General features: G+C 41.5%; 75 protein-coding genes and 3 pseudogenes (1 of these 78 running past the window's edge). 4 read left to right on the forward strand and 74 right to left on the reverse strand.

Annotated features, from left to right (window positions below; all coding sequences use genetic code 11):
* The first annotated feature begins 298 nt into the window (after positions 1–298).
* Both RDV63_RS00005 and RDV63_RS00010 read left to right on the forward strand, forming a co-directional pair.
* Entirely contained in the window at positions 299–829 is a 531-nt protein-coding gene (locus RDV63_RS00005) for a diguanylate cyclase (RefSeq protein ID WP_313907496.1), read from the forward strand.
* Positions 829–906 (forward strand): GGDEF domain-containing protein, encoded by a 78-nt coding sequence (locus RDV63_RS00010; protein WP_313910362.1) that lies wholly within the window; start codon positions 829–831, stop codon positions 904–906. The genes RDV63_RS00005 and RDV63_RS00010 overlap by 1 nt, the downstream gene beginning before the upstream one ends.
* Positions 907–1191: 285 nt before the next feature.
* Here the strand turns inward: RDV63_RS00010 and RDV63_RS15215 are convergent.
* The 16 genes and pseudogenes from RDV63_RS15215 to RDV63_RS15220 all read right to left on the reverse strand — a co-directional run bounded on the left by RDV63_RS15215 (position 1192) and on the right by RDV63_RS15220 (position 10638).
* Positions 1192–1984: pseudogene (locus tag RDV63_RS15215) on the reverse strand (YjbH domain-containing protein).
* Complete coding sequence (locus tag RDV63_RS00030) at positions 1873–2556, reverse strand: YjbH domain-containing protein (protein ID WP_313910366.1); 684 nt, start codon at positions 2554–2556, stop codon at positions 1873–1875. The pseudogene RDV63_RS15215 and the gene RDV63_RS00030 overlap by 112 nt, the downstream one beginning before the upstream one ends.
* Positions 2546–3058, reverse strand: a complete 513-nt coding sequence (locus RDV63_RS00035; protein WP_313907498.1) for a YjbH domain-containing protein — start codon at positions 3056–3058, stop codon at positions 2546–2548. The genes RDV63_RS00030 and RDV63_RS00035 overlap by 11 nt, the downstream gene beginning before the upstream one ends.
* Positions 3055–3288, reverse strand: a complete 234-nt coding sequence (locus RDV63_RS00040) for a hypothetical protein (protein WP_313907499.1) — start codon at positions 3286–3288, stop codon at positions 3055–3057. Before RDV63_RS00040 ends, RDV63_RS00035 begins: the two co-directional genes overlap by 4 nt.
* Positions 3285–3986, reverse strand: coding sequence for a capsule biosynthesis GfcC family protein (locus tag RDV63_RS00045; RefSeq protein WP_313907500.1), 702 nt, complete (start codon positions 3984–3986; stop codon positions 3285–3287). The genes RDV63_RS00040 and RDV63_RS00045 overlap by 4 nt, the downstream gene beginning before the upstream one ends.
* A gap of 46 nt (positions 3987–4032) precedes the next feature.
* Positions 4033–4740, reverse strand: a complete 708-nt coding sequence (locus RDV63_RS00050; RefSeq protein ID WP_313907501.1) for a YjbF family lipoprotein — start codon at positions 4738–4740, stop codon at positions 4033–4035.
* Between the two features lie 146 nt (positions 4741–4886).
* The gene (locus tag RDV63_RS00055) at positions 4887–5234 is read right to left on the reverse strand and encodes a hypothetical protein (protein ID WP_313907502.1); all 348 of its coding nucleotides are present in this window, start codon (positions 5232–5234) and stop codon (positions 4887–4889) included.
* Positions 5235–5314: 80 nt separating this feature from the next.
* A complete protein-coding gene (locus tag RDV63_RS00060; RefSeq protein ID WP_409934848.1) occupies positions 5315–5677 on the reverse strand; it encodes a polysaccharide biosynthesis protein in 363 nt (120 codons plus the stop codon).
* A pseudogene (locus RDV63_RS00070) lies at positions 5674–6410 on the reverse strand (UDP-N-acetylglucosamine 4,6-dehydratase family protein). Before RDV63_RS00070 ends, RDV63_RS00060 begins: the two are co-directional and overlap by 4 nt.
* Before the next feature lie 212 nt (positions 6411–6622).
* Positions 6623–7285, reverse strand: a complete 663-nt coding sequence (locus RDV63_RS00075) for a hypothetical protein (RefSeq protein ID WP_313907504.1) — start codon at positions 7283–7285, stop codon at positions 6623–6625.
* Between the two features lie 349 nt (positions 7286–7634).
* A complete protein-coding gene (locus RDV63_RS00080) occupies positions 7635–7946 on the reverse strand; it encodes a hypothetical protein (RefSeq protein WP_313907505.1) in 312 nt (103 codons plus the stop codon).
* Positions 7927–8214 carry a thioredoxin domain-containing protein gene (locus tag RDV63_RS00085; RefSeq protein ID WP_313907506.1) on the reverse strand — a complete coding sequence of 96 codons (288 nt, stop codon included), beginning with the start codon at positions 8212–8214 and terminating at the stop codon, positions 7927–7929. Before RDV63_RS00085 ends, RDV63_RS00080 begins: the two co-directional genes overlap by 20 nt.
* Positions 8215–8710: 496 nt before the next feature.
* A complete protein-coding gene (locus tag RDV63_RS00090; protein WP_313907507.1) occupies positions 8711–9166 on the reverse strand; it encodes a hypothetical protein in 456 nt (151 codons plus the stop codon).
* 405 nt (positions 9167–9571) lie between these two features.
* Complete coding sequence (locus tag RDV63_RS00095) at positions 9572–9814, reverse strand: hypothetical protein (protein ID WP_313907508.1); 243 nt, start codon at positions 9812–9814, stop codon at positions 9572–9574.
* A gap of 40 nt (positions 9815–9854) precedes the next feature.
* On the reverse strand, positions 9855–10121 hold the full coding sequence (locus tag RDV63_RS00100; RefSeq protein ID WP_313907509.1) for a DksA/TraR family C4-type zinc finger protein: 267 nt from the start codon (positions 10119–10121) through the stop codon (positions 9855–9857).
* Between the two features lie 86 nt (positions 10122–10207).
* A pseudogene (locus RDV63_RS15220) lies at positions 10208–10638 on the reverse strand (MgtC/SapB family protein).
* Positions 10639–10774: 136 nt separating this feature from the next.
* Here RDV63_RS15220 and RDV63_RS00115 point away from each other — a divergent pair.
* Both RDV63_RS00115 and RDV63_RS00120 read left to right on the forward strand, forming a co-directional pair.
* A complete protein-coding gene (locus RDV63_RS00115) occupies positions 10775–11512 on the forward strand; it encodes a PA domain-containing protein (RefSeq protein WP_313907511.1) in 738 nt (245 codons plus the stop codon).
* Positions 11500–12387 carry a M28 family metallopeptidase gene (locus RDV63_RS00120; RefSeq protein ID WP_313907512.1) on the forward strand — a complete coding sequence of 296 codons (888 nt, stop codon included), beginning with the start codon at positions 11500–11502 and terminating at the stop codon, positions 12385–12387. Before RDV63_RS00115 ends, RDV63_RS00120 begins: the two co-directional genes overlap by 13 nt.
* A 61-nt stretch (positions 12388–12448) precedes the next feature.
* On the opposite strand, the gene RDV63_RS00125 is transcribed toward RDV63_RS00120, so the two are convergent.
* From RDV63_RS00125 to RDV63_RS00405, 58 genes are all read right to left on the reverse strand, one after another.
* Complete coding sequence (locus tag RDV63_RS00125) at positions 12449–13768, reverse strand: mechanosensitive ion channel family protein (protein ID WP_313907513.1); 1320 nt, start codon at positions 13766–13768, stop codon at positions 12449–12451.
* A 91-nt stretch (positions 13769–13859) separates the two neighbouring features.
* Complete coding sequence (locus RDV63_RS00130) at positions 13860–15029, reverse strand: CynX/NimT family MFS transporter (RefSeq protein ID WP_313907514.1); 1170 nt, start codon at positions 15027–15029, stop codon at positions 13860–13862.
* Between the two features lie 109 nt (positions 15030–15138).
* Positions 15139–15501, reverse strand: a complete 363-nt coding sequence (locus RDV63_RS00135) for an MliC family protein (RefSeq protein WP_313907515.1) — start codon at positions 15499–15501, stop codon at positions 15139–15141.
* Positions 15502–15666: 165 nt separating this feature from the next.
* On the reverse strand, positions 15667–17130 hold the full coding sequence (locus RDV63_RS00140; protein WP_313907516.1) for a catalase: 1464 nt from the start codon (positions 17128–17130) through the stop codon (positions 15667–15669).
* A gap of 12 nt (positions 17131–17142) precedes the next feature.
* Positions 17143–17226: a hexameric tyrosine-coordinated heme protein gene (locus RDV63_RS15225; protein ID WP_409934849.1), complete on the reverse strand. Its 84-nt coding sequence runs from the start codon at positions 17224–17226 to the stop codon at positions 17143–17145.
* 61 nt (positions 17227–17287) lie between these two features.
* Positions 17288–18274: a diaminopimelate dehydrogenase gene (locus RDV63_RS00145; protein WP_313907517.1), complete on the reverse strand. Its 987-nt coding sequence runs from the start codon at positions 18272–18274 to the stop codon at positions 17288–17290.
* 160 nt (positions 18275–18434) lie between these two features.
* On the reverse strand, positions 18435–19007 hold the full coding sequence (locus RDV63_RS00150) for an undecaprenyl-diphosphatase (protein ID WP_313907518.1): 573 nt from the start codon (positions 19005–19007) through the stop codon (positions 18435–18437).
* Positions 19008–19044: 37 nt separating this feature from the next.
* Positions 19045–19242 (reverse strand): hypothetical protein, encoded by a 198-nt coding sequence (locus tag RDV63_RS00155; protein ID WP_313907519.1) that lies wholly within the window; start codon positions 19240–19242, stop codon positions 19045–19047.
* Between the two features lie 420 nt (positions 19243–19662).
* Entirely contained in the window at positions 19663–20385 is a 723-nt protein-coding gene (locus RDV63_RS00160; protein WP_313907520.1) for an RluA family pseudouridine synthase, read from the reverse strand.
* Positions 20386–20489: 104 nt separating this feature from the next.
* Entirely contained in the window at positions 20490–20696 is a 207-nt protein-coding gene (locus RDV63_RS00165) for a cold-shock protein (RefSeq protein WP_313907521.1), read from the reverse strand.
* 256 nt (positions 20697–20952) lie between these two features.
* Positions 20953–21468 carry a hypothetical protein gene (locus RDV63_RS00170; protein WP_313907522.1) on the reverse strand — a complete coding sequence of 172 codons (516 nt, stop codon included), beginning with the start codon at positions 21466–21468 and terminating at the stop codon, positions 20953–20955.
* Between the two features lie 61 nt (positions 21469–21529).
* Positions 21530–21952: a hypothetical protein gene (locus RDV63_RS00175; RefSeq protein WP_313907523.1), complete on the reverse strand. Its 423-nt coding sequence runs from the start codon at positions 21950–21952 to the stop codon at positions 21530–21532.
* Positions 21952–22245: a hypothetical protein gene (locus RDV63_RS00180; RefSeq protein ID WP_313907524.1), complete on the reverse strand. Its 294-nt coding sequence runs from the start codon at positions 22243–22245 to the stop codon at positions 21952–21954. Before RDV63_RS00180 ends, RDV63_RS00175 begins: the two co-directional genes overlap by 1 nt.
* Positions 22246–22332: 87 nt before the next feature.
* Positions 22333–22899 carry a tellurite resistance methyltransferase TehB gene (gene tehB, locus RDV63_RS00185; RefSeq protein WP_313907525.1) on the reverse strand — a complete coding sequence of 189 codons (567 nt, stop codon included), beginning with the start codon at positions 22897–22899 and terminating at the stop codon, positions 22333–22335.
* Positions 22900–22949: 50 nt separating this feature from the next.
* Positions 22950–23822 carry a Wadjet anti-phage system protein JetD domain-containing protein gene (locus RDV63_RS00190; protein ID WP_313907526.1) on the reverse strand — a complete coding sequence of 291 codons (873 nt, stop codon included), beginning with the start codon at positions 23820–23822 and terminating at the stop codon, positions 22950–22952.
* Positions 23819–25078, reverse strand: a complete 1260-nt coding sequence (locus tag RDV63_RS00195; protein ID WP_313907528.1) for a hypothetical protein — start codon at positions 25076–25078, stop codon at positions 23819–23821. Before RDV63_RS00195 ends, RDV63_RS00190 begins: the two co-directional genes overlap by 4 nt.
* Complete coding sequence (locus RDV63_RS00200; RefSeq protein ID WP_313907529.1) at positions 25078–25698, reverse strand: hypothetical protein; 621 nt, start codon at positions 25696–25698, stop codon at positions 25078–25080. Before RDV63_RS00200 ends, RDV63_RS00195 begins: the two co-directional genes overlap by 1 nt.
* On the reverse strand, positions 25695–29387 hold the full coding sequence (locus RDV63_RS00205) for an ATP-binding protein (protein ID WP_313907530.1): 3693 nt from the start codon (positions 29385–29387) through the stop codon (positions 25695–25697). The genes RDV63_RS00200 and RDV63_RS00205 overlap by 4 nt, the downstream gene beginning before the upstream one ends.
* Before the next feature lie 185 nt (positions 29388–29572).
* Entirely contained in the window at positions 29573–29989 is a 417-nt protein-coding gene (locus tag RDV63_RS00210) for an MAPEG family protein (protein ID WP_313907531.1), read from the reverse strand.
* 97 nt (positions 29990–30086) lie between these two features.
* Positions 30087–31106 carry a chromate efflux transporter gene (chrA, locus tag RDV63_RS00215; RefSeq protein ID WP_313907532.1) on the reverse strand — a complete coding sequence of 340 codons (1020 nt, stop codon included), beginning with the start codon at positions 31104–31106 and terminating at the stop codon, positions 30087–30089.
* Between the two features lie 238 nt (positions 31107–31344).
* Positions 31345–31713: a hypothetical protein gene (locus RDV63_RS00220; protein ID WP_313907533.1), complete on the reverse strand. Its 369-nt coding sequence runs from the start codon at positions 31711–31713 to the stop codon at positions 31345–31347.
* A 312-nt stretch (positions 31714–32025) separates the two neighbouring features.
* Positions 32026–32553 carry a hypothetical protein gene (locus RDV63_RS00225; RefSeq protein ID WP_313907534.1) on the reverse strand — a complete coding sequence of 176 codons (528 nt, stop codon included), beginning with the start codon at positions 32551–32553 and terminating at the stop codon, positions 32026–32028.
* A gap of 95 nt (positions 32554–32648) precedes the next feature.
* Positions 32649–33071, reverse strand: coding sequence for a hypothetical protein (locus RDV63_RS00230; protein WP_313907535.1), 423 nt, complete (start codon positions 33069–33071; stop codon positions 32649–32651).
* An 87-nt stretch (positions 33072–33158) separates the two neighbouring features.
* Positions 33159–34628 carry an amidohydrolase family protein gene (locus tag RDV63_RS00235; RefSeq protein ID WP_313907536.1) on the reverse strand — a complete coding sequence of 490 codons (1470 nt, stop codon included), beginning with the start codon at positions 34626–34628 and terminating at the stop codon, positions 33159–33161.
* Positions 34629–34746: 118 nt separating this feature from the next.
* A complete protein-coding gene (locus RDV63_RS00240; RefSeq protein WP_313907537.1) occupies positions 34747–35172 on the reverse strand; it encodes a helix-turn-helix domain-containing protein in 426 nt (141 codons plus the stop codon).
* Positions 35173–35393: 221 nt separating this feature from the next.
* Positions 35394–35630: a DUF1496 domain-containing protein gene (locus tag RDV63_RS00245; protein ID WP_313907538.1), complete on the reverse strand. Its 237-nt coding sequence runs from the start codon at positions 35628–35630 to the stop codon at positions 35394–35396.
* Positions 35631–35761: 131 nt separating this feature from the next.
* Complete coding sequence (locus tag RDV63_RS00250; RefSeq protein ID WP_313907539.1) at positions 35762–36073, reverse strand: hypothetical protein; 312 nt, start codon at positions 36071–36073, stop codon at positions 35762–35764.
* 91 nt (positions 36074–36164) lie between these two features.
* The gene (locus tag RDV63_RS00255; RefSeq protein ID WP_313907540.1) at positions 36165–36479 is read right to left on the reverse strand and encodes a hypothetical protein; all 315 of its coding nucleotides are present in this window, start codon (positions 36477–36479) and stop codon (positions 36165–36167) included.
* A gap of 127 nt (positions 36480–36606) precedes the next feature.
* Entirely contained in the window at positions 36607–36804 is a 198-nt protein-coding gene (locus RDV63_RS00260; protein ID WP_111570517.1) for a hypothetical protein, read from the reverse strand.
* Positions 36805–36924: 120 nt separating this feature from the next.
* On the reverse strand, positions 36925–37671 hold the full coding sequence (locus RDV63_RS00265; RefSeq protein ID WP_313907541.1) for a S1 family peptidase: 747 nt from the start codon (positions 37669–37671) through the stop codon (positions 36925–36927).
* 84 nt (positions 37672–37755) lie between these two features.
* A complete protein-coding gene (locus RDV63_RS00270; protein ID WP_313907542.1) occupies positions 37756–38421 on the reverse strand; it encodes a hypothetical protein in 666 nt (221 codons plus the stop codon).
* 59 nt (positions 38422–38480) lie between these two features.
* Complete coding sequence (locus RDV63_RS00275) at positions 38481–39005, reverse strand: hypothetical protein (RefSeq protein WP_313907543.1); 525 nt, start codon at positions 39003–39005, stop codon at positions 38481–38483.
* Between the two features lie 11 nt (positions 39006–39016).
* A complete protein-coding gene (locus tag RDV63_RS00280) occupies positions 39017–40042 on the reverse strand; it encodes a hypothetical protein (protein ID WP_313907544.1) in 1026 nt (341 codons plus the stop codon).
* A gap of 68 nt (positions 40043–40110) precedes the next feature.
* A complete protein-coding gene (locus RDV63_RS00285; RefSeq protein ID WP_313907545.1) occupies positions 40111–40701 on the reverse strand; it encodes an AbiV family abortive infection protein in 591 nt (196 codons plus the stop codon).
* A gap of 96 nt (positions 40702–40797) precedes the next feature.
* Complete coding sequence (locus RDV63_RS00290; protein WP_313907546.1) at positions 40798–41319, reverse strand: hypothetical protein; 522 nt, start codon at positions 41317–41319, stop codon at positions 40798–40800.
* An 89-nt stretch (positions 41320–41408) separates the two neighbouring features.
* Positions 41409–41789 carry a VOC family protein gene (locus tag RDV63_RS00295; protein ID WP_313907547.1) on the reverse strand — a complete coding sequence of 127 codons (381 nt, stop codon included), beginning with the start codon at positions 41787–41789 and terminating at the stop codon, positions 41409–41411.
* A 116-nt stretch (positions 41790–41905) separates the two neighbouring features.
* Positions 41906–42811, reverse strand: coding sequence for a hypothetical protein (locus RDV63_RS00300; protein WP_313907548.1), 906 nt, complete (start codon positions 42809–42811; stop codon positions 41906–41908).
* Positions 42812–42898: 87 nt separating this feature from the next.
* Positions 42899–43261: a hypothetical protein gene (locus RDV63_RS00305; RefSeq protein WP_313907549.1), complete on the reverse strand. Its 363-nt coding sequence runs from the start codon at positions 43259–43261 to the stop codon at positions 42899–42901.
* A 128-nt stretch (positions 43262–43389) separates the two neighbouring features.
* Positions 43390–43833, reverse strand: a complete 444-nt coding sequence (locus tag RDV63_RS00310) for a VOC family protein (RefSeq protein WP_313907550.1) — start codon at positions 43831–43833, stop codon at positions 43390–43392.
* Between the two features lie 431 nt (positions 43834–44264).
* A complete protein-coding gene (locus tag RDV63_RS00315; RefSeq protein WP_313907551.1) occupies positions 44265–44693 on the reverse strand; it encodes a hypothetical protein in 429 nt (142 codons plus the stop codon).
* A gap of 92 nt (positions 44694–44785) precedes the next feature.
* Complete coding sequence (locus RDV63_RS00320) at positions 44786–45331, reverse strand: PIN domain-containing protein (RefSeq protein WP_313907553.1); 546 nt, start codon at positions 45329–45331, stop codon at positions 44786–44788.
* A 104-nt stretch (positions 45332–45435) separates the two neighbouring features.
* Positions 45436–45981: a PIN domain-containing protein gene (locus RDV63_RS00325; RefSeq protein WP_313907553.1), complete on the reverse strand. Its 546-nt coding sequence runs from the start codon at positions 45979–45981 to the stop codon at positions 45436–45438.
* A gap of 493 nt (positions 45982–46474) precedes the next feature.
* Complete coding sequence (locus tag RDV63_RS00330) at positions 46475–46705, reverse strand: hypothetical protein (protein ID WP_229588566.1); 231 nt, start codon at positions 46703–46705, stop codon at positions 46475–46477.
* A gap of 423 nt (positions 46706–47128) precedes the next feature.
* Positions 47129–47452: a DUF4917 family protein gene (locus RDV63_RS00335; protein WP_313907554.1), complete on the reverse strand. Its 324-nt coding sequence runs from the start codon at positions 47450–47452 to the stop codon at positions 47129–47131.
* Between the two features lie 41 nt (positions 47453–47493).
* Positions 47494–48569, reverse strand: a protein-coding gene (locus tag RDV63_RS00340) for an IS3 family transposase (protein WP_409934812.1) whose coding sequence is annotated in 2 segments (ribosomal slippage) — positions 47494–48312 and positions 48315–48569 — 1074 coding nt in all. Because the reading frame shifts where the segments join, the coding sequence is not laid out codon by codon here.
* Between the two features lie 66 nt (positions 48570–48635).
* On the reverse strand, positions 48636–49316 hold the full coding sequence (locus tag RDV63_RS00345) for a DUF4917 family protein (RefSeq protein WP_313907555.1): 681 nt from the start codon (positions 49314–49316) through the stop codon (positions 48636–48638).
* Positions 49317–49423: 107 nt separating this feature from the next.
* A complete protein-coding gene (locus RDV63_RS00350) occupies positions 49424–49786 on the reverse strand; it encodes a hypothetical protein (RefSeq protein WP_313907556.1) in 363 nt (120 codons plus the stop codon).
* A gap of 138 nt (positions 49787–49924) precedes the next feature.
* A complete protein-coding gene (locus RDV63_RS00355) occupies positions 49925–50314 on the reverse strand; it encodes a hypothetical protein (RefSeq protein WP_313907557.1) in 390 nt (129 codons plus the stop codon).
* A 134-nt stretch (positions 50315–50448) separates the two neighbouring features.
* Complete coding sequence (locus tag RDV63_RS00360) at positions 50449–50799, reverse strand: hypothetical protein (RefSeq protein WP_313907558.1); 351 nt, start codon at positions 50797–50799, stop codon at positions 50449–50451.
* Positions 50800–50913: 114 nt separating this feature from the next.
* Positions 50914–51216: a hypothetical protein gene (locus tag RDV63_RS00365; protein ID WP_313907559.1), complete on the reverse strand. Its 303-nt coding sequence runs from the start codon at positions 51214–51216 to the stop codon at positions 50914–50916.
* Between the two features lie 117 nt (positions 51217–51333).
* Positions 51334–51558: a hypothetical protein gene (locus RDV63_RS00370; RefSeq protein WP_313907560.1), complete on the reverse strand. Its 225-nt coding sequence runs from the start codon at positions 51556–51558 to the stop codon at positions 51334–51336.
* A gap of 8 nt (positions 51559–51566) precedes the next feature.
* Positions 51567–51740 carry a hypothetical protein gene (locus RDV63_RS00375; protein ID WP_313907561.1) on the reverse strand — a complete coding sequence of 58 codons (174 nt, stop codon included), beginning with the start codon at positions 51738–51740 and terminating at the stop codon, positions 51567–51569.
* 114 nt (positions 51741–51854) lie between these two features.
* Entirely contained in the window at positions 51855–52709 is an 855-nt protein-coding gene (locus tag RDV63_RS00380) for an alpha/beta hydrolase (protein WP_313907562.1), read from the reverse strand.
* Positions 52710–52833: 124 nt separating this feature from the next.
* A complete protein-coding gene (locus tag RDV63_RS00385) occupies positions 52834–53148 on the reverse strand; it encodes a hypothetical protein (protein ID WP_313907563.1) in 315 nt (104 codons plus the stop codon).
* A 122-nt stretch (positions 53149–53270) separates the two neighbouring features.
* Entirely contained in the window at positions 53271–53519 is a 249-nt protein-coding gene (locus RDV63_RS00390) for a hypothetical protein (protein WP_126394882.1), read from the reverse strand.
* Positions 53520–53646: 127 nt separating this feature from the next.
* Positions 53647–55161, reverse strand: a complete 1515-nt coding sequence (locus tag RDV63_RS00395) for a serine hydrolase domain-containing protein (RefSeq protein ID WP_313907564.1) — start codon at positions 55159–55161, stop codon at positions 53647–53649.
* A gap of 65 nt (positions 55162–55226) precedes the next feature.
* Positions 55227–55532 (reverse strand): hypothetical protein, encoded by a 306-nt coding sequence (locus tag RDV63_RS00400; RefSeq protein ID WP_313907565.1) that lies wholly within the window; start codon positions 55530–55532, stop codon positions 55227–55229.
* 138 nt (positions 55533–55670) lie between these two features.
* On the reverse strand, positions 55671–55829 hold the 3' portion of the coding sequence (locus tag RDV63_RS00405) for a GNAT family N-acetyltransferase (RefSeq protein ID WP_313907566.1). It continues 291 nt past the right edge of the window; only the last 159 of its 450 coding nucleotides appear in the window; the start codon falls outside the window, past its right edge; its stop codon occupies positions 55671–55673.

The following is a 55829-nucleotide window of genomic DNA, read 5'->3' on the forward strand; positions in this document are numbered from 1 at the left end:
GGGTGCGCCAAGGCGTAACTGCGCATAAAGACGAGCTACAAAAAAATATCCACAACATGCGCTGCCTTATTTTTATAAAACTATGCAAGAAACCTTTATTTCAATGTTAGTGATGTCTCTAAGCTACCAGCAGAAGCGCACGCTGAACAAGCTGAGTTTGTCCGGAGCATATTCAATCTATTCTGTGCTGTGCCATCCGTGCTGGTGATAAACTTATTGGTTTTGTCGGCTGCGATATGATTGGCCGCACCCGAACTGGACCAGCAATGATTTACGCCGCCTTAAATTAGTAGGCGAAATGATCGCTAATACTTTACAAAGTGTCGCCTATCGCCAGTCACTACACAGCATGCAACAACAATTATTATTAGCTAATGCCGACCTACAGCAACAAGCCATGCAAGACGGCTTGACAGGCATTGCTAACCGTCGCCGCTTTGATCAATGCTTACAACAAGAACTACAGCGTAGCGCCCGCAGCAACACCCCCTTAAGCTTAGTCATGTTAGATATTGACCGTTTTAAACTATACAACGACTACTACGGCCATCAAACGGGTGATGATGCTTTAAAAACCCTAGCCAATTGCTTAAGCGAAGTATTAAAACGACAAGGTGACATAGCCGCTCGTTATGGTGGCGAAGAGTTTGCCCTTATCCTGCCCGATAGCAGTTTAGAAGACGCTATGAATGTGAGTAAGAAAATTCAACAATTGTTACAAGAAGCAGCTATAGAACACAAACACTCTGATGTTAGCAAGCTACTCACTGTTAGCATTGGCTGTTGTAGCCTTATAGCCGATATAAAAACACTAAAGCTAGTCAGCTGATTAAAGCCGCTGATACGGCGTTATATGCAGCGAAGAGTAATGGCAGGAATAGGGTTGAAGTGAGTGGTGAGTGGTGAGGTGTTTAGTGGTGAGGTTTAGTGGTGAGTGTTTAGTGGTGAGTGTGTTTAGTGGTGAGTGTTTAGTGGTGAGTGTTTAGTGGTGAGTGACTAGTTCGCAGGGCGAACAGTGACTAGCTCACAAAGTGAGCGGTAACTAGCAGCTTTGCTGCGGTCACTCGTCACTGTTACCAAAGGTAACTTGTCACCGCTTGCCCAGCAAACTCGTCACTGCTTGCTGGGCGGTTTCTTAATCAAAAAATGGCGACCGGCTTTCAGTGGCATCAATCAAGTTAATTGGCTTATTTAACTTCTGGCCGCCATCGCGGGCAATAGGTACCCAGGTAAGCGTCCTCGGCCTTTAGCTGGCCGTAATGAAAACAAGTCAAAGGGTATAGAAACAAAAAAGCCTTTAGTAAAGCTTCCTTCCCCATATTGCTCGGCCGATAAGTTAGTTAATGCCGCATAAGCGCCCACGACAATACCGCTATCAAAACGTTTGGCCGCTTCAATAGTCACCCCTTTATCTTTTGCTAAATACTGACCAATATTAAAGGTTAGTTGAGTATTAGGCAGTATTTCTGGTTTCCAATATAGGTTAACAAAGCCGGTAAAAGCATTGTAATCAAAAAACTTTAAATCATTATGGTAAGAGCGCTGCCTAACGTAGTTAACATCAAAACCTATAGCAAAGTTACTATCTACGGACGATACAGCATTTCTGCACCTACACCGCCATACATAGTTTCTAAATAGCCGCCGTACACTTGAGCAAACACATTAGTTGATAACTGATCTTGCCATTGCAGATATAAGTTTTCCATACTTACCTGTTGCCTGTTACATACTCACGTATATAAGTACGTACCCTATGCACACCAGTATCCTGCGCATCAACTTTATAATTAAACTTATCAAAATTCTCTAATAAAGTAACTTTGGCAGTCGCATTAACACTAAAGTTTTCACCTAAACGGTAGCCACCACCTAAAAACACCCCTCCTTGATACATATAAAATGCTTCAGGGTTGCCAAAGGTCTGGATCCAAAAGGCTTCCATGCTGGTATAAAAACCAGTTGAATAAGGGATATCTGCCATTGCCAATATGGTTTCATCTGGTTTTGCCTAACATAAGTAGAAAGGACATTAGGCTCTAACACATCATAACGGGCAGCAGCTATAAAAGGCTCAACCTCTATCACCTTTTCAACCATAGCTAAATTGCCCGCATATTCGACTACTCTAATCCTTTTAATATAGCTGGGGATTTCATTAACTAATATTCGGCCTATCCGCTCTGTTGCTTCTGCATCATCACGGTAACTTAGTTGCTGACCATAAATAATAAATTCATCATCCGTCACCCTAGAGGTTTGCAATAAAAAACCTGCTTCCGTTAATAACATTCTGGGGATTATATCTTTATCAGTAATGCTAACTTTCTCTGCTAAAACTTGTGGTATAGGCTGCATAGCTGGTTTAATTTTAACCTGTTTAGCCTGGTGTAGGTTTAAAGCATAATGCACCCCAAAACCAAGAGTGTTACCTCGCTGATAATTGAGATCAAAACTAAAATTATTCCACTTATATACAGCACCAAGGTTCCAGCGGCTATCTTGGGTTAACTCACCTGCTCTATCACGGCTGTAGTCATTACCTTCATATTCCAGCTTTAAAGTTAGCGGCTGCCAAGGGTTTGGTACTCAATGCCGCCATATACAGAAGCTGCCCTTTAAAGAAACGCTGGTAATCAATCTTACCGCCTAAGCCACTAAAGCCACCAGGACGCTGACAAAAGCTATCTTTTATTTCACAAAATGGATTACTAATATTAGCTGCGCTACCTAAATAGCCCCAACCAATACCAAGATGAAAATCTAAGTCATGCCACTTTTTGCTAAAGGCTAAAAATTCACTTTCAAAAAAACCTGTGCCACCAAAGTCACGAAAGCCCACAGAAACTTGTGGTAAATAAGTACTTTCTTGCCACAAACGAAACTTAACATCTATACCTTTGTCTTTAAGAGTTTGATCACCACTAAATCCAGGTGAGTTGCTATATAACCGAGTGCGAACATCGGTATAACGCACCGTCGACTCCATCCAGTCAAATAGCTGTAAACTAAACGACCCAAAACGATACTCTTCGTTATCGGTATAATTAATCGTCATATCACCAGCTTCAGCCATACGTGCAGTCGGGGTTTGAATAAGCCGACACCACCATGGACCATTTGCGAAACACCACTAGCTGGTAACTGCCAGGTCTTTACTACAGACGATGGCGTATCCTGCTCAGTCGCCATAGTATTAAATGAACAAACAGCACAGCCTATAACTGAGGCTAATAACGAAATGCGTCTAGCTTTTACACTAGGCGTATTAAAACTTCTAGCTTTCATAATAAAACCCTATGACGTGCTAATGCTAAAATATCTTGGTTTAATTGCTGCCATTTAGCAGAGAACATCGCAGGTTTAAAAGGCACAAATAATTGCGCTCCTGGCATAGCTTCAATTTTTTGCTGCTGCCAAGCACCAAGAGTTACTTTGATAATACGGCCATCAGGTTGCACTACATATAAAGTGCCTTTATCAGCTGCAGCTAGTCGCGAAATATCTGAGATGTAGTCGCCTACCTTAGTTGCATTTTTATAGCTAATACGACTTGGCTGTTGCACTAAGCCAAATACGCTTAATTGGCTGGGCCTTTTATAAAGCTGTAATAGGTAACTGCCTGGTATAAAACGCGGATTTTGCGACGGTTTTGCTCTAGCAAAGTCGTAATCTATAGGGATTAACACCCTAGTCGCTAATGACCAAGCTTGTATTTGTGCTGTCATACTGTTTAAAGCTTGCTGTACATCAGCATCAGTTGCATAGTCGTGCTGCAACTGGCTTAACTGTTGTAAAATTTTCTGCTGCAGTAATTGGGCGCTGTTGTCATCGGTTTTAAACAAAGCTGATGCGGGCCAGTACCAATTATCAGTTAAGGCAACAGGCGCTAAAACATCTGCCAACCGAGGTATTTGTGATTGTTGTTCAGCAGCATAAATATAAAGCTGTTGGTTTATCTGTACCTTTACTTCCGCTTGTGCCATTAAACAATGCACAGAAATAAAGACCCCATAATAGCTATTACAAATTTCATGCTGCTGGTTGCTCCGTTTTCACCGCTTTACTTAGCTGCGCCTGCTTAGCTAGCTCTCTTGCTACTTTACTAACAAAAATCAATTGCATAGGCTCAGTAAAGGGGGCTAATTGTTTGCTTTGCAGCAGAACACCACTGCTGGCATCAAACCAAAATATATTTTGCCAGCGTTGATCGAAGCGCAAAAAGTTAGCAGGAGTAGCATAATCTAAGTATTCAATTACCTTAGTTACTGCAATATCTTGTTGAAAAACATTAATGGTATGCCCTGTCTCCACCTTAAAAGATGAGCTTACGCTATAGCCATACTCACCTGCACGCCAATCAACTAGGCGCTGCCAATGGCTTTGTTCGTTTATAGCTTGCCAGTTAGCAATAGGATCAGTAGTTGTAGCTGTTAGCTTAAGTAAATCATTACTAAAGCCTAAGGTTTTGGTAATACGGCCATTATTGGTAATAAGCATAGCTTGGTCAGAAGAAATCCATTTTAAGTCACCCTGCTCTACAAACATTAACGCCATAACACTTTGCGGACGGTCACCGTGAGTCACATATAAGAAGTCAAAGTCTGCGTTAGATACCTCTGCCAAGGTTAAGCTGGCATCAGGTTGGCGAGTAAAAGCTAGTTGTAGCGTGTCTTTATACGAATGATAAGTACCTGCACATGACGTTAGACTATTATTACAGCTGCAGCTGCCAACCATTTCAGCAAAACCATAGAATACCCAACCTAAAAAAGTATAAATATTACCCTAAAAGCGACTATATTAAAGAAGTGATTTACTACTTTTAATATATAATATTTCAATAAAAAAGCCGCCCTGTGGCGGCTTTTTAAACGACTTAAAACTTACTGAACAATTGCAGGGTAAGTAAAGGTTACAGTCGCAGTTGTAGTACCGGTGCCCGTACCAGTAACAGTAGTAGTAGTGGTACCTGTACAAATACCATTTACGGGAGCTGCATCACCTGTATTACAGGTTTCTACTGGGTCAACTGGGGTTACCACTGAAGTACTGCTACTGTTAGACACTATTGCAGCAACAACAGCCACACCTACTACACCAGCTGCTACTGTTGTAGTGGCTACACCACCAATAGTACTACCAGGGGCAAAAAAACCACCTGCTTTATCATCTTGAGCGTTAACACCTAAAGATAACAACAACGCCGAAGCGGCAATAACTAATTTCTTCATCACTAATTCCTTATGCCAAATTTAAACTTACAATTACTGTTAAGAGTAAACTAAAAGACTACTATACTCAACTAACTTATCTATTTTTTTAAGCCTCTTAACGATTTTAAAGCTAAAAGCCTGCTACTGACCCAAAGCTTTTTTGCCAACTGTGCATTAATATCTATTACTTCTGTTTTTCTGGCTTTTGCAACCAAATCAGTCACACTTGAATGGTTAAACTCCGTTGGCGCTGCTTGCAATAAGTCAACTATTTCTTGAACAGCAAAGTCACTACAGTAAGCATCTAGTTGCAACAAAACCCTTTCCATTTCAGGCCAAGTTAAACACACCTCATCAGCCGCCATAATTCTTGGATGCTCAGTATCTCGAACATTATCACCAATCAACAACTCTTCAAATAACTTTTCACCTGGGCGTAACCCTGTGTATTGTATTTCTATATCACCACTGGAATGAACTTCATCTTTACTTCTAACCCCATTAAATGGATCATTCGCCTTGCTAAATCAGCTATTTTTACCGGCTCGCCCATATCTAGCACAAATACATCACCACTGCCGCCCATAGCACCAGCTTGGATAACTAGCTGCGCCGCCTCGGGTATAGTCATAAAATAACGAATAATATCTTTATGAGTTACCGTTACAGGGCCACCACGGCGAATTTGCTCTCTAAACAAAGGTACTACCGAGCCACTAGAGCCTAATACATTACCAAAACGGACCATACAAAAACGGGTTTTTGTTTGCCGCTTAGCTAAAGCTTGCAATACTAACTCTGCTAAGCGCTTCGACGCGCCCATTACATTTGTTGGCCTAACCGCTTTATCAGTTGAAATAAGCACAAAGTTTTCTACCTTAGCGCAATGGCGGCTTCAGCCGCGTACCAGGTGCCAAAAACGTTGTTAGTCACGCCTTCAACAATATTATATTCAACCAGCGGCACATGCTTATAAGCCGCAGCATGGTATACCGTATCTACCATAAAAGCAGACATAACAGACTGCATCCGCTCACGCCTTTGCACTGAGCCCATAATAGGTAGTAATTTAATCTCTAGCTGTTGCCTAGCTATGGTTGCACTTAACTCTTGCTCTATGGTGTATAAGCTAAACTCACAGCGCTCAAACAACACTAATGCTTTTGGTGCACATAATAAAATTTGCCGACACAACTCTGAGCCAATAGAACCACCAGCTCGGTTACCATAACCACTTTACCGCGAATATTGGCTTCCAGTAATTTAGTTTGTGGTGCTACTGTGCCTCACGGCCTAATAAATCTTCAATTTTAACATCTTGTAGCTCATCAATCTTCATTGAGCCATCAACTAAATCACTCATACCAGGAATAGACTGCACAGGTATAGGTAACTTTCTAGCGAGTCTAATACTTCACGCCGACGTGAGCGCGAAGCCGAAGCAAGGCTAATAAAATACGACTAACATTTTTCTTTTTAACTAAAATATTTATAGCTGAAGGATTACCAACCGGAATACCCAAAATTGTTGAACGCTGCAAAGTTGTATCGTCATCAATAAATACCACTGGATGATACTGCTCACCATTAAATAAAGCTTGAGCAAGCTGACGCCCAGATGAGCCAGCACCGTAAATTAATACTCGTTCTTTGTGGCCATTATTACGTTGCACAAAAAACACTCTGGCCAATAAGCGAATACCACCTGCACTAATTAAAGATAAAATAGCGTAAACAAAAATTAAGTTACCCTTATCTTCAACGTCAAAGGCTTTAAATAATAAGGCTAATATAATGGCGTTACTTACAATACCAGCCAATATAGCACCTAAGGCATGCTGGCCAATATAACGAATAACTGCCCGATACAACCCTAATTTAACAAAAAGCAATAATGTGAACGGTAAAGTGATAACAAAGGCAAGTGCAATACTAGTTGCTTGATAAGAATCTGTACCTTGAGTAAGAAAATAAGCACCAATGAAAGAACAACTTAAAAACACAACATCAAATAATACCGAAATTGCGCGCTTAATATAGCGAGGTAAGCCTAATAGAAATGCCAACATGGAACAGCCCCGTGTTTAGTTTATGCTTGATAAAACAAAAAGGAGATAACATAAATTACAAAGCTGCCATTTTATACTTAATGCACAAACAAACTAGTCTCAATACAGTGTAGACTATTGCTGAGTAATTAGCCTTATACTCTTACCGTTAAACATAAAGACCATAGTTTACATCCTGTAACTGAACCTAAGATGTACTACTATGGTCAAGATGCATCGTTAAAAGCAGACTAAGATTGCCAAACCAAGTGTTTAACACACTAAGATAACAAAGTATTAAAACTAGAGAGTATTATATAATAAATCTAGCCTTACTTTGCTAGCTCATCAATAATTTTACTGAACTCTTCTACGCTTTTGCACCAACAATAATTTCATAGTCAGTTACAGTATCGCCATCAATACGGCCTATAACAAAGGCTGGTGTATCGCCTAACCCCATTTCACTGGCATATTTTGCTGATAACGTAACGCTATTGTGAACATCAGTATTTTTTAAGCAATGTTGAAATGCGTCGCTATCTAAAGAAAAAGTATCTGGGATCGTGTTGAGATAATCTAAAGTTAAGCCTGAGGCACCAATTGAAAACAGCTCATTTTTAACCTCTGCATATTTATTTTGTGGTTTGCACAGCGTAAAATTACCGCTGCCATACCGCATTTTTATGTAAATTCAGTAATGGCAATTCACGGCCTACAAATAAAAGCTTATTGGTATCGATATACGCTTGTTTTAACTCTGGATATACTTCTTCATGAAATTTTTTGCAAAACGGACAGTGTAAGTCTGTAAATTCAATTATGGCTACATTGGCGTTGTTGCTTCCAACACGTATACCGTCCGCCATTTCAATTGAGTCAGGCCTTACGCGATCACCCATACCTATTTTACGGGCGATTAGAGCCTGTAATTGCTTTACTTCTGCCAACTCGGCTTTTAGAGCATTAATTTCAGCTTCCTGAGGGGATGCACAACCTTGCAGCCATAAGTACCTAACAGTACAAAAACAATTTTTATTAACTTCATTTATGTTCCTTAATTAAAAAAGCCCTCGATAACGAGGGCTTAATATTAACTAACTAAAAAGAGTTATTACTCTCTCCAGTCGTTTAAGTCTAATACTGGAGTTACACGGTCGCCAGTTGATAAACGCTGTACACCGAAACCGTGAACTTTGTCACGAGGAGCAGTAACAGTGAATGTCATAGTTTGACGTCTGTCGTGTGAGCTAGTTTCAACACCAGTTGCACCAGCAGCATAGCCACCGTCAGCACCTAAGTAACCAGCTTCAGTTTCAGCTTGAGCAATTACGTCAGGAATAAAGTAAACTACTGATGATTTAGCAGGTACTTGGCCTAAAGATACAGCTTCAACAGCACGGTTAGCAACAGTACCATCAGCTGATTCGCCGAAAACATCAACAGTTACTTCAGCAGCTTCGCTATGCTCGTTAGTAATACGAACGAAGTTACCTTCTGCATTAAAGGTATAAGGTACTTTAATACAGCGCCGTTAACACCGATGTTGTGAGTTAACTTGTTCGCTTCACAGTGATCAAGCAAGTTAGCATCATCGAAGTCTAACGTGTAGTGCGTGTTAACTTTGTAGTTAAAGTTCATGATATCAGCTGGAGATGTATTAGTAACAACATAATACATTTCGTTGTATAAAGCACCATCTAATACTGTGCCTACTGCAGCAGGGTTAACTTCTGGGTCACCGCCAGTTGCATCTGGTGTGAACACGTCTGTAGCATAAGTGTCATACACTGTAGCGGTAGCTAAAGTTGTACCAAACTCACCCCAAAGGATACCTGATTCAACAACTTCTTGAGTATCTAAAACACCTGTTGCTGCTAAACGTGCATTCCATAAACCCATTTCAACGTTTGAACGTGGGTCAGAAGAGGCAACAAAAGCAGTTTTTAGGTAGTCATCAACTTGTAATACAACAGCGCGCGATCTAAAACAGGCGCACGGTCATAGAAAGCTGTTTTATAAACAGCTTCGTGCTGCTTAGCAACTAACTGGTTAGTCACATCAGATGCATCATAACAAACTCAGTACGAGCAACTACAGCTGCACCAGCGCTATCAGCACTTCTGCGTTCACTTCAACTTCAGCTGTAGTGCCGCCATGTAAAGCATAGAATTGCGGAGTTATATCGATAATTTTTGTACTAGAAACACCACCTTCGATATTAAACCTGTACCACCGTCTGTTCTAGCATAAGTAGCACGAATACTTACTGACTGGTTAGATTCAGCAGTTGTACAAGTCGTGTTTTCAATTTTTAAACCTACTGGAACGATATCTGCTAAACAGTGCCACTAGAAATAATGAAAACGCTAAACGTGTACCAGCACCAATAGTAATACCAGCTTTAGTTAAGAAAGTAACAGCACCAGTACCATCTAAAACGCCGTCAGAAGAGGCTACAGCAACAAAAGTACCAGCATTATCTAAATCTTCTTTAACTAAGTGAATTTGGTTAGCGTTACCGTGAAATTTAGCACCAGTTAATTCCATACGAATTTCTGTGCCTGCAGTAACAGATATTAATCACAACTCACCTTAGTTGACTATCCTTACTACCTCGACGATTAATACCTGAAGATGCCGTTTGTTGTTTTTCTAACTGCTGCTGACATTGCACGCACATGCGAACACCGGGAATTGCTTCGCGTCGTGCCTTAGGGATAGCGCAGCCACACTCTTCACAGTGCGCTAGACTCTCCCCCTGGTTTAATTGGCTTCTAGCTTGCTGTACTGCGTCTTCAACGCTAGCATCTATTTGCTCTTGAGTGGCGCCATCTCGTGTCCAACCGCCAGCCATGCACAACTCCAAATAAATAATTAATTAAAAATAAGTTTAGTAAGTATAGTTGAGATTAAGTAACTGCGATTTATTATAATGAAGCACTAAACAATCTTGTTTTTCACTTTACCTATAATTTTTAATGTCACAAAAGTCATTACGCTTAAAGCTATGGCAATCTCTATCCGCTCTAAACCAACTGCTATACCAACAGCACCGGTTGACCAAATAGCAGCGGCAGTGGAGGTGCCACTAACCTGGGATGAGCTTTTTAAAATAGCGCCGCCCCAATAAAGCCTATTCCCGTCACAATACCAGCAATAATCTTGCCTTGTGCATCAGGATCAGTAAATGCTGACATAGCTAAAATGGTAAAAGTACAAGCTGCCATAGACACTAACGGAAAAGTACGTAATCCTGCCGAGCGGCTACTAGACTCTCGCTCCCATGCCGTTAAAAATGGTAACAACAGTGCAATAAATAACTGGACGATATTTTTGACAACTTGTTCTATATCTATATTAAATAATTCCATCGCTAAGCTTCCCTATCAACTAGCAGGGTGAATAATGGCCAAATAAAGCTAATTAAGCTTGTTCTACCTCATGTATAGACATCTTGTCGCACTATACTTTATAGTCAAACTCTGTTTACTCATGGGTATATAAATAATGACTCGATTAAAAATTAGTTGTGCTTTGCTTAGCTTGCTACTTGTAGCTTGCTCAGAGCCGGCATCTGTGACTAAAAATGACATTCCTACTGTAGAAGTTAATTTAGACAATGTACACCAAGATATCAAAGTATTAGCCTCAGACGAATTTGCTGGCCGTGGACCTTTAACAGCTGGCGAAACCTTAACCATCAACTACTTAGCTAAACAGTATCAAGATATAGGCTTAATAGGTGCTGTTGCTGGTGAGTATTTACAGCCGGTTGAGATCGCTCAATTAACACCAGACCCAAATATGCATTTAACTATTGGTGAATTAAACTTTACCGCAGGTAGCGACTTTACAGCTCGTACCCAACAAATTCAGCCATTAATAGAGTTAAAAAACTCAGATGTAATTTTTGTTGGATACGGTATTAAGGCGCCAGAGTATCAGTGGAATGACTTTAAAGATGTTGATGTTAAAGGTAAGACAATCATTGTTTTAGTAAACGATCCTGGCTTTGCTACCCAAGACGATGATTTATTTACCGGTAATGCAATGACTTATTATGGTCGCTGGACTTATAAATACGAAGAAGCCGCACGTCAAGGTGCCGCTGCGGTATTTATTGTCCATGAAACCGCCCCTGCTGCTTACCCATGGAGCGTTGTAGAAAGCTCTAACACCGGCAGTAAATATACCTTAATGGATAACAATAAAATGCTTCACAAATTCCTATTATGGGCTGGATAGATGTTGCAGCCGCTGAAGCTGTTTTTCAACAAGCAAATCTTGATTATCATCAGTTAAAGCAACAAGCTCTTAGCCCTGAGTTCAAAGCAGTTGCCCTTAATAGCCAAGCAAATTTAACCCTAAAAAATCAGCTAGTCATGGCTAAATCACATAATGTGGTGGCGCAACTTACTGGCAGCGAATCACCAAATGAATACATTGTTATCGGTGCTCATTGGGATCATTTTGGTGCTATTGAAACAGAAACTGGAACAAAAATATTTAATGGTGCTGTCGATAACGCTTCAGGCACAGCCGCTACCTTAGAAATAGCGCGTATAATGGCAAAAATGCATCAAAACAAACCTTTTAAGCGTTCAATAGTATTTGTTAACTTTACCGCTGAAGAGACCGGTTTAATTGGCTCAGAACAATTTGCCCGTGGCAATATTATTCCAACCAAACAAATGGTCGCTTTATTAAATATTGACGGTATGAATGTTTTAGAGGGTACTGATTATATTTTACAGTATGGTAAAGGCTTATCAGAAATGGAAGATTATTTAGTACAAGCTGCCAAGGCCCAAGGCCGCAGTGTGAAAATGGATCCTAGACCGCAAAACGGTCTATTTTTCCGTTCTGATCACTTTTCTTTAGCAAAACAAGGCGTACCAAGTTTATTATTTATGAGCTTAGGCGATACCGACCCTGACTACATAGCTCACAGGTACCATAAAGAAAGCGATATTTATTTTCCAGAATGGTCATTAGGTGGTGTTAAACAAGATATTGAATTAATAGTCGATATTGCTACGCAATTAGCTAACAATGGCGATTGGCCAAAGTGGAAAGCTGAATCAGACTTTAAAACTCGCAGGTTACAAGACCGACCTTAGTGCTTTACTAAAATAAAGTTTTCAACTAAAAACCGCCCAATTTGGGCGGTTTTATTGTTTATTAACCTTGTTCAACCTGCTGTGGCTTGGCTTCAACACTTAGCACCGAGCTTGATGATGACGGTCCTCTTAATGCCCTAATATCGTGCCCTGTTGGTGACTCATGCGCTCTTAAACCAAACTCACGTAATACGGCAAACACATGGTCAAAAATGTCTGCTTGAATATTCTCATATTCAGCCCACTTAGTGGTATTAGTAAAGGCATAAATCTCAATTGGCAAGCCATCGGTCGTTGGGCCTAACTGTCGCACTAATAAGGTCATTTCTTGATGAATAGACGGATGCGACTTTAAAAAAGATAGTAAGTAGTTTCTAAAGGTACCTATATTGGTTAGCCTGCGACCATTTATAGTCAGCGACATATCAACTTGCTTTTTACTATTGGACTGTTCTATGTCTTTAGTCTTTTGCTCTAAATAACTGCCTAGCAACTCTGCTTTACTTAGCCGTTGAATCATAGCTTCATCTAAAAAACAAATGCTACTAGTATCAATTAAAACACTACGTTTAATTCGTCGACCTCCCGACTCAGACATGCCGCGCCAGTTCTTAAAAGAGTCTGAGATCAAGGCATAAGTAGGCACTGTCGTGATGGTTTTATCCCAGTTGCGTACTTTAACAGTGGTTAAACCTATATCAATCACATCGCCATCTGCACCATATTTAGGCATTTCTAGCCAGTCACCCACAGACAACATTGAGTTAGCTGATAATTGAATACCCGCAACTAAACCTAGGATAGGATCTTTAAACACCAACATTAATACTGCTGATAAAGCACCCAAACCACTTAATAACAAGAGTGGCGATTTACCCATAAATAATGAAACAGCTAATACCACAACAAAAATACTTCCTATTAGCTTAGCTGTTTGCAGCACACCACGAAGCGGGAAACGCATCTCTGTAATTTTGCTATAGGCTAACCTTTCTAAAAAATCTAAAAAGGAAAAGAACACTAATAAACTAAATAATAAAATCCACTGATCAGTCGCAACTTTAATAAACCATAACAATGAATCGGTACTTTCAAACCATAAACCGGCTTGCACTTGCAATACTATGGCTTGAACAATAAAAGCGACACGTTGAAATAGCTTATGCGTAAGTAGCAATTGCTGCCAATTCCCTTTAGCTTTAGTGGCTAACTTAGTTACTAAACCAAAAACTGGGCCATGCAAAAAATAATGCACAAAAACAGTAAACAATACTAACCAAGCTAAAACTAAGCCATCAAAAGCCAACTCTGCCTGATTAGGCATATATCTTTCTAACCAAGTAATTAAAAACTCTTGAAACTTTCCTCGTAAACCATCCACTTTGCCGATTCTCCTTTGTGCAGACTAAACATAGGTGTTGCTTATATTAAGCTAAATCAATCGCAATTACTGTTTAAGTACAGTCACTAACCTAGTTAACCTTATTTTTATTGCTGCTTTGTTCAAAGCAGCCAAATAATATAGACAATAACACCATCACTAAAGCGGCAACAACAAGACCGCTAAAGGGAAGTATATAATTATCACTTCTATCGCGTAATACTCCGACTATAGCGGGCGCCAGTGAACCAAGACAAAAGCCAAAGGTTAGCATCATAGAAGTTAAACTAGCCGCTTGTATGGGAGTATCTGTTTGTTGAACAGGTAAGGTAAGTGAAATAGCAAACATACCGGTTAAAGCCATACCTGAAAAAACACAAACCAACCAAGGTAATTGCATAGGCCACAGCGTAATACTCATTAACGATAAAGCTACTACCGAATTCATCACAATTAATAATTGATAGATCTTAGGCAGCCAACGCAATAAAGCCGGAGCAATAAAGGCGCCTACTAATCCAGCAAACATAAAAAGGCTAGCATAATGACTGGCCTGCACTAATGTTGCTCCTGCTTCCTCATAACGCGCCACTAACCAAGTTGTCAGCGAATAAAATAAGCCACTTTGTAAAGCAAACAACAAGGTAAATATCCACGCTTTTATTGAGTTTAGCGGTAATTTAGGTGCAGTTGTCCGGATATGATTAACTTGTTTAGGTAATAAAGGCTGCCAAACACACCAGGCCAAAAGTACGGGCAAACTCCACGTTGCCATGGCCCAACGCCAATCTTGTAAATAAGCTAGTAAAGGTACCGTAAACACTAAACCAAAGGCAGCACCTAAGGTAATGCTAAGGGTATAAATTGGCATTATTGTGCCTAAGCGCTGATTAAAGCGTAATTTAATAAAGCCAGCCATTAAGGTGCCACAAATGGCAATACCAACACCAATACCAATAGCCGTTAACAACAAAACCAGAGGATTATTGGCCCAAAAACGTAGCGCTAACGACAAGGTTAATATAGCTAGTGCCGCACTAATACAGCGCTCTAAGCCAAAACGTGCCGCAAGCCAAGGCGAGACAACGGCCATTATCCCCATCATTAAAACCGGTAAAGTCGTAATTAGCCCCACCGCAGCACGGGATAGCCCAGTATCGGCAACAATGAGCTCAATAAGAGGTGCTATAGAAGTTAAAGCCGGCCTTAAGTTAAGACTAACCAGTACTAACGCTATCAGCGGTAGTAATCGAATATGCATAAAATAACCAAAAGGTTTTCACAGTTATCTAATCAAAAATGGCTGTCAAACAACAGCCATAATACAGTTGACGCAACGAGCCTAGCTTATATGTAAACTCAGTTCCCAATTATAGCTCAGCACAAGTCTCGATAATTTCACCGGTAGAATCATCGGCATTATGCTTAAACAGCATAGCTTCAGCCCCAGTTCCAGAGCCTTTACTCCACCATTCAAAGCCGCCTCCCGCATAGCGAGAGCCACTTGCCGAGACTGCAAGCTGCATATTGTAGTTATTGCCTTTATATTGGATTAAGGCTAAGTCAGTTGTGGTATAAGTTGCAATTATAGAAGCACCACTTTCACACAGGTAATTATAGGTTGCCGATGGAGTAGCCTCTGTTATCTGCTTATTACTATCCTCTTGTACTGGGTCTGAGCAACCGCTAACAACTATAGTAAATACCAATAATAAACTTGCAATAATTCTCATTTTTTCTCAATTTTGTTACTTTAGTATCTTAGCTTGACAGTCAAATGCTCTGGATAAAGGAAGGCACACTAAAGCTGATCGGCTATAATAGCTAAAATCACCGCAATAAAACGCCAATTTAAAGGTTCTAAGGCAGTGATTTCTAAATTTAGTTTAATAAAAAGCTTACTGCTCTATTTCAGATAATGATATACCTAAAGCTTTAGCAATACCGGCGCCATAAGCTGGATCGGCTTTTAAACAGTTTCCTATATGGCGTTTTCTTACCATATCATCAACATTGGCCAATTCAGCTGCTGTGTTAGAAAATAACACCTGTTGTTGCTCTTTGGTCATTAAACGGAATAAATTCCCTGGCTGGGTATAATAATCAGTATCGTCATCTCTAAAATCCCAATTATAAGCAGCTCCCGACAACTCTAATGGCGGTTCTTTCGCTGTAGGGCATTCTTGCCATAACCCCATGCTATTGGGCTCATAGCCTTTTGCACTGCCATAATTACCATCCACTCTCATGGCACCATCGCGATGATAGCTAGACACTGGGCAACGCGGCTTATTTACCGGAATTTGGCTATGATTTACCCCTAAACGATAACGTTGGGTATCACCATACGAAAATAAACGGCCTTGGAGCATTTTATCTGGCGAGAAACCAATGCCGGGTACTATGTTGGCAGGATTAAAAGCCGCTTGTTCAACTTCAGCAAAATAGTTTTCAGGATTCTTATTTAGCTCAAAGGTACCAACATCAATTAATGGATAATCGCCGTGTGGCCAAACCTTTGTTAAATCAAAAGGATGAAAACGATAATGTGCAGCTTCTTGCTCTGGCATTATCTGTACTTTTAAATCCCAACGGGGGAAATCGCCCCGCTCAATAGCTTCATACAAATCACGTTGATGGCTTTCTCTATCCTTGCCAATAATAGCTTCGGCCTCACTATTGGATAAATTCTTAATACCTTGCTGACATTTAAAATGAAATTTCACCCAAAACCGTTCATTATCGGCGTTAATAAAACTAAAGGTATGACTACCAAAACCATGCATATGACGATAAGAACTAGGTAAGCCGCGATCACTCATTACAATAGTCACTTGGTGCAGTGCTTCTGGCAGTAAGGTCCAAAAGTCCCAATTACTTTGCGCATTGTGCATATTGGTACGAGGGTCACGTTTCACCACGTGGTTAAGATCGGGAAACTTTAACGGATCACGCATAAAGAACACTGGAGTATTATTACCCACCATGTCCCAATTGCCTTCTTCGGTATAAAACTTTAAAGCAAATCCCCTAATATCTCGCTCAGCATCAGCTGCCCCACGCTCACCAGCTACGGTAGAAAAGCGGGCAAACATTTCTGTTTTTTTGCCTATCTCAGAAAACAGTTTGGCTTTAGTATATTGCGTAATATCATGAGTAACGGTAAAAGTACCAAAAGCACCCGAGCCTTTAGCGTGCATACGGCGCTCTGGAATTACTTCTCGATCAAAGTGCGCTAGTTTTTCTAAAAACCAAAAGTCTTGCATTAACAAAGGGCCGCGTGGCCCAGCTGTCATAGAGTTTTGATTGTCAGCAACAGGACAGCCATTAGTAGTAGTTAGTTTTTTTGTTTTATCGTCCATCAAACTTCCCTCTTAATTGCCTTTGCGCCAATAGTTATTTGCTGCAGCTACGGTTTGAAAATTAGTCGCAATAACCTGTGACGCAGCAGTAAGTATAGCTTACTGCTTAGTTAGTATAGCTTACTGCTTCAGAATAGGAACTAAAGTTTACGTTTCGTTACAGCATTTCTTGGCGTAATTGCTCTGGACTTTTTGCTGACAATAACCCCGGTGCAACATCAAATACAGTTTTAGCCCCAACTTCACCGGCCTTAACTAATCGATGTACAGCACGGGCATAGGCCACTAATACACTAGAGGTAAATTCAGGATTGCTTTCTAAGGCTAATGAATACTCTATGTTTTGCTTACTGCTTTCTCCAGTAACACCGCTACGGATGACAAAGCCACCATGAGGCATTTTAGTATGATCTTTGTCAAAGCTGGCTTCATCAATAAAATGAACTTTAGTATCATAATCAGCAAAATAATCGGCCATTGTAACTATGCTATGCCGAATCGCCTCAGCATCTGCAGTAGGTTGCAACACAACATAACACTCACGGGTATGCTTGTCTCTAGTGCTTAATGTTGGCTGCTCACCGCTACGTACTCTGGCTATCGCATTTTCGCTAGGTAGGGTATATTGCGCTGCTTTTTTTACACCTGGCACACGGCGTATAGCATCAGAATGGCCTTGGCTTAAGCCTTTACCCCAAAACGTATAGGTTTCACCTACTGGTAACGTAGCTTCAGCATATAACCTATTTAATGAAAACAAGCCTGGATCCCAGCCTACAGATAACAAAGCAATATGCTTAGATTTTTTTGCTGCTTGGTCTAAAGCAGCATAATACTCATTAATTTTAGCGTGGGTATCAAAGCTATCTACCGTATTAAAAAACTGAGCTAAATATGGCCCTTGCTCAGGTAAGTCGGTTTTAGATCCACCGCACAAAATCATAACATCCACATTTGCTTGATGCTGTTCAATATCGGTCATAGCATAAACCGGCACTTTGTCATTTAAGAGGCTGATACTAGCAGGATCACGGCGACTAAATACCGCCACTAATTTCATATCGGGGTTTTGTTGTAACGCAGCTTCAACGCCACGCCCTAAATTACCATAACCAGCAATGGCTACTCTAATTGGCTCCATCATTAAAAACGACCTTATACAATTAAAAAAAAGAAAACAGCCTAAAAACAGCCAACTTAAATATGCGGAATTTTGGCTAAAACTACAAGTAACTATTTTCTTATAGACTCTTTTTTTTTAAGCTGAGCCTGCACCAATAAACCTTAACTAGTTATATGCATATTTAAACTTCTTTCACAGCACTAAATGGAATTATTTTCACCAAAAAACTTAATAGCCACTTAGTCTTATGCCTTAAGCTAAATACCACTATAGATGAACCTATTGCGACCAAGATAGCACCTATAATATCTAGTGGAAAATGTACCCCAACATAAACTCTAGACAAACCGCTAATTAAACTAATACCGCTTAGTAAATAGGCTAGCCTGCGGGTGCTTTTATTAAATAACAACATTATGGCTATACAGAAAATAAATGTAGTGTGATCAGACGGAAAAGAAGAATCAGGCGCATGCTCAACCAACTGGGTACCTAGGCCTTGCACAAAGGGTCTAGAATGGTAATAAAACAATGAAATGCTATAGCTTGTAAGCATACCTAACAACACAGCTAAACCAGCCTGATAGCTGGACGTCATCTTTGCTAATTTACCGCTAAACCACAACCAACCGAGAATAACTATAAAAACATAAGGCGTAGCTTCTGCTAAGCCAATTAACATTTGATCTATTGATTTATTGTTACCCGCATATTGATTTATAAATAAAAAAGCAGAAATATTGAACTGTTCCATTTTATTAATCTAGGCTCCATGTACTCAGTACTAAAGTTTAAGTTTTGGTTTCAGCAGATACCGACGCTAACCGCATGGCTTGTAGCTCTTCAGCGGTTTTTAAACGACAGACAGCTAATTGCTGTAAGCGCATATCTTTAATGGTCGCTAGCGGGTCAGCAGCTTTTAACTCTGTTTGCGAATTTTCATATGCAAGACTGTCATCCGTTTGCTTTTCATTAGTAGTATCTAACATAACAAAATTCCATATAAATATAATATAAAACAATACATTACAGCATTTCTCTCTAAAGCACAGCCGTTGTAAGCTAATCTTTTGCTTAACCCCTATCTATTAGCTGCACTTAACGCCATACTAAATTTGTTGCGCAGCACTTTTATCTTTTGCACGCCAAATGAATATGTAATGGCTGTTCAAAGTTAGCTCTAATTAACGTCAAGTTTATGAGTTCATCCCAAGAGGACACTATCATGAGTAAAGGCCAAGACAGTAAGAAAACCACCAAAAAGAAACCGCTCTTAACTGCAAAAGAAAAAAAAGCAGCAAAAGCATCTAAAAAATCTTCCACTAATGTTTAAAGCAATTAAATACAAATAAGGCCATCAGACGTAGGGTGGCCTTTATTATCCTAACTGCAATTAATAACATTATGCCCTAAAACGGCCAAGGACAGTGAACTTGAACAATCTTATGTGTACTGGGATGAACAAAGCTTAATTCAGTAGCATGTAATAACAAACGTTTAGCTAGCTGCTGACTACTAACGCTTTTATACAAATCACAACCAAGAATTGGATGGCCTATAAACTGGCTATGAATGCGAAGTTGATGGGTACGGCCACTGAGCGGCATAAATTGCACTAAGCTACGGGCTGGCTGTTGTAACCTTTGCAATACTTTATAATTACTAATAGCTTGCTTGCCGGTGTTATTGCATATTTTAACTAAAGGAAATTGACTTTTATCTTTAGCTATTGCTGCCGTTATCTGGCCTTGGTCTTGCTCCAGCCAACCTTCTAAAAGCGCAACATAGCTTTTTTCAATAGTGCCGGCTTGAAACTGTCTACTTAGATGCTGTACCGATAGCCCATTAAGCGCCACCAGCATAATGCCTGAAGTACCAAAATCTAACCTATGTACTATTTTTGCGCTAGGAAATGCAGGGCTTAACCCCGTTTTCCCCTTCACTAAATAGCCATGCACTAAACGATAATGTACCGAGTCCCAATTTAGAGGGTTTTTACCTGACAAACTTAACAAGCCACTAGGCTTATTAATCAGTATGATGTCGGTATCTTGATACAAAATTTGCACCAAGTCATAACAGGAAGGCACTACAAAGTCATCAACTATACTGTGAACAGGCAGGCTGGACATTTTCTCTCACATATAACAACTAGATAGTAGGCTTTAATCTATAAACTAAAAAAAAACCGGATAGCTAAGCTACCCGGTTATAATTTGGTATTGCGCATTGCTACTTAAACAGCAACTACTTTATTTGCGCAAGGGCCTTTTTGGCCTTCACCTACTTCAAATTCAACTGCTTGACCGTCATTTAAAGTTGCGTAACCGCCACCAGCTTGAATTTCTGAGTGGTGAACAAATAAATCTTTGCTACCATCTTCAGGTGTAATAAATCCAAAACCTTTTTCAGCGTTAAACCACTTAACTGTACCTTTAGCCATTTTCTTTACTCATTATTGTTGGTGAAAAATAATTAATTATAAACGAATCCACCAGTTCGCATATAAAACGATAATTTCAGACTAAAATATCTAATACTATTAAGGCAATATTAGATGTTATACAGATAACCTGATTATTTACAATAACAGTTTACACTAACCTATGCTGTCGTGGCAAAGCCCTCTAAATTTCCTTACTACTTACTCATAATATCTAGCTATAAACTAACCTAATTTAAAAACTTAGGGTTATTATTTAGTGAGCATGCTCATTTTTTGGTTTTACACTTAAAGCTGGAAACTTATGAGTGGCAAAAGCACTATGGCAACTTACACAAGAGCGGTTCATTTCAGAAAAGTAAAAATTAACTAACTCAGGCTTTTTATGTTTAGCCGCATGCTCAAGCATACCGGCTAAATAATGGAAGTTTTCATCCTTTTCAATAAATTCAGCAGGTAGCAGTGAATGTAGCTCTTCCACTTGAGCTTTGCTTAAATGCTGCATTAATATATAGCTACTTTTTATTTTTCCGGCCGTGGTTTCAATTTCACTCCAATTACCAGAAGCATAAGCCGGAATAATCGACATCATGCCATATTGGATAGCCTGCATTTCTTGAGAAAGCAAACTGCGTAAATCTGCTGACAATGCTTGCACTCCAGCAGATGCAGCTTGGGTTTTAACAGGTTCTTGATGTTTATGCTGATCATCGGCATAACTCAAACCCGGCAATAAAACGGCAAGAAGTGAGATGCAAATAATATTTTTCATATTAGGCTCCATGTTAAGGCCAGTTAAACTGTTTAATTTAACACTTAAACTTGCCGTGAAATTAGCTTGCTAATAACGAGGCAAGTAACGTATCTATTTCAGTTTTAAGTTCTTTATCTTCAATTTTATTCGCGCTAATTTTTGCATTTTGCAAGTTTTGAATGGCCTCATCAATTTGGCCTAATTCAATTTGCAATGTCGCCATTGAAAAAGCGATTGATGCCATATGGTCTTTTAAATTCATGGCTGTCGCTTTTGTAAGCGCTTTTTCGTAGCCAGCTAAGGCTTGGCTTAAATCTTCGGTAAAATCAGCGAGGGTTTCCCACTGCTCTGGGTGATCTTTATCTGTGTTTTCATTATCAATACAAATAGCTTTTAGCTCTGCATAAAGTGAGTCAAAAGCTTCTTTATTACCCTTATTATCTGCTGCCATTAACTTTTCAGCTAAGCTATATACCGATTTATATATTTTGGTGTTAATCATTACCTTTTCTCATCTAAGGTTGTTACTCCAGCGACTTCTAACACTGTCTTCACTTCAGCCCGCTCTATTATTTTCACTAGCATTGATTGCACTACTTCATCTGCTCGCACATCTGTTGTACTAGTGAAGCGCTGCTCTTGAATCGCTCCACCTTCTTCTGCCATCAGCTGAATAACTACCTCGTTAGCACAGTCTTTGCTGCTACCAAAATAGGCTATCGATATTTGTGGATAACCTTTAAAGCCTGCTTTTACTAATTTAGCAATGCGCTTTTTAGCTTTATCTATATGCACAGTTAACTCCTAATCTGCTTTACTTAAGCAGTGTGCGCTACAAGCTTAAAAAGATACAGCAAGCGATGTAATTAACTAACATTAATATTAGCTTGGTTTACGCGCCAGCATAGTCGCAAATTGTAATTGAGCACCATTGTGCATTGTACCTATATCTTCGTTGTACTTAATTAGCTGCCATCCTTTATAGGCTTCAGCTAACTGCCCTGCTTGTAAGGTAAACGGAAAGCGTACAGGGCAAGGGTGTTGCTGCGTGTTCATAGCGCAAACAATCAAGTTATAACCACCCGCTAGCGTACTGCTTTGCATATCGGCAATAACAGAGTCAACACGGGCGGGGTCAATAAACATTAAGGTAACAGTGCAAGCAATAAAGCCATAATTGGCATTTAAATTTGCTTGATTAATGTCATAAACAACAGCTTTAACATTGGTCATTTGCTCTTTATTAATAATGCTCTGCAGCATATCAATAGCAATAGGGTTTGAATCTATAGCAGTAACGTTAAAGCCCAGCTGGCCAAGGTAAACCGCATTGCGACCATTAGAGCAGCCCATGTCTAACGCAGCACAAGGTGCTATTACTTTAGCTGCTTCTACTACTTCACTATGGGCGGGGTTTAAGCCGTATTGGCTATTTAAGTCAACTGTCATGGTTATCACTTTTTTTGAAGTACAGACAGTGATCTTACTACTAATTTTACTTAATTAAATATACCTAAAGGGTTAGTCGCTAACCACTGTAATGGCACTTGTTGCAAGCTTTGCTGCAACAGCGCACGTTGGTAACGCAACATAAAAGCTATGTAGGGTTGTAGTTCAGAGCGCTGCGGTAGCTTTAGGGCGGTAGCATGCTGCTTGGCCGGATAAGCGTGCTCGGTGGCATGGTGGCTAAACCAGTTAAACTCAGGCACAGCAAAATGGCTAAAGCCTTCTCGTATTGCAATATCAAAACCTTCTGGATCTAAATCACCAAAATACTTTAAAGGCCCATAAGCACCAGCTTGCCAACGTTTAAGCAGATTTTTTCTGCCTGAGCTGTAATATGCATCGCCACGATAAATCACTAAACTGCTAGGCAGTAACGGCAGCGTAAAACATTGCCAGTCATAGAAGCAATCTAAGTTTTCAATCACCACAAGTTCAGTAAACTGCGCTAATGCGAGTTCGCGTTGGTCTTGATCGAGAATTTGCCCGCCAAAAGCTCGCAACACTCGCTGTTCACGAGGTGATATTCGCACACTTTTATGCTCAGCCCCGCCTTGCGCTAGCTGCTCTGTGCTGGTCAGCTTTAAATCTGTATTAAGTGCGGCTAGCCCCTGCTGCTCTAGGTGCTCGGCTATGGCCTGAACCAGTTCTGATGTGTAGGTATATTCTAGGCCATATGCTAAAGCAGAATTTAGCTCAATCTCTGGCAAAATAACATTAGGATCGGCTATTAAGTCTTGCTGGTAACACCAAGCTAACAGCTTGAGATCAGTTTTCTTAAGTTTGCGTACCACTTGGCTTTGAAAGCGCAGTTTAGCTATTAATGCTTGCAGCAAATTGCGCTCTAGTGGGCTAAGATCGCGAGTCATGCCGCATAGTACCTCACAGCCAGATCTTCAATAATATAAACGTGATTAAACTTACTTATTTGCCGTTCATCACGGCTTAGGGTAAATAGCTTTTGCTCGTGACGTGGTAGCGCATTGTACTCTGCCAAGATTTGAAACAACCAGGCTTCTGGCGGCCAGTCTAATTGCTGCTCAGTTAAAAAGGCGAGTGCCGAGATAGGCTGCGCTACTTCACAGACATAAATAAAGTAGCGCATGGCATCTTCTTTTAGCTGCTGCTGCCTGGCTTCAACTACTTGTTGCTGAGCCGAAGTTTTAACCGCGTCGGCCGTTACGCTTAAAACATCTGTGTTAGCTTTTATAGCCTGCTCGCGATATAAGCTATGCACTAAGTGCGCTAACTCTGGCTGCTGCTGTTGTTTATCTAACGCAACCGCTGCTGCGGGCACTATAGGCGCGGCGCAATTCACTAGCGCGGGCACTTGGCTACGATAAGAGTAATCACCAACCATAAAACCAGGATGTTCACGTAAAAAGCCGGCCATATTCAGTACTAATAAACTGCGCTCTTGCTGCTGGCGAAAACGGGTCATCAGCTCAACCAAGCGTTTTTGTACTTCCAGTAAACTGCCGTGATGGGCACTCATTTGTTGCTGCAATCGGCTAACCAATATCTTGCGTAAAGTTGGGTTGCCTTCTGCCAGCTCAATTAATTCTGCAAAGTCAATTAACGACAAGCCATCTATTAAGCGTTTAATTTGCTGCTGAGCACGGCTATTTTCACGAATTTTGTCACTTAGGTTACTAACAAAGCCAAAGTTGCTATTTAGGCGGTGCCACAAACTAAATATAGCCTCTTCAAATTGCGCCGCTAAATCATATACGGCTTCATCAAGGCGTAGCATTTGACTATCTAGCCTTAAGCTATCGCCAAGGCGCTGCGCTTCACGTAGGGCTTCAACAAAACCACGAATGCTTACTAGCTTATCGGCAATATCGGCATGAATAGCGCGGCGGCTTTCGTCAGTAACTAAAGCGGCAATAAGTTGGGTTACCGGATGGCGCAGCTTTAATTCATGACTAGCGTCGGGCTGGTATAATACACGAGCATTAATAAGCTTTTTTAGCGTGCGCTCGCTGACTGATGCCGGGTCTATGCCGCCGGTTAAATAACCCTGCATCAACAATTTTCCGTTATCGCCAATTAGCTTTAAACGCTCAACGCCCACATCAAACAAACTGCTTAAATGCTGTTTATCGTCGTCAGATACTGCCATTACAACAACTCCGTTTGGCTTTGGCTAACTTCAAGTGGAATGTTTTCTTCGTCTTTAATAAAACGTACTAATTCCAACAAATAATCAATTTTTCCTGTTACCGTAAAATACAAACGACTCGTGTGCGGCTGTAAAAGATAGCCGTGTTCCACTAAACGTTTGGCAACTTGCTTAGCTTGGCCATCTACCGAGTCTGCGCTAGAGCCAAAGAACTTATCGCTAGCCAAATTTTGCAAGCGCTGGCGTAAACTGGGGTTATCTTCTGTTTTTACCATCAGCTCTTGCAGTTTTAGCGTATCGCCCGCGGTTAAAATGCCATCGCTGCCCATAGCTTCTTGCACATAAGTTAACCATTCCAATAAGGGCAGTAACGAGCCCATTACTATGCCTAATGACTGTTTTAAATGCTCTCGGGCAGGGTCGTCAATATCACGGTAAGCCAAAAAGTACACGCTGTTATCATCGTTACAGGCCAGCCGGCGATTTAATGGTTTTAAATAATCATCAATACTTTGCCGCACCTCGTCATGCTGCAATTTGGCAAAATACTCTTCGTCAGTAATGGCGCAAACAAAGTGACCGGCCAATAACTTCTCCAACAAGGGGCCATGCAGCATCATAGTTGTGCCTCCTCTGGTTTAGCACTTCGCTGCAAGTCTTGCAGCTTTTTTGATAACTCTGATAGTCGCGGTTTAATTCGCTTTAGTTGGCCTTTATTAGGTAACTCGGCGTGCGGCTCTATTAAGTATTTGTGTTTAAACAGCAACAACACATCTGATTCCGGGTTAGGAAAAGCACCAACAATATCAATATTGTTATGGTTACAGGCAGTAAATAGCTTTTCTACGTTGTGATAAGCTAAGGTACCTATTTCATCAATAGGCCAATGAATAGTCACACCCGCCGCATCGGGCCTTAACAAACGGGTAAAGGCCAGTAAAAACTTACATAAAATTAAATACGCCATGCCATGACTTGATGAGTCAGTTAACTGGCGATCATTTCTAATCACCACTGGCTCGCCATTTTCAATCAAATTTAATTGCAGTTTTAACAAAGACTCTATGCTGTATTCTTGGTTAGCCTTAAGTAAGTCTGCCACATCACTTAAATGCTCTAAATACTCACTAGGCGGCACAGGCTCACCCGAGGCTTGCCACTGCCGATAATGATAGGTCATCTCCTTTAATGGTTGCCAAAAGCTTAACTCATCAATGGTTGAGCTAATTTTTACTTCAGCTTTATCTATACCATCTAAGGTTAGCTCGTCTCCCACCGCTTGGGTTAACCGACGGCTGTAGTCGCTAACCCTTTTGTGAATATCATTAAACACCGTAAAAAACTTAAATAAAGCAGTACCTATAGTTTTACCTTGCGCTATGGTTTGCTGCTGTTTAGCTTCAAGCACGGCAATAATTTCGGCCAACGCCTTTACTCGCGCTTGCCTATCTGGCGCCGTGCCTAAATTAGCTAAAGAGTGCTCCATAAAACGGACAAATTCGCTATCGGCATCTTTACGAATATCTGCCTCTAACGCATTTACGCCATCGTCTAAACGCTTATCTAATTTATGTTTATCATCTAATAATTGCTGTGCTCTTGCTATATGTTCGCTAACGTCGCCTTGCTCCAGCCCAGCCACAGCTTCTTGCGATGGCGCTTGTACCGCTACTGTTAAGTCAGCCATGCGCGACATTAAAGCTTGTAAGCTTTGCACTAGTCGCTCGGCTTTTTCTAGCTGTTCTTTTAACTGAATAAGCTGGCTATTGTCAGCTTGTTGCTTAGCTTTATAGTCAGCCTCATGGCGTTCTAACGCTGTTGTTGCTTCACGCCATTGCTGCTTTGCCAGTTGCTCTGTTTCTAACCACTTAGGCCGTAAACTAGCCCAAGTTACCTGCATAAACTGCTGATAACCACTAAAGGCATCGCGTTGATTTTCAGTGTCGCGAATATGCTGCTGCAAACTGCTAACTTGCTGTTTAATATGCTGTAGTTTCTTTTCGTCTACGCCTTGCTCGGCTAGCTTAGCGCTAAAAGCCTGCTCTAGCTCTTTATTGCGCTCTTTAGTGTTTGCAACTAACCGTGAAATTTCTGCTTCTAAATCATCAATTGCCTCTTGCACTATTTGCAGTTGCTCTTGAAACTCTGCGGTTTGTTCAAGCGCCCGAGCTTGATGCTCAGTGACGACTTCAGCTAACGCAGTTTGCCGCTGCTGTTTAACTTGGCCTAATTGCTGTTGCAGCTGATCCAGGCGCTGCTGAATAGCTTTTTTGCGCTCTTTATCTAACTGGGCATGCTCATGGTTTAAGCGCTGCTTATGATCACGGGCAAAGCCAACATTAGTTTCTAAACTACGTTGCTGCTGTTGCAGTGCATCTAATTCCTGCTGCTGTTGCTTAGCCTCATCTACCGCTTTTGCTAAGGCTTTTTCTGTTGTTTCTAGCTGAGCTTTTTGCCGTTGCCACTGCTCGCCAGCTTGCTCTAGTTGTTCCCGTAGGCGCTCTTCGGTAAGGGCGTAGTCAGGAACCTCAATGGCCTGTAGATCAAGTTGCAGTCCAAACACAGTGTCGTGGCTAGGTTCTAGTTGCGGGGTTAAATCGGTGCGTTGCAATAAAGGCTCGGCTAACACTCGGCCAAAGCTATGTTGCCAATGCTCTACATTTTGTGACAAAAACTGGCGTAAACTGCCGGCAGTTGGTTCTAAACGCTGGCGTAGCTGCTCAATTAACAGCTCGCCTTGGGCGGCAGCGCTACGGGCTTCTTTGGCATTTAAAGCAGCTTGCTCTCGCTGGCGTAAGGCACTGGTTAAACTACTTTGCTGCTTGGTTACCCTTTTACTGTGGCTATCAAGCTCTTGTTGCGCGTGGTCTAAACGTAAATCAACTAACTCTCTTTGTTCAAGCTCGGCGCTATTTAACATCGACAAGTTAACTTGCGCTCGCTTAGCGGCTAATTCAGCTTGTAGTGTGGCTAACTGACTGTCGTACTGGCTACGAACAGTGTCTTGCTGTTGCAGCAATTGTTGATTCATAGTCTTGCTGGCATCTAGTTCAGCTTGATGAATACGGTTTTTCTGCTCGTTTTTATCTTTAATTTGGCTTTGAACTTTTGCCTTAGCTTGCTCAAGCTGCTGGGCTAATTTTAACTTATGAGCCTGCAACTCTTGCTCGGCGCCTTTATGCGCTTCAATCATTATAGTGTAGTGCTGCTCTAGCTGTTGCAGCTCATTACGACGCTCGGGTAATTGCTCTAATTCTCGGCCAATTCGTTCAATATCGACGTCTCGGTAATTATCATAGGTATTTTGCGCGGCTTCTAGCTGGTGTTGGCTTTTGGCTAAATCGGCCGCAGCGTCATTTTTTTTATCGCGTAGAGTACTGCGACCTTGCTCGTATACACTATTAGCTTCAGCTATAGCTCGCTTTAGCTGCTGCATAGCTGCTTCAGTATCGGCTTTATGCTGGCGTTGCTGATTAAAGCCTTGTTCAACTAAGGCTTTTAAATACCATAAGGTGGCTAGTGTGGCTGTGCGTTTACCGTTAATACGTTCAATATCCTGCAAAGATTGCTGCAGTTTATCTAGCTTCATAAACTGTTTCATATCGCGTAACCAGCTGCGAATTTTATCGCCCGTCATCGTATTAGCTGGCCGTTGATAACCGTCTTCTTCTAAAATAGCGGCTAACATACTCTTAAGGGTGTCCATTTTGCCTTCTTTGGCATGCACCGCTGATACTAGCTTTTCTATATGACGTAAATTATGTTTATCTTGTGCTAAGCCGTAACGACCAGCCAGCTGACGATGCTTTAAGCTTTCGCTGCGGCTACTGCGATCATTTTTTATATCGTTCAGTATAATATTGCGATATTCGGTGGTATTAGAGATTTTGGCCGCTATATCAACACCCGCCGCCCGTATATATTGCGCCCAATCGTTATATTCACGCGCTACTACACCGGCTTTGGTTTCTAGTAAATAGTGTTCGGGCAAATAAGGTGCATCGACAAAGCGATAATCCACACCATCAGCGCGTTTGGTCAACACCACTTGCGCTATGCCATGCTGTGGCCGTTCGTATTCATAAATAACATAGCTATTTTTGTGCGGCAGATAATATTTATCAAAACTTAACCGAGTGCGCGGCACCACTTTATTGGGTAGCTCACCGTAAAACACCGGGATCATCCGCTGCAAAGTGGTTTTGCCCGACGCATTACTACCACAAATATTGGTATGACCGTTTAATTCTAATTCCACCACACCCGGCATATGGCCATGGATCATAATTATTTTTAGTAGCTTTGCCATGCGAGTCCTATATAGCCTAACCAGTAAACAAGCTTAGATGCTGTATCATAACAATCAGAAAAGTAGGCGACTACTATTTATAGTGGGTTGTAACAGGATATTAAATGCTGGCAGCTAGATTGCTTTAGCCATACTGCGCTAGCCATCAAGGTGCAACCACAGCTTACGCCTTTATATAATAATTTTTAGATAAGGCTAATACCTGCCAATATTAGCAGCCCAACAGTAGCGGCTAAGCCGATAAGGTAAAAATACGAGCGTGGGCTAGGGTTCTTTTCAGTTGCAATAACGTAATACAACAGCATGTGAATTATTCTAGCGCCAGAAAATGCCCAAATTAATGTGCCAGCCCAAAATGCATCTGCACCGATTAAAATTGCTAAGATTGCCCCGCCAAAAAAAACCGGAAAGTTTTCTAAGCTGTTCATAAAAGTGCGGTGCGCTCTAAATACAAACGAAGCATGACTTAAGCTTTCATCAATCTTGCCCGGAATAGCATTTTTTTGAGCGCTTTTAGAAAAAGCCGCTATCAGTGCCTGTATTATTAACGTGATAAGGGACATTAATAGCCCAGAATAAGCCAAAATATAGTTTTCTTTCATAATGTTATAGCCTTAATTTATTAGGGATTAACCTATTGATTTTTAACTAACCAGTTAATAAAAAAGCGAAATAACAAAAAATAAACCGCTTAGTATTTTATCGGAGCGATAGCTGCAAGACGCTGGCGATGACACACCATAGTACTACAATGAGCGGAGATACTCGCCGCACAGCAAGCATACCGAACGCGACCACCACAATAGCCAGATCTGCCGAGCGGGTTATGCCAGATGTGAAGATGGGGCTATAAAGGGCGGCTGCTAATAGACCTACAACTGCCGCATTAGCCCCGGCAATGGCTCGGCCAGCCGTCGGATGGCGTGAAACAGCACCCCAGAATGGAAGAACGCCAGCGACCAAAAGGCCACCCGGCAGAAAAATAAAAACTAACGCCGTAGCTGCCATAAGGTACGGATTTTCTAAAGGCGATAATATCGCACCTAGGTAGGCTGAAAAAGCAAACATGGACCCGGGAATTGCCTGAGATGCACCGTAGCCAGACAAAAACTGCTCTGGAGCGACCCAGCCAGTCGAAACGACAGAATCTTGGAGCAAGGGAAGGACTACATGACCGCCGCCGAATACCAATGCACCTGCTCGATAAAACGCCTCCGCAACAGATGCGAAATCCGGCCTCCTCGTTGCAATAAACGGCAAGCCAAACAGTAAACCTACAAAAAGCACAAGCAGTATCGCGCCGACGCGTGGGCCGTAGAAAATTTGAAACCCCTTATCGTTTTCTGGTGCAGTTATCTCTCGTATAAAATACGCGCCAATAACAGCAGCCACTATAACGACAGCAAGTTGAGCAAAAGCAGAAGACGCGAGCAATAACGCCGCTGCTGACAACACAGCAATAGTTCTTCTTAGCGCATCAGGGCACAACTGCTTGGACATACCTAAAACGGCATCAGCGACCACAGCGCAAACTACAAGCTTTAAACCATGCACTGCAGCGTCTCCCATGGCGCCATTAAGTAACGGCATAGCGGCAGCGAAGGCTACAAGCAGAAGCGCTGACGGCAGGGTGAAAGCGACAAAGGCAGCGAACGCACCGAGCCAACCGGCACTGAAAAACACCAAATAACCTAAGGTATTTTCCCCCCAAGGTTTCACCAATACCCTCCAAATGGTAAGAAGTAATTGCGGCGATACAATCTTCAATGTTATCCATTGCAGCAGCGATCTGATGCCACTCTTTTGGGGAGACTTCTCGGCTTGTTACATCATACAATGCGTCACGTAATAAAGTGAGTTTGACAACAATATCGGGCATAACTTCCTCTAACGCCCGCCACACACGCGAGCAACTTGTTGCGAGTCGAGCGCCGAAGGCGCGTTGTGCTGGCGATTGTTAGGCATGGCCATTTTTACTAATTTGATTTTTAAAGCGATTAATAAGAATAACAGCTAACCCAATTGCAAAAATGAATGAGCCCACCAGAGCGAATCTTAGATTTAACGATGTTGATGAAAAAATATTGAAATATGTAGATACTGAAAGGCCAAAGGTGCTAATAACTCCACCAATTATTTTATATGTTTTAAATTCTTTATTGGAGCCACTTGTTGCTTGGGTTACTTTTACCAATGGCACTAAAGACAATGCCAATATTAATGTCAGTAAAGCAGTCATAATAGAGTTGCCCAACCACCAACGGAAAGTAACGCCTGCAATAGTCAAAACAAAAACTGACAATAACCATGGATTAATATTTTTCATACTGTTTACCTCTTACGCCTAACGCCCAAATTTAGCGCGGAAAGCCGCGCAGCGGGTTGACGTCGCAGCTAGCGCTTTTTGCTGGCGATAAAATTTTTTTGTTATATTTCAAATCTACGGAGCTCAAACTCAAAATTATCGTCAACCTTGATACGCTTAACCAGATTTGCTCTATCAGGCCGATATTTTCTCCAATCCCATTCGCCATCTAAGAGTACGATATTAGTAAGTCCAAATTTCTGCAAGTCAGCCAACGAGTAGTCATACCCAACCGCTCCCTTGCCCAAAAAATTCTGAATATAATCCCAGAAATTAAATTTGGTCTGACCATAGATGGTAACTAGATTTATCAATGCCGATATCTGAATAAAATTTAGTTTCCTGCTTCCGCATTAAAGTTATGTGAGTATTAAACATGTCGACAAATTCTTCTTCAACATCCCAATCGGATTGCCAAGCGCTCCCATGCCATACCAAAACCGAGTCTTTTCTTAAGTACTTTGTATGAGCAGCTGGAAATACGTAGTTTGCACAAGATGATGCACATACGCCATTAACTTCAACATCCAACTTGTTATCTTTGACCCAACGCCCTAAATCCATCCCCGCACCTATCTCACCGCCATTGCTGGTTATAACAAGACGACTTGGTTTTAATTCAGCATCATTAAGTAATGAGAAAATTGCGTTATTTGAAGCCTCAGTTATTTTGCCCTGATAAATGAGATTTCCGTTTTTGATACCAACATAAATTTCAGCATTTTGGCTACTTTCACCAGCATTATTTAAACTAGTACAACCAACGACCAGAAAAGAAAAAACTAAAACTAAATGCTTCACCAATCCTCCTTGAAATATAACGCAAAGCACACGGGCGGAAAAACGCGCTAGCGTTTGACGTCCCAGCAGCCACAGGCTGAGAGTGTTGCGTATTGTTATGTTTTTGAACGCTGCGCATTAGCTTTGTTATCTAAGATATTTAAGAGCTCTTCGTACTTTGGCCCAGGGCCAAACTGAGGTAGTCCGATAGCCAAGACAACAGCTCCGAATGCTAAATAAACAATATATTCAGCAACAACCACACCTGTTGCCATTAAGGTAATACCGCATAGCATGACAACAATCAGCAAAACTCTGAATAATGTTGCAGTCTTAATCTTTTTTTTAGCACCGGCTATAACTGCCAGTTCTTTGTCACTAAATTCCATCGTTAAACCTTTTTTAAAACATAACGCTTTACTCACCGGAAAATTGGGAGCGCAGCGAGTAATTTTTCCGGTGCAGTAATTTGTTAGCAGCAAAAGCCTACTTTCGCAGCTTACCGCTATGGGTGACAAAAAACCAATTGCACCAATCATTTAAAACTTAACCAGTCACGGAGTATCCAGAATATTTCAGCCTGCATTCAAATTTTATGCTGCATAGAATATTGGGTTCATAAAATGTCACGCGGACAATTTCATTTCAACCACGCGTACCAGCGAACGAAAGAACACTTCCACTTTTGAACTTCTCGCTGCATCTTTCATGGCTGCAAGTTTCTGCTCATCCAGCCAATGCCCACCGATCATGACACCGACAGGGTATTCCACGACACCCACATCAGTTAACGGATCTTTAGCGAGCAAGACCAGATTGGCACGATAATCCGGCAAGATCAGGCCGGTTTTTTCGAAACCCAGTACTTCAGCGTTACGCCGGGTGGCTGAGGTTAAGGCTTCAAACGGTGATAAGCCTGCAGCGACCAGTAGCTCAAGCTCACGCGCGATAGATTCGCCGGGAATAATGCCAAAACTACCGCTATCCGTTCCGGTTAACAAAGGCACGCTGGCTTGATGCAATAGCCACGTCGCTTTTAGAAAAAATTCGGCGTGCGGTGCTTCATAACCCGAGGGGTCCATTTCACTCCAAAATTGCTGTGCGCCACTTGAAAACCAGGTGACCAACGGGTTAATCATGTCACTGCCGGGTCTGGTTAAATACGTGCCTTTGCTCTGTGCAATTAAAACCAGCCGCTTATGCGCAAGCAGTGTTGGTGTAACAGCCTCGCCCGAATGTGCCAGTGTTTTGGCCAGTGCAGCCATTTTTTCTTGCGAAAGATTATCCCTCAAGCCATGCCAAACGATAGTTTCGATATGCTCAAGCGTGGTTAATCCCTTTCCCAGCGAAGCCTCCCAAGGGATCTCGAACGATTTCTCGCGCGGCATACCTGCTTTGCGCTCACCTTCTGGCGAATGACCGCTTACCGTCATCCCCAAAAGCGCCGCTTCTTCGAGAATGGCAGCAAAAGCTTCAGGCGTTAGGTTGGAATACACTTTGACATGCCGATATCCAGCACTGTGCTGGTTACGGACAGCGACACGCGCTTGCTCAGCGGTGTTCACTGTCGTTTGTAAAACCAATTCGTTGGGCCCATAGCTATTCAAAATAGGGCCCGTTGTTAGTATATCTGGCGCTAAAAGCCGCCCTTTAGCTTTTTGTTCAATGACACGAAGATGAAACGGATAGCCCGACATATTGCGAACACCGGTAACCCCATGAGCCAGATAAACCGCCAGCTCTGTTTCGTCATTCAGATGAATATGGGCGTCTATAAGCCCTGGCATCAGTGTCTTGCCTTGCCCATCAATTACCAGCACACCCTCGGGTGCCGCAACTTCATCTGCAGCACCAATGCTGGTGATGCGATCCCCCATCACCAGCACAGCTTGCATGTTTGACGATACCGAACTTGCATCAACCATGGATAGCACACGAACATTGTTAAAAAGCACCCCGATGGGTTTAGCGTGATTGGGCTTCAGCGCAATAGGGAGTTGATTGACGATAAACCACAGCCATATCGTGAAACCAGCCAAAACGATGCCAAGCATGACTACGACTCGCTTCAGCCACTGTTTTACAATTTTTGTCATCAAACTAAATTCCCTTTGCTGCGAAGTTATTGTGATAGCTGCTAACGCCGTGCGCATGTGCGCGAACTTGTGAGCGTCACAGGGGCCGCAGGCCCCGAATGCCGCACTTTGTTAGAACTTACTCTGTTACCTCACGTTGCAACAAAGCAAGTAAATTACCTGTTTTACCTGACCAAACACCTTGGGTTAATTCAGGGCTTAGAATTTGAATTAACAGCCAGCCGTCTTGGCCTTCTTTATTTAAGATTGCCTCAAAATCTGGTAATTCCTGCTTTTTTAGACCAGACAGGAAGCCATCTTTGCTTTGAATTTCAAGCGTTTTATATTCAAACTTTTTCATTTTTAGTATTTCCTGTGGTTCTAGATCAGAAATAGGTATATCAAACGCAGCAGCTAAAGCCTTTTTAGTTTGCAACGATGCTGAGGCCTCTTTCTCAATACGTTGTATGGTTCTCAGGTTTACACCGGCAGCTAAAGCCAATTCTTCTTGTGACCATGACTGCCTGTTCCGAAGCTCAAGAACCAATCCTGCATTTATTTTCATACGTATCCATAATCTATTTGTTGGTGAGGCAACTTCATGCTCTACCAAAAGTCAGGAAACTTTTACGACTAAACAGCGATAAAAGGGTGACAACTATACGACACTTCTACGACAGTGCTGCTTTTTTGTTCTAACGCGTTGCTAATGGGTTGCCGCAGCGTAGCGTAGGCAGTCCAGTGGAGACCACGCTGTTTGTGGCAGGAACGAAATTTAGCAATTTGTTATAACTGATTACGTTGATATTCACTCCAGACTAAATCTGAACTCTCAGCTTTGCGCGCACACTGAACTTTACGACCAGCTTGCTCCATGATAGATCCGGCAGAGTACTCTACATCTGCATAATAGCAATACTTAGAATAATCTACTGCCTTTACGTCGGTAGTATCGTTAGTTGTTTCTGCATTAACAGTTATAGTAACCAGTAATGACGCAAGCCCAAGAAGTAATCCTTTCATTTTATTGTATCCTTAGTTCGTTTAATGATTAAGCTGATGTTGACTGTAGTTATAACGCCCCGCGCATGCGCGCGAACTTGTGAGCGTCGCAGGGGCCGTAGGCCCCGAATGACGCGGCTTGTTAAATTGCATTACTTCGCAACCTTTTTGTACAGATTGTCGAAATGCTCATTTGCTTCTTTGGAATTTAAAATTTGACGCTCTTCGGCTTTTTGAGTGTTGTATTCCAATAACTTTTGAATAAAAACATCAAAAAAGCCAAGCGGCAAAACTAGGGAAATTACGACAGAAATAACTATTAACTCCCCCAACCAGTCAGGAAAAAAGAAATACGATAGTACAACCAATAAAGCCAAGACGATTTTAAGAAATTTTACCCAACCACAGAGCTTCAAAGCTGATTGAATATCACTTTCAAGCTGCACATATTTCAAATCAGGCACTTGTCACTCCGTTGCAATTTAACGCCCGCCACAAACGCGAGCAACTTGTTGCGAGTCGAGCGCCCAACGGGCGCGTTTTTGATGGCGCTTGTTATATGCCGGGCTCAATTTTTAAGTACCTATTTTTGCCCAAAGAAATGTAATAAAGCGGCAGAAATATAGATTTAAAAAAGTTAGAACCAAAGGCGTTTTTCACTACAATTTTTCCAGTACGAATATCACTAACATTAAACTCAGGACTTGAACACCAATCGATAGAAGCCTTCAGCGTTTTACTACCTTCAGGCAGCGTTATTTTTTGTGTTGTTCCGCGTTTTATAACAGCTACTTCTTTACCATCTACCAGCAAACGATAGTCACGAGCCATGTCTGCAAATTGCTTTGGTCTAGTTACTTCGATTTCCATTTCAACCTCGTAGGCATATAACGCAAAGCACAGGGGCGGAAGAACGCGTCAGCGGTTTTGCGTCCCAGCGGCCGCAGGCCGCGACTGATGCGCCTTGTTATGAGTTTTTGTTGCCAATCTAAAATCATTATTTTTCCTTGCACTGATAATTCTTGAGCAAAATATAACCGACAAACAACACTGTAAGTAGAACAAAGCTTGAGATCATTAAGGCAAAATCACGTTTTTCTACGTTTATAAATGTAAGGGCAACTAATGGAAGGCAGTAAATCAAGATTTCGGTGATTGCCACTCTAAACCAAGATTTTTGCTTTGAGTTACTCATGAACACTCCTCTATTCATAACGCCCTGTTAACAGGCAATAAAATAGTTGGTTAAAATAAGCGACGAAGGAGCAAAAACCAACTGTTTTTTGTCCTTGTTTAACAGCTTGTTAGAGGAATACTACTCCATAGATTTTTCTATCCATTTTTTGAAATATGAAATGCGAGAGTAGTTTTCAATTACCCCATATTTAGCTTCTTGCCATTCTGTTGGTTCTGCATTTTGCCATGAACTAACGCCCACAATATAAAGTCGATTATTCATCTTAAGTAGTGCTGGTCCACCAGAGTCCCCTGGACCACTAATACCCTCTAATGCCAAAGAGTCTTGTTCACTATCAAACTTAAACCGAACCCACTGCCCAGAAGTTTCCGTGACAACATTTTGTGCAGCCCTTAAACGATCATCAGCACCGACAACTCCTACTTCACCAGTACCAAAGTCCCCGCGACCGATAAACGTCAAAGTTTTATGAAGTTCATCCTCTTTGTCATATAAAGCGACAGTTTCACTATTAGGGATAGTCGATTGTAACTGGACAAGAGCGATATCATTTGGAAATTGCTTATCTTTCCAGTCTGGATGTTTAACAACTTTCTTTATTTTGTAGTAAGAATCTTTGAATCTGACTTTTCCATCAATTAACAAATAATTGGCAACATGAGCAGCGGTAATTACCCAATCTTCGGCAATTAGAGTCCCTGTTCCTTCGACAATTTCTTTATCTTTATAATTTCCGTAAAAGGTAACTATCGATTTATTATCCTTGGCAAATTCTAAATATTTAGACTCATCTACATCATGTCTCATTATTATTGCACTTGATGGAAATGATAAAACAAATAGGATTAAGAAACTCCATTTCATGAATGATTCCTCTAACGCCGCGCTCTGCGGCAAATTTGGAGCGCAGCGGAAAATTTGTCCGCCAGCAGCGCCTTGTTATGCGAGCTAATAGTTACAGCTATAGTTCTCTGGCATTTTAATAGCGTAGTCATATTCATTGGGTTTCTCGAAGTCTAGACGAGCTATCGTTTGAGATATTAAAAATTCGAAAACGGCTCTATCCGTGCAACCTTCTTCATATGAGGAGGCAAAGCTGAACATTATTTTCTGCTCGTTCTGTACGTTGAACCAATTTGCAGAGAAGTAATACCCAGTTAAGTAACCTGTTTTAGTAGAATAACCCGTGACCCCAAAGGTCTTTTGTTTATTCTCAGTACAATTAACCGAGTTTCCCCATCCTGTACAATTCACAGTGGAATTACCGCTATCAACTAAACCGTAGTTCGCACCTGAGTATTGGTAGGAATCAGATTTCTTTGAAACATTAATAATAACTGCTATATCAACAGGTGCATTCAGGTTTGGTATTTCTGTATAGGAGTGCACATTGATAAACCCCCTTTGCTTCAAGGCCTCAACGACTTGAGTTACATAATATTTTGATTCCAAGCTATTACCCTGCTCGGAAACCAATACAGCCACTCTTTTATCTCTTGTGAATGAGAAATCAGGATCGACCTGAGAAGAGTAACTGGCGTCCATTACTTTATTGGTTGCACATCCACTCATAATTATAAGGGTGAGTAAAAGAAGGGCATTCCTAATCAGCATGAAATTCTCCATTGTTCGCATAACGCCGCATTCAGCGGCTTGTCCGCTGCAATGCTTTGTTAGTGCTTCTTTCTTCTAGGCTTCATTCTCTCAAGCATCTCTTCCCGAGATCTTATATCGTCAAGATCATCCTTTATTGTGTCGCCGGGAACGAGAGTTAATATTACTGACCAGAACTGAAGAAGGGTCAGAAATGCAATAGTCCCAAAACTTACGGCACGAAAAATTTCTTTGTATTGATGCAAATAGTCGATTTGCTTTGCCAAAGGCACAGCAAATGAAACACCAATAACCACCATTAGAATAATAGTGGAGTAAATCATAGGACGAAACAGCCTATTAATTTGCTCTATGTCATCAGCTTTCTCTTTATAGGGCTTTTTCCCAAAAGCCTGAGATAGCTTCCCAGGATAGAGCAAGGCAATCCATGCTCCCATTACTGCAAAAATAATAGCCGAAGTGTTTCTCAAGCCATCATAAATTGGCATTTGCTCATTAAAAGTAACTTTTCCGCCAAAAATCACAGAAAATATTATGAGCCCTACGGCTAAGGCAATAAATAACATTCTTATAGAATTGTTCATTTAGGCCTCATTTAGTTTAGTAGACCTAGAATTAACTCTCTTTTTTCAGTAAGTTGATCCAAGAGACTTCTAGCATCTACGATCTCTTCATCAATTCTCTTAACATCTAGTTCAAACTTATCTCTAGCTAAGGAATTACTCAGCCACCTAGGGACTTGTTCGCCTTTAAGCGTAAAACCAATATCGTCCCACTTGGAATCATGATTTTTTTCCCATTCTGCAATCATTTCCTTTAGCTCAGGTTCTGATGGCGTAAAAGAAAATTCATATGAGAAATTTACTTCTGAGTTCAGATTTCTTTGTTTCTTAAGGCCTAAATTCAACAAAGCTTTTTGCCAAAATTCCTGACACTCAGCAATCTTTGGCGACAGCCTGTTATGCCTAGTTATCTTCCTAATCTGGTTCTTTTGTTCAAGAATATAATCGATTTGACCAGGCTTCCTAACTATTGATGTCTTGAATTGAGAATGAAGATTAATCGGTTCATCACCATCTTTCTCAGAGTAACCAACAACATTGAAATCAGCTTCATCGCTATCACCGAGGACTACATAGTCAGAAAATTTTGAGATGAACTCTTTGAAGTATTTGTCTAGATTTTTCTTTCCATTCAATCTGTGCTGGAATCGTATCGTCGCAAAAACATTTTTTGATGGTATAAACCAAAAATAAGTCGCATACCCAGGGATGCTATCTTTGGGGAGCTTTGTAAATTCGACTTTGGCACTACCGACCTTTGACTTTGCTAGAACCGCCGCGACCTTTCCTTCGTAGGAAGGTGTTTCATTCCAAGTCGTTAGCAAAAAATCACCTGTCATGCCATTAGCTATTAAGTCATAGCAGAAAGTTCGATCAACATCCTCACTTTCTTCTATCGCGTAGGTACAGGTTTCGTCTAAAGGTTTGTCATTTTTCTTAACCCAATATTTAAGCTGACTAAGAAAACCTGCCACATTCCCAAGCTTTGAAACGTCTGCTCCATATTCGTATAGACCGCACTTCTCAATCTTGTAAAAAGTGACTTTTGCTTCTTCCATCTTTCAGCCTTTTATTAGAGTTAATTCGAATTCACATACAGCACTAACGCTGAACGAAGCGGCGCGTCTTACGCGTCCGTCTTCCGTGACTTGTTATATTCTTTTGAAACCCGCCTCATTCTCGCGCCTGCCTCAGACGTAGCAATTTTCCCCACAGAAGCTCGCTCGACAGTCTGTATATATTGCAGTCGCTCATTCGTGATTTTTATTAGCTCCATTGCGTCTTCCTGAGTAACGACCTCACTAGGTTCTCTGAAGACGTTATTAACTAAGCCAGCATACTGGCTGTTATTTTTCATGTCGTTGAGGTGGGGAGTGGTCTTTAAAGCAGCCTCATGTTCCCGCACATCTGAGTCATCAGCTCTGATTTCGCTTTGGAAATAGTCGTGAATATGCATTGCGTTGATCTTATCTTGGTGCCTGGTGAGGCGCCGATGCAACTTTTTCCAGTCAACTTGCTCCCCATTTACAAGATCTAGGCCCACTCCTACCAACATTGGTATTTTTGCTAGTTCCTCACAACACAAATGCGCCAAACAGTAAGCACGAGGAATAAAACCATGTTGATACAACAACTGGGATTCTGCGAACAGGCTCTCAGCGTTGCGTAAAAGCTTTTCTCGAGCTGACTCAATTTCTTGGATCGACAGAGGTTTCATTTTTCTCTCGAATATAACGCCCGCAGCACGGGCGGCTTTGTAATGGAGGCGCAGCCGCAATGAAGAAGCCGTCGCTGTGCCTGCGATTGTTAGATTTCAGGCTGCACACAAGATTGGCCAGCCGAATTTCGTGCGCCATACCTGCTCGCCCAGCTTGAGGATGAGCGAATCTGAAACTTCATCGGCTATCGGAAAATTACGCAATTCCAAATAGTGGAATCTCCAGGTGAATCTGTGGAGTTTCGGATATCGTGCCAAAGCCAGTCCCGCTGTCCCCGGGTCAGCAAACGTGTGCTCGCGAGCACGAGCCCTGAGCGATGAAGCTAAGCCAGAGTATACATGATCCAGATTCCAGTAGACGGGCCTCTCCGCTTCGTACCTTGCTGCTCTTTTTGAGATGTCATAGTTCTTTACAGGAACTTCGGCACCGTCTCTAGCGCGCATGTATGTTTCTTGCCAGAGCGGACATTCGAGGAACACTTCCATTGGCGCATCAGTTGACAGAAAGTACCACCCTGGCACTGTCGGGATCTCAGCTTCCACCATCCACTGAGAGTTGGTGAAGTCGACCATTACTTGTTTATAAGGTCCGTCTAGGTAATCCAGCAATCGTTTCATATGAAATCTAACGCCCAAATTTAGCGCGGAAGCCGCGCAGCGGGTTGACGTCGCAGCCAGCGATTTTTGCTGGCAATAATATTTGTTTGTTATACACGCTTTTCTACTTTCCATGGCGGATTTAAACGATTCTCGCCAGCCCAATAGAGTTTAACTTTATTACCCGAAGGGTCGTGAAGAATAGCCTCTTTCCACAAGTACCTTTGTTCTGTCGGTGGTTGCTCAAAGCTAATGCCTTTATCAATGAGAGTTTGACAAAGTTCATCAAGATTTTCATGCTCGAAGTAAATTACTGAATGATTTTCGAAATAGTCGCTCTCTAAAGATAAAGAAAACGTCGAATTACCATCTGGACATGAAAACCGCGCATAATGTGGTGTGTCTACTATTTGAGTAAAGCCAAGATTGAGATAAAACTGAACAGCTTCATTCATATCTTTTACCGGCAAAGTAACCTGATTAAGTTCCATTTAACCCCCGAGTGTATAACGCTAAGCTAACAGGCAAAATTAAATAAGCTAAAATCGAGCGAAGCGACGAGCTTATTTGATTTTGTCCTAGTTTAGCGTTTTGTTAGCCATTTTACTCACAGTAGTGCTTTATTTGATAAAAATGTTCTATATATCTCTAAGGCCTTATTACTTGTTAAAGTGTCTAAATGACCAACATCTTCAATAACGTGAAAATAACCAGATTTACCAGCGTCAATTGAGTCAAACAGCTTCTTATTAATTTCTGGAGGTGTCTCCCAATCATTTTCACCTGTTAACATTAACAATCTGCCTTTATGAGTTAACAGCGTTTTCTGATTATCAATTACTGCGATTTCCTTTGATGGCTCGACATTAAACAGCGGCTTTATCAAATACCCAATTAACTTTGGTATACCATGGCTATAATAGGCTTGGGCTACAAATGAGTAATCTACCCAATCTTTGACTGTTGTTATGCTACCTTCAAGAACCAATTTTTCCACCTCATAATTTGAGGCAACATCAATTGCTAGTATACTACCGATAGACAATCCATGTAGCACCAACGGTCCTTTAACTTTAAGCCTTACAGACTCATAAATATGTGCCGCATCACTTTTTAACACATCAAAATTTGCTACCCCCGAAGTGAAACCGAAGCCGCGATAATCAAACCAAATAATATTAGCCTTTAACTGAGTAAGATAAGGAATGACATTATTATTTTGCTTTAGAATTGGGTAATTATTAGGACCAAAGTAAAGGACTGTATATTCTGCATTTTCTTTTTTTACATGAATACCTTTTGAAATATTACCGTCTTTTTGTAGAACTTGAATTTCTTCAATACCCAAAGCCGGATACAAAGAAGCTAAATTCTCAACTTCCTTAGAATAGTTATATTCTGATTCTGGCTGTTGATTACGTAGCATATCTTGGCCGCTAGGACTTAGAGTCACACATCCAGGTAAACCTATAATTAAAAACAAACAACAAAATAGCTTTAAATTACATTTCACAACTCAGTCCTTTCAAAATAGCTAACGCCTCGTTAAAGCGCGCGTATTTTTGCGTCGCCTTTCAGCGACTTGTTATGAGTGATGATTTTAAAAACCTTGCCAGTCAACATAGGCAACAATTGCATTTTCATTTCTTTGATAATCACTCGCCAATTTATTCCACTTACGTATTTCATTAATATTGTAACGATCATTTGCAATGGCAATTGCATAGTTTTGGCAAAACTCTGAGCTTTCAGGCTTATTTTCCTCCAGAAGTTCAAATGCTGTTGGATATTGTTGAGTATCAAGCAGTAGAGCAATGTAGTTATTGATTAACAAATGCTCCCGATTACCACTTTCATAGGCTTGTTTTACAACTGTAATCGCCTCTACCAATAAACGCTTAGAGTTGGACGAGTCTTTCCAAGCTTCACGATAGAGCTTATAAGATTCTGATATTGGGTTCATGGGTACTTATTACTCATAACGCAAAGCTTTGGGGCGGCTGGAGCGCAGCGTAAGCCGTCCCAGCCATGATAGTGGCGACAACAGCGTATTGTTATGTGCCTTAACCATTGTCGTAATTTAATATGCCTTTACTTGCTGAATTGACGGAGTTGGATATGGTTACCATCACGATCAGCGATGTTTGACACTTTAAATATTGGATTACTCCACTCACCCTCGAATGATTGGCCACCTAATTTAACAGCTTCTTCTCTCGACATGGCCATATCTTCTACCGTAAGGAAAAGTTTAATAGGACTGAACGCTTTGGTCGGCATATCGAATGGTGGAACATGAATGATTAAATTGAAACCATTCGTTTCCAAACTAATAAAATCATTGGTCTTACGAACAACTCGCATCCCGAAAAGTTTTTCATAAAACTCTGATAAGTTGCTCAAATCGCCAGAGTAGATAAGAACACCATTTTGCGCTGGCCCTAACATGTGCTTTTCCTTGCCGTGTGCTGTGGATTGAAATAATGCAGATAAAACAAATAATACAAAAGCAAAATAACTAAACTTGTTGCGCATAGATGCCTCCAAGCACATAACGCCCAAAGCAAGCGCGCGGTACGCGTCGCCATGCCTTTGTTTGTTAGCAGCCTACGCCAAAACTTTCGCGGCTTGCCGCACTAGCAAACCTAAATAATGGCAGACTGCTTTTAATTAAAACTAAGCCAGTTAACTGCGAAACAACGCGCCAACTGGAACTTGTAAAACTGTTTAAGCGAAGCCTCAAAGAACAACGCCATTGTGCCAACAAAGATTGCACCAAACCAACAAACTGGCGCACGTTAACTTTTGGCGCTGCCGCTAAGAAAACCAAACGTGAGCAATGCCAAAATAAAACTACAAACTAAAACCGTTAACACCCGAAAACCTGCTAACGCTCGCAGCACAGGCCGAAACCCGCGCAGCGGTTGAGGTCCAGGCCACGTAATGGCCGTTTGTGACTGCGCTTGTTAGGCATAACTGACTTGAACATGGCCGAGATGCTCCCTTACTTTGAATATATCCTTACCCGCTACAAACACTCGGTATCTTGGATCATTAACGCTTTTGTAAGCCGGAATATCGTTTCTTATCGATTCAACACCTATCGCGGCGAGCTTTGCGTCTAAATTGATTGCATCAGCTTCGTTTTTAAAAAAACCGACAATATGCCAATGTTGCTGTTTAATTACATGATTTAAGAAAAACTCACAAGCATCCTCCTCACTGTCGGAGGTGAAAATTGGATCAGAATCACGCCCTCTCTCAGAGTAGAAAACGGCCCACTTGCTGCCTATCTTATCCAAGCAAAAGGCATCATCACTTCGACTCATTACTGCAAAATTACTTACATTGCATCCTTCGGATACTAATTTTGCCTGTAACTCTGATGCTTTCATTATGATTGCCTAACGCCCAAATTTAGCGCGGAAAGCCGCGCAGCGGGTTGACGTCGCAGCCAGCGCTTTTTGCTGGCGATAAAATTTGTTTGTTAGCGCCGGTACTCAACGCTATCACCAGAAACCGAAATAACATTATCACTAACAAGCTGATTCAAATAGCCTTGTATTGCAAGTTCATTGCCTTTTATTCGCATGTGAGAGGCAATATGGTTACGTAGTGATGCGACTTTTTTAGGCCTTTTATCCTTGGGTTTTGATGTCAAACTTTGGAGCAGCTTGGCACTGATATTTTCCATCGTAGCAAGCTTGATATGCTTGCAGGTACGGCTATTAGCTTTTATGTGAGCAATTAGTGGAGTAAACCCGTTGTCATTTGAGATTATGTCGAAAGTTACGTCTTTACCGGCAGCGCTATCATACCGCCCAAGATAATAAGACAAATGAAAATCCAAGTTATTTGACTGCGTTGCCTTAAGCTGAACAATGACTATTTCCAGTGGTATATCGTATTTTTTCTCACCGAAATCAATTTTGGGTTGTTTAGCACCAAGAAATACAATGATTTTCTGATAAGCCGAAAGGTCAATTTTTTCTAAATTACCGATGTTTTCGTAATCAATAAATGCCCACTTCACTGTGATCTCTCCTTTTTAGCGCTAACGCCCAAATTTAGCGCGGAAAGCCGCGCAGCGGGTTGACGTCGCAGCCAGCGCTTTTTGCTGGCGATAAAATTTGTTTGTTAGCGCCGGTACTCAACGCTATCACCAGAAACCGAAATAACATTATCACTAACAAGCTGATTCAAATAGCCTTGTATTGCAAGTTCATTGCCTTTTATTCGCATGTGAGAGGCAATATGGTTACGTAGTGATGCGACTTTTTTAGGCCTTTTATCCTTGGGTTTTGATGTCAAACTTTGGAGCAGCTTGGCACTGATATTTTCCATCGTAGCAAGCTTGATATGCTTGCAGGTACGGCTATTAGCTTTTATGTGAGCAATTAGTGGAGTAAACCCGTTGTCATTTGAGATTATGTCGAAAGTTACGTCTTTACCGGCAGCGCTATCATACCGCCCAAGATAATAAGACAAATGAAAATCCAAGTTATTTGACTGCGTTGCCTTAAGCTGAACAATGACTATTTCCAGTGGTATATCGTATTTTTTCTCACCGAAATCAATTTTGGGTTGTTTAGCACCAAGAAATACAATGATTTTCTGATAAGCCGAAAGGTCAATTTTTTCTAAATTACCGATGTTTTCGTAATCAATAAATGCCCACTTCACTGTGATCTCTCCTTTTTAGCGCTAACGCCCGCCACAAACGCGAGCAACGTGTTGCGAGTCGAGCGCCCAAAGGGCGCGTTTTTGATGGCGCTTGTTAGGGTGCATTTATAAACCAAGAAAAAGGGTAAAGCACGGTAACCCAAATAGCACAACAAAATACGGCACCAACGATAGCAGTAATTTTAAACATAATGCCGTTATAAAGGTTTATTTTGTAACGCCTTAACACTAAACAAAAACCTGAAAAAGAAAATACAAAGGTGACTACCAAATAGCATAAAAATGAAACTTGAAGAACGCCATTGAGCTCAGCCCACCAACCTACGAACCCGATAACTAGCAGCACGAATATTGAAATCAGAGAGTAACGAAATGCAAATTTCAAATTGTCATCCTGACCTTCTACTGATAACCCTAACGCTTAGCACACGGGCGACGAGCCGCGCAGCGGATTGGCGTCCCAGCGGCCGCAGGCCGCGAGTGATGCGCCTTGTTATGTGTTTGATAAAGCATTGAATTTTTTGATGACGTAGAAAACCATAGCAACATTTACAGTACCCATAATTGCCAGAAGCTTAACTAAAATGCCAATTTCTGGCGCTTGAGCATATACAAAACCTATTGCAAAAAATGACATGGCAACGAAGCAAAATGCCAAAACAACCAGCATTTTGAAATCCGATTTAGCATTCCGTGACTGAACCACATTTAGTACGTTTGACATTAAACTAATACCTCTGAAAACACATAACGCTGCCAGCAAGCGCGACGCTGTTTGGCGTCGCTTGACTGGCCTTGTTAGCAGCCCAAACCGGACTTGCGCGGCTTGCCGCACTGGCAAACCCGAACAACGGCAGGCTGCTTGTATTAAAAACTAAACCGGCCAACTGCGATACGGCGAGCCAACCGGAACCTGTGAAACTGTTAAGCGAAGCCAAGAAGAACAACGCTACCGGCACAACCGTTTGCAGCAACCCCACAAACTGGCGAACTTAAACCATTTGGCGCTGCCGCTAAGAAAACCACACGCCAGCAAGGCCGGAATAAAACTACTGACTGAAACTGTTAAAGCCCGAACACCTGCTAACGCCTTGGGTAAGCTGCCGGTGCGAAGCGCAGCGTAGTACCGGTCAGCTTCACCCACTTGTTACGCATTATTCCAGCAGCCTGCACTCGCACTGTCGTAGAAGAAAACTCTACAGTCTTCGCCACAGACCTGTTTGACCAGTTCATTAACCCAGTTGCAGTATCCTTGATCGCTATCGCGAACTGAAAAGGCCACTTTGCGAGGTTTTGACCGGGCAATCTGTTCTAGGATGTGCTGGTCTTGCTCGCCGGCTCCCCATCCATAAAAAACAACAGAATTTGAAAAAGATGTAAGAATTTCTCTGTAAACGGTATTTAGGTAGAAGCTAGTTTTAATGGATTTCTTTTTTTGATCCATTGTGCCTTCACTTACGAAGAGTGGCACTGTAAATATCCCATTTATAACACAGTCATCTCGTAGAGAATTTACGCCGCATTTCGGTACTCAAATGGTGTCATGTCATTGAGTGAGTCGTGCGGTCGTTCGTTGTTATATAGCTCAATCCAATCTTCGGTTATTTGCTTCACTTCGTTCAGGTTGTTGAATATGTAGCAGTCGAGTACATCGTCGCGATACGTTCGGTTAAACCGTTCAATGTATGCGTTCTGGTATGGGCAACCAGGCTTGATGTAGTCAATCATAATGTCGTGTGCTTTTGCCCAATTTACAAACACTTCTGAAGTGAACTCGCTGCCATTATCAACCCGTATTTTCTCAGGGTAACCGTGCCATTCAGCAAGTTGGTCAAGATAGCGTATGACGCGCAATGACGGCATGCTGGTCGCAATATCGATACCTAAAACTTCGCGATTGAAGTCATCAATAACGTTAAATGTTCGGAACCTGACTTTGTTGTGCAAACTGTCGCTCATAAAGTCCATTGACCAAGACTTCCCAAGTGCATTTGGTGCAGCTAACGGCTCTGGATTGCGGTTGGGTAATCGTTTTTTACCTTTGCGACGCAGGTTCAGTTTTAGCTCAGTATAAACGCGATAAACACGCTTGTGGTTCCAGCGGTGGCCTAGCTTACGAAGGCATTTGAAGCATTTTGGGAACCCCCAACGATGATGTCTTTCAATTAACGCATTCAAGGCATCAATGATTTCATCATCATCGTTCAATTTCGGCTCGTAATAGTATGCAGTACGGCTGATGCCGACTACATCACAGCACTTTACAACGCTTGCGTCATACTGCACCTGTAACTCGCGTGCCCAGACTTTCCTTTCTGCCACAGGTGCTAAAGCTTTTTTATAATATCTTCTTGCATCTGCGATTTAAGGCTCAAATCAGCATACATCTGTTTGAGTCGCCGGTTTTCTTCTTCAAGCTCTTTTAAGCGGCGCACATCGGACGCTTCCATACCGCCATATTTTTCGCGCCACTTATAAAATGTTGAATTGCCGATGCCATACTTACGGCAGAGGTCTTTGATCGGCATGCCGACTTCAGCTTCTTTCAAAATCGCCACAATTTGGCTTTCAGTCATGCGTTTGCTCATCGTAAAACTCCTTTGCTTTAGCTTAAAAGAAATTCTACGAGTAATCTGTATTATTTTACGGGGTAGTTACAGCACATAGCTGCCAGCAGCCCATTTGTCCAGTATGCTCTCCAGCAAGCCATTCCCAGAAGATGCGATTTTCCTCTCATTCTCTAGCTTATCCCTAGCGAGAATTAGGTTTCCATGGGGATAGAAAACCAATGAGCTATCTCTATCATCCCCATATGGCTCTCTAAACCTACTCCAGTCATCATCAAAGCTCCTGCCAGGGAAGCAGTCTTTAAATCGGTGTCCATTTCTTAGTTTGTTGCCGTGCATCATCGCCCAATAAACAATGAGATCATAATTCAGCGAAACTATGGTTTTGAAACACCTCATAAAACTGGCAATAGCCGGGAGATGATCTTCAACTTCTCCGTACTCGGGATGAATATCCCTCACTGCATCAATCAAACAATCTCGAACGTGACGGTAGGCTTGTTCCGTTTTTTCATCCTCTATACCAAGTGCTGCGTTGACGTTGGTCGATTGCCAAACGATTCTCAGAACCAACTCAAAATCGTTGGTGCGGAAAAAATCAAAGAGACTTTGCACGTCCTCGCTGAAAAGACCATTTTCGATTGCATGCTCTTTCAAAGACCGATATCTGAATCGCTCATCGACCGCAATGCTTGCACCATTTCCCAGCAAAAGGTTATCGCCGAATTGATCAGAGATTTCTGACCAAGGGAGGATCTCAAACGACAAACCATGATCTCCTTGTATTTATGCGTAACGCCCAAATTTAGCGCGGAAAGCCGCGCAGCGGGTTGATGTCGCAGCCAGCGTTTTTTGCTGGCGATAAAATTTGTTTGTTATATTTTTTTGGCCGTTACTTCGACCTTATAAATATTTTTACCCTCTGTGCCAATCTCGATAACTGCTTGCTTTTCAAGCGCTACACGCAATACAGGCTCTGCAAACTTACTAAATGAACCACCCTCAAATTTGTGTAACGATGACGTCAAAGTAACGACCTCATCATTGAGAGTTGGCGTAACATCAAACATCAGTACATCTTTTGCGGTAATTGATTGTAATTGTCCACTTTTACCCTGCATTACGTCTGCTGCAACAAGTTCGTTATTCAGGTAAACACTGACATTTAACTCTAAAGGCTCATTAGCAAAAGCAGAAAATGCAGCGACAAAGGATAAAACAGAGAGTACTTTTTTCATTAAATTATTTCCTTATAAAACAATTGGGTTGGGTTACGTAAAAATATAACGCCCGCAACACACGCGAGCAACTTGTTGCGAGTCGAGGGCTGAAAGCCCGTTGTGATTGCGTTTGTTAGCTACCAACTTCAAGCCCATTTAAGCACTCTTGTGGTTACTATTTGCTGGCGATTTTAGTGATTGAATCCAAGAAACTATAACAAAGCCCATCATAATCTCAGTACTGCCAATAATACTTATATGAGTCTCAACAAACGCTAGTGTGATAAAACCTAACACCATGCCAACCGCAAGGCTTATTAGCCAGGCGAAAAAAGGGAAGAACTTAATTTTACGAATTCTACTTAGAAAATAGTTGGAAAAACCAGCACCTAATAAAATTCCAAGCGTTACAGAGACAAAGCAAGTCAAAAAATAATTAAAACTCAGTTCTTTGCTGTCACTGATCAAGCCTGTTGAAATAAAAAAACTTAATGGCATAACTAATATCATTATCAAAATATCAGATTTTAAGCTTATGGATTTCATACAGATAATGATTCCCTAAAAGTTCGAAGAAATTAATTAAATTAATAAGCTAACGCCCGCCACAAACGCGAGCAACTTGTTGCGAGTCGAGCGCCCAACGGGCGCGCTTTTGATGGCGATTGTTATATGCAAATTTACCTAACAAGATTTAGAACCTCGTCGCCCTGATAAACAACATTTAACTGATTACAGTCTTTCGAAGTTATTTGAACATCAACAAATGAATCGTCTTCTGCACTATACATCTGCGCATCCCATAACGAAGCATGTGATGCTGGCTTTACAGCTTTCAAAACAACTAATCCAACGGCTTTCATATGGTTGTCATGGGAATAGACTGTGGCTTCAGCTTTGTTTAAGTCGATTAATAGTTTTGCAGGCTTATCTGAATGATTCCAAATACCCGAAATATCGCAGTCACCTTTGGCCTGAGCGGAAAAAATTGAGGCCACCAGAATAAAACTAGAAACTAAGAACCTGAGCATGAACATCCTTTGCATATAACGCTTTGCTAATGGGCTGCCGCAGCGCAGCGTAGGCAGTCCAGTGGAGGCCACGCTGTTTGTGGCCGGAACGAAATTAAGCAACTTGTTATACGTTTAATTTGCTAACCGTTGTTCTTTTAGGTTTAAACGTTTGTGAGAGCTATACACATGCTGATTTTCATTGTTATTGATTAAAAATGCATCCATTTCTACCGAAATGAGCCCCGATAAAGGAAAAACTTCTAAAATACCAAACTCTCCCAAGTTTGCTGAAAGCAGCGCAATTTTGCCATTAGCAAAGAAAGTTGAATCTTGATCACGGCATTCACCGTCAATATATAATTTTGCACCGCGTATCCACGAATTAACAATTTTGACTTTGTGATCTTTAACGGTAAATTCGAATTCTTTTCTCATTTTAAAACTCCGTCTACGAAAAACGTATAACGCCCAAATTTAGCGCGGAAAACCGCGCAGCGGGTTGACGTCGCAGCCAGCGCTTTTTGCTGGCGATAAAATTTGCTTGTTAGGCTGCTACTTAATGACTACGAACTTAGAAAGTTTTACGCCTTTACTAATCTCTGTGGCATATGATTCTTTAATTCCAGCTGCTTGGGCAATTTTTTTCATTGAAACACCCGAGCTCTTTATTTCTTCGGCATATTTGATGCCGAACAAATGAATCATTGCGACAGCTTCACCATCATTGGAACTTAGATACATTTCCTTAAGTTCTTTGCCTAAGTGAATTAAGTCCATTTTAAACCTCAGCTATCTTTAGTTTGATTGTTCCAGTCTCTACCCCAGCCGGACTTTCCACATTGAGTACAAGTATAGTCACCAGTGGCAGCACCTAAATGGTACTCTTTGCTAAGGTTTGGGTGATCGCAAGGCTTATCCCCCCAATTTTCCCTTAACTTTTTTGCTTCTTCCAGTTGCATGAGTTAATCCTTACTTTTTTATTGCGAGAGCCTAACGCCCAAATTTAGCGCGGAAAGCCGCGCAGCGGGTTGACGTCGCAGCCAGCGCTGTTTGCTGGCGATAATATTTTTTTGTTAGCTGCCTTTGCTTTGTTTTGGAATGGCTTTTTGAAGGCCATCCGTTAGTAACACTGCAAAGGCGCTTTGATGAGTCAATCCTGACAATACTTTGGATTGGATGCTTAAGCCTTGATAATCGCGTGATTTTAACTGATTCTCGAATGCCTGCATTTCCTCTACCATACTACCTTCTTCACTACCGATGTACATGAATACACTTGCTTTCATGGCCTTATTATTTTTTGCAAAGTCACTTTCCAGCCGAAATATCACTTTGTTGTCATACCAGAACGATGGACTACCTAAGATGTAGTAGTCAAATAGTTCGGAATTAGTGATCAAGATGTTGGCGCCAAGCAAACCGCCATATGAATGACCAACAAATATTTTTTTATCCTGTCTGATTCGATATGTTTGACTAATCAGAGGTAAAACCTCGTCTGATATGAAACTAATGTACTGACTGGCTTTACCTGAATACTTTTGAACTTCGAGCGAATGTCCCCTTTTTTCATTTGGGGCATATGTTGGTGTGTAGTCTCTTGTGCGACTAAGCAAAGGATTATGTCCTTTGGAATATGAAATCCCGACAATAATGACATCCTCAATATCCCGGCCTGCCATCAGATGCACAATGCCACTCGCCACTGCAACTGAATAACCTGTGTCATTTAATAATACCAACGGGTATTTTTTGTTATTTTCTGAGTAATCGTTAGGCAGGCGGATATACAGTTCGTATTCCAATCCGCTTACTTCAGATTTTATTTGCAGGGTATGCGTATTTCGAATTTTAAATTCAGTACTCTCTTTAGCGCATAGCGACACTGAGAAAAAAACAACTAGAGCAAAAGCCAACTTAAAAAACATTATTTTCCTTAAATGTGTAAAGGTTAACCACAGCTAACGCTTTGCTAATTGGCTGCCGCAGCGCAGCGTAGGCAGTCCAGTGGAGGCCACGCTTTTTGTGGCCGGAACGAAATTAAGCAATTTGTTATACGTTTTTGCATTTACTTTCTTCATGGCTGCCACTTGTTTTTAGCTGAACGTCTTTGACTGAAGGGTTGGCATTTGAAAGTGCGATATAAACCTCAGCAACCATAACTGGCCCTGCACAGTAGTTAACGTCTAAGGTAACCAGTGAAAACTTTATTTGTTTCAACTTGCTTTCTAATTCTGTTGAGTTCAGCTCTTCATCCGAGTTGTCGATTGAATAGCTGCTTTCCTTTACGAAAATTGTGATCGACTCATCGGCAAGTACTTTGCCACTAATTGCCAAAAGAAATACTAAAACCAGAATGTAACGCATAAATCCCTCCAAAACGTATAACGCCGTTTTAAGCGGCAAATTGCAGTTGGCTAAAATAAGTGAGGTACGAACAAAAAGCCAACTGTAATTTGTCCGTCTTGAAAACCCTTGTTATGTTTACACTACTTCCATGGAATCCATGATTTTGGCGCATGGCCTGTTACCGCAACTTTTAAAAACAATAAGAAGCAATACGGAGCTGATAATATACCGAATACAGACCTAAAACCTAGGTTGTTGAGTGTAATTTCACCACTCTCAAATAACGCAAACAGAAAACCACTAAACGCAATAAGTGCGCAAATGATAAATAATATTGCTAAAGAGCGAATAAATAAATTAACTTTTTCACCGTTCCATGGTGCTTCCATAAAACCTCCTTGTAAACATAACGCTTTGCTAAGCGGAAAATAATGGTTGGCTATAATCGCGAAGCGATGGCCAACTGTTATTTTTCCGTTTTAGCAACTTGTTAGGCTGTTCTGGCCATGAGTTAATCTATTTCTTGATTGACTGTCGCAGCCCCGTTTGCCCAAATAATTTAATTTTCATGTCTGGCCCTACACCATCAAAGTATGCATGCACACCCGTTTCATGAACAAACTCACGGTATTTACTTTCAATCGGTATCATAACAAGGGGTAGGCGGTTGCCTGCGGGGAAGTCAAACTTGAGTATATTATGTTCGTAAGCGACTGAAACCTCCCAGCCTTGTTCAGGAAAAACGTAAGTACCTGCAAGTGATTTCAATTCTTCTGAAGAATAGGCTTTTCGTTTAACTTTCTCTCCTTGAAACACTGGCCAGTTATAGGCGCGGGACACAGAACTCAAGAATGCTTCACCAAGATTCGAGGCATTATCAGAATTGCTCAGAAACACAGCTCCGTCACCTGTTTGCAAATTCAAAGTCATCCCTGCCCTGTAGCCAACGGTACCACCATAATGTGTTAAAAACACTTGGTCACCGTTGGCAATTTGTCTAAATCCATAAACATGATTTTGGATAGGATTATCCAGTAACTCACGAATATTAGATTGTGTGAATATATTACTTTCGCCATTATAACCCTTGTGCATTTCAATAAGAAACATGGCCAAATCGGTTGCCGTTGCCCATAGTCCTGCCGCCGCTTGTTCAGGGTAGTTATTCCATCCCCCAGGAACAATGGTGCCATCCATTTGGTGTCCACTAGCAGTATAAGGGTGGCGATCATCGGGTAATGGCATAGTGAACTCTGCTTGTTTCATACCCAGTGGGGTAATCAACCATTCATTCATGATCGTTTCAAATGGTTTGCGTAGTTTATCCTGTAGAGCAATTTCTGCGACGGTGTAACCACCACCTGAATAAGCCAGGGCTAATCCCGGCGAGTTGGACACTTCAACTTTAGGCGAATTGGTAGGGGCTTCCCCTAAGACGATCTGTTGGTCGCTTGGAATCGGTTCTTTCTTTGTATATCCAGCATAACCTCCCCTCGTGACGCCTGACGTATGGGAAAATAAGTTACTCAATGTTACTGGGTTTTCGCTGGTTTGACGTCCAACCGGAAGTTGGTAGGATGAAAGGTAAGTGTTAACGTCACTGTCAAAATCTATATGTCCTGCTGTTTTAATACGCATTGCAGCGAGTACAGTTAATGGTTTCGCAAGAGAACCCGCTTGGAATAGACTACTGCAATCAGCTTGATCACCGCTTCTTTTTAGGTTTCCCCAAGTTGCGCTCCAATCTAACTTGCCTTTATGAATGACTGCGACTGAAAATGCAGGCGTCTTTGAAAGAGCCATCTCCATTTCAATATTGGTAGGCTTTATGTCTCCATCAAACACAACCTGAGGTAGTATGCCGTTTTCAACTTTATTCTTACGCTCATATGCATCACTTGCCATATAGCAATTCCAGTAATTGAGTTTAGCATGCTGGCGGTTTTCCATCTCTAATACTTCAGATGCATTAGCAGTGGTTGAACTAATTATGCTAGTTAACAACGTTATAAGTTGAATTCTTTTATTCATGTCTAGCTTCCGAGCATTTAACTTAATTGGATGAGTGGATGAAATATCGATCAGCCTAACGCTTATTATAGTGCGACTCTGCCAACAAAACCGACAATTACCAAAAGCATACCGCTATAAAAAACCTTTTCAGAGATTTTCTCTCTATGGCTTTTAAATCTGAATTTGAGAGCTTCAGAAAGTTTTAAAAATATGAACTCCGGAATTAATGCAAATGCCAAAATAAATAACACACTACCGAAACTTGATACAGTAATAAACGTCACTGTTCCTTGCTCATTAGTTTTTAGCACGATACTTACAAAAATCGCAGCGGCAAAACAAAATAATACCGAGGACAAAATTTTATGTTTTAATTTGGGGCCTAACATCAAAACTCCTTTAAGCGCTATAACGCCGCGTTAAGTGGTGAACAACGCAGCCACCTAACCTAAATCATTGTGCCGTAAACACTTAAGCTGAATCAAACCAAAACTGCCAAGCGTTGTGAATCCGTCTTAAACGCTTTGTTATGCCTGTAGTTTCAGGAAGTAATGATACGTCCCTGACTCCCGTTCATAACCTAACGATTCATACAGTTTCTGGGCGTTTACATTACTCTCTGCTGTCTCTAAAGCTAGACCTTCCACATTGTCCTCTAATCCCATAGCTTTCGCTGCATTCATTAG

Origin of the sequence: Rheinheimera sp. MMS21-TC3 (genome assembly GCF_032229285.1) — a bacterium.
Taxonomy (GTDB): domain Bacteria; phylum Pseudomonadota; class Gammaproteobacteria; order Enterobacterales; family Alteromonadaceae; genus Alishewanella.

Coding starts and splice junctions, on each gene's coding strand:
- RDV63_RS00135 (WP_313907515.1), bottom strand. CDS start 15,501: ATGAGAATTATTGCAAGTTTATTATTGGTATTTACTATAGTTGTTAGC.
- RDV63_RS00365 (WP_313907559.1), bottom strand. CDS start 51,216: ATGAGAAAAGAATTCGAATTTACCGTTAAAGATCACAAAGTCAAAATT.
- RDV63_RS00145 (WP_313907517.1), bottom strand. CDS start 18,274: ATGATGGAGCCAATTAGAGTAGCCATTGCTGGTTATGGTAATTTAGGG.
- RDV63_RS00230 (WP_313907535.1), bottom strand. CDS start 33,071: ATGATTGGTGCAATTGGTTTTTTGTCACCCATAGCGGTAAGCTGCGAA.
- RDV63_RS00205 (WP_313907530.1), bottom strand. CDS start 29,387: ATGGCAAAGCTACTAAAAATAATTATGATCCATGGCCATATGCCGGGT.
- RDV63_RS00255 (WP_313907540.1), bottom strand. CDS start 36,479: ATGGAAATCGAAGTAACTAGACCAAAGCAATTTGCAGACATGGCTCGT.
- RDV63_RS00045 (WP_313907500.1), bottom strand. CDS start 3,986: ATGGCACAAGCGGAAGTAAAGGTACAGATAAACCAACAGCTTTATATT.
- RDV63_RS00160 (WP_313907520.1), bottom strand. CDS start 20,385: ATGTCCAGCCTGCCTGTTCACAGTATAGTTGATGACTTTGTAGTGCCT.
- RDV63_RS00140 (WP_313907516.1), bottom strand. CDS start 17,130: ATGGACGATAAAACAAAAAAACTAACTACTACTAATGGCTGTCCTGTT.
- RDV63_RS00270 (WP_313907542.1), bottom strand. CDS start 38,421: ATGCTGATTAGGAATGCCCTTCTTTTACTCACCCTTATAATTATGAGT.
- RDV63_RS00265 (WP_313907541.1), bottom strand. CDS start 37,671: ATGAAATGGAGTTTCTTAATCCTATTTGTTTTATCATTTCCATCAAGT.
- RDV63_RS00395 (WP_313907564.1), bottom strand. CDS start 55,161: ATGAATAAAAGAATTCAACTTATAACGTTGTTAACTAGCATAATTAGT.
- RDV63_RS00375 (WP_313907561.1), bottom strand. CDS start 51,740: ATGCAACTGGAAGAAGCAAAAAAGTTAAGGGAAAATTGGGGGGATAAG.
- RDV63_RS00355 (WP_313907557.1), bottom strand. CDS start 50,314: ATGAAATCCATAAGCTTAAAATCTGATATTTTGATAATGATATTAGTT.
- RDV63_RS00245 (WP_313907538.1), bottom strand. CDS start 35,630: ATGAAAGGATTACTTCTTGGGCTTGCGTCATTACTGGTTACTATAACT.
- RDV63_RS00155 (WP_313907519.1), bottom strand. CDS start 19,242: ATGTTAGATACTACTAATGAAAAGCAAACGGATGACAGTCTTGCATAT.
- RDV63_RS00240 (WP_313907537.1), bottom strand. CDS start 35,172: ATGAAAATAAATGCAGGATTGGTTCTTGAGCTTCGGAACAGGCAGTCA.
- RDV63_RS00330 (WP_229588566.1), bottom strand. CDS start 46,705: ATGTCAAACGTACTAAATGTGGTTCAGTCACGGAATGCTAAATCGGAT.
- RDV63_RS00220 (WP_313907533.1), bottom strand. CDS start 31,713: ATGAAAAATATTAATCCATGGTTATTGTCAGTTTTTGTTTTGACTATT.
- RDV63_RS00035 (WP_313907498.1), bottom strand. CDS start 3,058: ATGACGATTAATTATACCGATAACGAAGAGTATCGTTTTGGGTCGTTT.
- RDV63_RS00385 (WP_313907563.1), bottom strand. CDS start 53,148: ATGCGTTACATTCTGGTTTTAGTATTTCTTTTGGCAATTAGTGGCAAA.
- RDV63_RS00280 (WP_313907544.1), bottom strand. CDS start 40,042: ATGGAAGAAGCAAAAGTCACTTTTTACAAGATTGAGAAGTGCGGTCTA.
- RDV63_RS00305 (WP_313907549.1), bottom strand. CDS start 43,261: ATGAACCCAATATCAGAATCTTATAAGCTCTATCGTGAAGCTTGGAAA.
- RDV63_RS00090 (WP_313907507.1), bottom strand. CDS start 9,166: ATGGGTTTATGGAATGCACGTTTAGCAGCAACAGGTGTTTTAGATACT.
- RDV63_RS00040 (WP_313907499.1), bottom strand. CDS start 3,288: ATGAAAGCTAGAAGTTTTAATACGCCTAGTGTAAAAGCTAGACGCATT.
- RDV63_RS00310 (WP_313907550.1), bottom strand. CDS start 43,833: ATGCGCAACAAGTTTAGTTATTTTGCTTTTGTATTATTTGTTTTATCT.
- RDV63_RS00165 (WP_313907521.1), bottom strand. CDS start 20,696: ATGGCTAAAGGTACAGTTAAGTGGTTTAACGCTGAAAAAGGTTTTGGA.
- RDV63_RS00380 (WP_313907562.1), bottom strand. CDS start 52,709: ATGTTTTTTAAGTTGGCTTTTGCTCTAGTTGTTTTTTTCTCAGTGTCG.
- RDV63_RS00100 (WP_313907509.1), bottom strand. CDS start 10,121: ATGGCTGGCGGTTGGACACGAGATGGCGCCACTCAAGAGCAAATAGAT.
- RDV63_RS00400 (WP_313907565.1), bottom strand. CDS start 55,532: ATGTTAGGCCCCAAATTAAAACATAAAATTTTGTCCTCGGTATTATTT.
- RDV63_RS00315 (WP_313907551.1), bottom strand. CDS start 44,693: ATGAAAGCATCAGAGTTACAGGCAAAATTAGTATCCGAAGGATGCAAT.
- RDV63_RS00175 (WP_313907523.1), bottom strand. CDS start 21,952: ATGATTAACACCAAAATATATAAATCGGTATATAGCTTAGCTGAAAAG.
- RDV63_RS00195 (WP_313907528.1), bottom strand. CDS start 25,078: ATGGCAGTATCTGACGACGATAAACAGCATTTAAGCAGTTTGTTTGAT.
- RDV63_RS00120 (WP_313907512.1), top strand. CDS start 11,500: ATGGGCTGGATAGATGTTGCAGCCGCTGAAGCTGTTTTTCAACAAGCA.
- RDV63_RS00190 (WP_313907526.1), bottom strand. CDS start 23,822: ATGACTCGCGATCTTAGCCCACTAGAGCGCAATTTGCTGCAAGCATTA.
- RDV63_RS00370 (WP_313907560.1), bottom strand. CDS start 51,558: ATGGACTTAATTCACTTAGGCAAAGAACTTAAGGAAATGTATCTAAGT.
- RDV63_RS00235 (WP_313907536.1), bottom strand. CDS start 34,628: ATGACAAAAATTGTAAAACAGTGGCTGAAGCGAGTCGTAGTCATGCTT.
- RDV63_RS00295 (WP_313907547.1), bottom strand. CDS start 41,789: ATGGAACTTAATCAGGTTACTTTGCCGGTAAAAGATATGAATGAAGCT.
- RDV63_RS00170 (WP_313907522.1), bottom strand. CDS start 21,468: ATGAAAAATATTATTTGCATCTCACTTCTTGCCGTTTTATTGCCGGGT.
- RDV63_RS00290 (WP_313907546.1), bottom strand. CDS start 41,319: ATGAAACGATTGCTGGATTACCTAGACGGACCTTATAAACAAGTAATG.
- RDV63_RS00150 (WP_313907518.1), bottom strand. CDS start 19,007: ATGGAACAGTTCAATATTTCTGCTTTTTTATTTATAAATCAATATGCG.
- RDV63_RS00360 (WP_313907558.1), bottom strand. CDS start 50,799: ATGCTCAGGTTCTTAGTTTCTAGTTTTATTCTGGTGGCCTCAATTTTT.
- RDV63_RS00275 (WP_313907543.1), bottom strand. CDS start 39,005: ATGAACAATTCTATAAGAATGTTATTTATTGCCTTAGCCGTAGGGCTC.
- RDV63_RS00080 (WP_313907505.1), bottom strand. CDS start 7,946: ATGCGGTATGGCAGCGGTAATTTTACGCTGTGCAAACCACAAAATAAA.
- RDV63_RS00210 (WP_313907531.1), bottom strand. CDS start 29,989: ATGAAAGAAAACTATATTTTGGCTTATTCTGGGCTATTAATGTCCCTT.
- RDV63_RS00095 (WP_313907508.1), bottom strand. CDS start 9,814: ATGGAATTAACTGGTGCTAAATTTCACGGTAACGCTAACCAAATTCAC.
- RDV63_RS00075 (WP_313907504.1), bottom strand. CDS start 7,285: ATGTTGGCATTTCTATTAGGCTTACCTCGCTATATTAAGCGCGCAATT.
- RDV63_RS00390 (WP_126394882.1), bottom strand. CDS start 53,519: ATGGAAGCACCATGGAACGGTGAAAAAGTTAATTTATTTATTCGCTCT.
- RDV63_RS00260 (WP_111570517.1), bottom strand. CDS start 36,804: ATGAGTAACTCAAAGCAAAAATCTTGGTTTAGAGTGGCAATCACCGAA.
- RDV63_RS00115 (WP_313907511.1), top strand. CDS start 10,775: ATGACTCGATTAAAAATTAGTTGTGCTTTGCTTAGCTTGCTACTTGTA.
- tehB (WP_313907525.1), bottom strand. CDS start 22,899: ATGACAGTTGACTTAAATAGCCAATACGGCTTAAACCCCGCCCATAGT.
- RDV63_RS00005 (WP_313907496.1), top strand. CDS start 299: ATGATCGCTAATACTTTACAAAGTGTCGCCTATCGCCAGTCACTACAC.
- RDV63_RS00050 (WP_313907501.1), bottom strand. CDS start 4,740: ATGGTTGGCAGCTGCAGCTGTAATAATAGTCTAACGTCATGTGCAGGT.
- RDV63_RS00055 (WP_313907502.1), bottom strand. CDS start 5,234: ATGAAGAAATTAGTTATTGCCGCTTCGGCGTTGTTGTTATCTTTAGGT.
- RDV63_RS00130 (WP_313907514.1), bottom strand. CDS start 15,029: ATGCATATTCGATTACTACCGCTGATAGCGTTAGTACTGGTTAGTCTT.
- RDV63_RS00285 (WP_313907545.1), bottom strand. CDS start 40,701: ATGAAACCTCTGTCGATCCAAGAAATTGAGTCAGCTCGAGAAAAGCTT.
- RDV63_RS00200 (WP_313907529.1), bottom strand. CDS start 25,698: ATGATGCTGCATGGCCCCTTGTTGGAGAAGTTATTGGCCGGTCACTTT.
- RDV63_RS00350 (WP_313907556.1), bottom strand. CDS start 49,786: ATGAAAAAAGTACTCTCTGTTTTATCCTTTGTCGCTGCATTTTCTGCT.